The organism is Paraburkholderia fungorum, assembly GCF_900099835.1.
GTDB lineage: Bacteria > Pseudomonadota > Gammaproteobacteria > Burkholderiales > Burkholderiaceae > Paraburkholderia > Paraburkholderia fungorum_A.
In genome coordinates, this window is the sequence record NZ_FNKP01000004.1 from 57,672 (window position 1) to 115,342 (window position 57,671).

Consider the following 57,671-nt stretch of genomic DNA (forward strand, 5'->3'; position numbering starts at 1 on the left):
CGTTCTCCATCAGTGCCAATTGGCAATCCATCATCGACACGTCGATAAACGTGCCTTGACCGGACTTGTGGCGTCCCTCCAGCGCTGCAAGCACACTGACCGCACAGAACAGCCCGGACGCGATATCGCCGATGGAAACGCCCACTCGTGCGGGCGGACCGTCGCTTTCACCTGTGATACTCATCATCCCCGAAATCGCTTGGGCAACGACGTCGAAGGCCGGCTTATTTTTGTAGGGACCGGTCTGGCCATACCCGGAGATGGAGGCGTAGATCAGCCGGGGGTTGATCTTCGATGCATCCGCATACCCGAGGCCGAGTCGGTCCATCACCCCTGCCCGATTGTTTTCAACCAGAATGTCGCAATCCGCCAATAGCTCACGGAAAATCTGTTTTCCCTCGTCGCTCTTCAAATTCAGCGTCAGACTACGCTTGTTCCGGTTGACACTCATGAAGTAAAGGCTCTCTTCCTCACGGAAAGGTGCAACGGCGCGCGCAAAATCACCGCCGTCAGGCCTTTCGACCTTGATGACTTCTGCCCCCATCATACCCATCATCCAGGTGCAATACGGTCCCGCCAACATTTGAGTGACATCCAAAACCTTCAACCCACTCAGCGGACCTTTAGATGTTTTCTCTGAAGCCATAATTTTTCCTATTGAATATTGCGCGATTTTTCAAAATTACAAAGCACGAGTTGCCTCGACTGAAAAAAAAGCTTTGCAGGCGGACACCGATACAGATCGGCCTTTGACAGAGACGCTTAAATTTCTCCACCGAATTTTTTCATTCGTATGCAACGTGAACTTCTCCAAGACAGGGCCGAAGACGTTCAACATGGAACATGATCGATTTCCCATCGGACTTCCGTTTCGTGACCGGTGCTGCGCGCCACTCCCGTCTGTTACAAGTATTCCGAAGCCGAAATCGCGGAACAAGCACCTTCTAATCCGCTGATAGGTGCATAAATTGCACCGTTGCCTGAGGCCCTCTTGCCGCTGTTGCAAAGAGATCGTTCAGTGCGTTTGGCCAGCCGGATGTCGGGCAACTCACCGTACGCCAGCGCAACTCTCGTCTCCCGTGGAATGAACCTGGCAAAGAGCACGCATTGATCAGTCGGTGCACTTTTATACGTGATGTCGAGCGAATGTGTCGGAGGTGAGAGATAGAGACTGTGCTCTGCCGATACCGCTCAGTTACCTTAAATCTACAGCTTCGTTCTGTTAAAGCTGCTTGTCCACAATTTCTGGCCTGCAAATACTTCGAACCGTATCGCGAAGAATTTGTGAACTAAATGATCCATGGTCCTTTCTGTCACACCAGCGGATCCGAAACGTGGGCAGCTTGCACATTGTTCGCTATGCAAATGAAGTCCCGTCATAAATCAAAAAAAGGCGACGTGCGGAAATATTTCGCCTCTTATCTAAACGAAGAACAGGAGAATCAATGAAGAAGATCACGTTAGCCGCGTCCGCCATTTCGGTCATTGCCGCCTCGACCAGCGCGCAGGCCCAAAGCACTGTCACGCTTTACGGTTTGCTCGACGTGGGTATCGGCTATGTAAAGACGACCTCGGGAAACAGCTACCAGATGCTGTCCGGCAATCTGCAAGGCAGCCGCTGGGGGCTTAAAGGTCAGGAAGATCTTGGCGGCGGTTTGAAAGCCATTTTCCAGCTGGAGAACGGGTACAGCGTGGCGACAGGGAAACTAGGCCAGGGCGGCCGAGAGTTTGGCCGGCAAGCTACCGTTGGACTGACCAGCGCATCGTGGGGTACAGTGAAACTCGGACGGAGTTACGACGCCACGGTTGACCTCGTCCAAGGGGTGACAGGAGATCTCTACGGCGCGGTCTTTTCAACACCGGCTAATGTGGACAACAACGACAACAGCATGCGAGTGTCGAACCAGATCAAATACATCAGCCCAAACTACGCCGGTCTGCAGTTCGAGGCGCAGTATGCACTTGGGGGCGCTGCGGGTGCGGTAGGCCAAGGTTACACGTATAGTGCCGGCGCTGCGTACACACACGGTGCACTAAGCGTCGCGGCGGCATACTTCCAGGCAACCAATCCGAACCCTGATGCGGCCAAGCGATCTGGGTGGACCAGTACAACCGCCGATTCAATTTTGAACGGCGCATCGATTACTGCGGGATATGGAACCGCTCATACGATTGCCATCTCGCAGGTGGCCGGTCAGTATGTGATCGGTCCTATGACCGTCGGCGTCGGCTATAGCAACACCCTCTTCAAGGCGGATGGCTTTTCCACCTTCAACTCCACCCAAAAATTCAATACCGGCAGAGCCTTCATCGGATATCAGGTGACGCCGGCCATCACTACTGCAATCGGGTACGCCTACACCTCTGCAACTGGCAATGCATCGGCACACTACAACCAGATTAGTGCAGCCAGCATGTACGCGCTATCGAAGCGTACCGATGTGTATGCCGTCGCAGGCTACCAGCGAGCCAGCGGCGAACAGCGCACGGCTGCGGGCGGCATTCAAAGCGCGCTTGCTTCGGTGGGAGATTATGGAGTTGACGGCACAAAGGACCAGACTATCGCGATTGTCGGAATTCGACACAAGTTCTAAGCGTCGACATAACGACTAAGCGAACGGCACTTTCCATTCTTACTGGACGGAAAGTGCCGGTCCCCAGTTACGACTTCTCTGCGACTTACTTTGTGCGATTACCTGTCGGATACCGAAAAAATTGCATTGAAAATAAACTTGTACGCCCCAGAAGTTTGACCGCGGAAGTTAACTTCAGGTCCGATCAGAATCAGTCGACCTTTCCCGACTTCTTTGGATACGATCGCAGCCGCGCCAGCCAATTCATCTTCCCGGAGCGCGAATCCGCTCTGCAATATATCCCGCCCGTCAAACCAGCAAGCGCAATTGGAACGCTCACGATGCTTGTTAGAAAACACGGGGCTATGGTCAAAAATCAGATTCACGTCGTCGCCCATCCCCCACGCGAGCGGATGCTCATTATCGACTTTTGCTTTTACGACCGACAAAGGAATATATGGACGTCCATCATGTCTGGAAACAGGACAGCCCAATGGCGAAGCGATATTCGTACCGCTGCCAATTCCAACCACGGAACCGCCAGACGTCAGAAAATCACGGACGTTTTGCAATGTCTTTTCGTCCTCGACGTCCCCCAGCATATGGTGGTATCTGTCAGGAATATCCATGGGGGAAATCGGTGTGCTGTCGAGCGAATTGAGGTAGGCGGCAGCTTCGTCTACAGGCTCGCCATCCACAGCGTCTCTAGCTGCCTTATTGATACTGCCGTCCGTTAGAAAGAGAACATCGAATGTATCGCCCCAGTTCCCAGCCATCAGATCACCCGGGTACATCACTGTGTGGGGGAATTCGAATTCGTCCAGAGTCCACTGCAACCATCCTGCAGATCGCACGCCGCCGAACTTACTGACGATCCCGATTCGCGTGCCCCTAATCTCCTTCATCGTAAAGCATGGAGGCGCGCTTTGCGCAATGACGTCGAGTCCCAACTCCTGGATCCCACCACTCACTACCTTTAAAACATCCGTGTCTTGCGGTATCCAGAAAGCCCCTGAACGTAAGCTGACGCCGTCAAATACACTGGCTTGACATATCCGATGCACTTTTTTTCCCGCAGCAAGCAGACGGTTGATCAACCGATAGGCGTGATTAGACTCACAGCCCACCACAAACCCGATAACGGCTGAATGGGCATAGCCTCCGATCAAACGCCCTGATGGAATAGCAATAGAAGACTCAATGGTCTCAAACGGCCCGTCAAATCCTTCCAGGATGCGATCGAATTCGATGCCCATCTGATAAGCCAATGTGTAACCTGCAGCGTCGTACGGAAGCTCAATTGGACCGCCGGAGAACAACGGCATAGAGGGCCACTCATGCGATTCGAACATATCCAGGATGAACGGGCGATACGGCTGCGCCGTCTTGACGACCAGACTACCCGCTGCATAATTTCGGGTTCCAACGATAAACGCTCTTTTCGCACGCTCGACGCGTACACCCCCGCGAAGCAGCACATTCGCGAACGATACTGCGTTCGCGAAATCAGGCTGATCCGACGGGATGATATATCCGCGCGGGTTCCGAAGCGCGGGCTTACGCAAAACGGACGCGTGCCGCGAAGGGTCCGCTTCGCTCCAGCCTCGCAAATTCCCCACATGGATTCCGGATGCCCGGTCAAAAGCATCGTAGATACGCTGCGACTGAAACGGATCCGGTGTCGTCAACGAAGCTAACTGGCTTGGCCCCATCGTCCACGTGTCGCGATTGCCGGCTTCGATTGCGTCCCGATTTGCCGTGTAGGTTGCCATCAACAACCGCTCTCGATTAGAGGCGACCCAGGCGAGGACCGCCTTCTGCGCCGAAATCTGATATTCGATTGTCGTTGCCGCTTGCCAGATTTGTGGAGCAAGCGCTAAAGGCTGTATTCCACTTGGCACATGACGCGCCGGGACGAAAGGAATTCGCTGCGGATGTGGGGTGCCGATCACCTCCGAGAGGATCCCCACTACGTTATGCAAATGAGCCGTCGTCGTAGACATGCCATTAGTCCATGCCGTATACGGAGCCGCATTCTGCATGTACGACCCGACCTTGCCCTCCGCGATGAGTCGATGGTGAACGGCCATGCCCAGTTCAGCGCTCGTCGCGAGGACAAGCGGCGGAGTATAAGCGTTGTTCGGGTCGCGGAAGGGGGGAACATACATCGCCCCCCCTAGAGGCCCCGTCTGATGAGGGTCATACGCAACCTGCGGAAACCACTCCCGGTACATGACTTCTGCTACGTTTCGTGTTTCCGCTGTCGCCGTGAAATGATAGTCACGATTGATATCGGAACCCGCATACCGAGGCATCAACTCCGGCGTCGCAAAGCGCCATTCCACCGGCCGTTTTGCGGGATCCCGCTCACGCATATACTCGCACGCAAAGTCCTCGTGACCATCCGGATTCGCATGTACCAGCAACAGCACCACCTCATCCAGAATTCTCAGGGTCTCCCGATCCGTTCCTGAGGCCAAGCGCCATGCCAGTTCGAACAGGGTCTGCGTCGGGAGAATCTCGTTATGGTGAACACCGGCATCGATAAATACCACGGCCTTGCCGTCGCGCGCCAACTCCGAAGCGCGACCATGATCGATATCGTAGGGTTGTGCCAGAGTGCGGGCCAGATCTCGATGTTTGTCAGCATTCACCAGATTGTCCGGCGACGAGATGATCAGCATGTACTGACGTCGCCCATATCCGGTAGCCCCGATATCCACCATTTTGATGCGTGACGATTGGGTCGCCAGCAAGGTCCAATATTCTACCAATTGAGTATAGTTAGCGAGATAGTAATCTTCGCCAATCTCGTGCCCCAAGAACTCTTTGGGCGATGTAATAGAATTCATTTCCAATCTCATGGGAGCGGTCGGGTGTGAATCTAGGAAATCAGAACGAAATAGTCGTAAGCAAGACGTGCCACATCAGCGATTATCGAGTTTCGGTAAGCCATATTTTCGGGTGAATCTTTAACGTACACTGCTAAAGCAACAGTGCCCCGTCCATCCGGAAGTGTCAGGAATCCGACATCTGCTGCGGCACCGAGCCCGCTGCCAGTTTTATTGGCGAACGGCACGCCCTGCGGTAGCCGGCCTTTAACACGTTCCGGACTGGTCGTCGTGCGACTCATGATGTCAAGAAGCAAATCACGCGATGCTCTGGTTATTCCTTTTCCAGACCACAGCGCATTGAGCAATTCGATCATCGTGTACGGTGTGCATTGGTCACGCAAATCGTTGCGATAATCGGTTTTTTCGCCGTGCATCCGGTTTCGCGCGTCGATCACGTCGAAGGATGCGTTTCGCAGCGCATCGCGCTCCGAAACGTCAAATGGAAGCTCCGCAATATCGTGCAGTACACACAGTGCGTGGCGCATGGTGTACCGTGATTCGAAACCTTCGATTCCAAGCACGGTTTCGACATAGTCGGCGACAGCCTCCGCCCCTCCTGCCACCCGGAACATCACGTCCGTCGACGTGTTGCAGCTGCGGGTGATCATCGGTTCAAGTAAGTTCATCACCGAGAGCGCGACCCCATCATGCAAAAACTCCTCACCTAGCGGCCCCCCTGAATTCATCTCACTCGACTGGACTTCGATCCAATCGCTCAAGGCCAGCTCACCTGCATCCACAAGGGCCAGTACCTTCATCGCGATGGCGATCTTGATGGTACTTTCGAGCGGGAAGCGGCAATCCTCATGAAGCCCCAGTCGCTCTCCGGTCTCTACATGCAACGCCGACACACCCACGCTGCCCCTAGAGTATTCGATAATCCGCTGTAACTCCGCGACCGCATTTAGTTTCGCAAGCGTGGCGGCGGGTCGGCCAGGATGAACGGGCGAAGCAGTCTTACTGTTTTCTGTCATAGCAACGACTTTAAATTCGGTTTAATCGACGACACCGGCTCTCCAAGAGACGAACATGAAGCGCCGGCAATAGATAGCAACCCAGTCGGCAATCTAGTCGCCGAGTTCATCCCAGCAAACGCGGCACATTCGCGCCAGATGTTCCGAAGCTGCGTGCTGACCGGGCATTCCGTCCGGCATTTCAACCGGCACATCGACCGCATAAGCCGTCATGACGAAGCGTGGCTTTCCATTTCGGAACACGATGCCGGCGTCCATTTTTCCGTGCTTACCCGTACCGGTCTTGTGAGCGACTTTGGTCCCCAACGGCAGGTGAGCCGGTAGCTGTGTCCGATAAACCTGCCGGATCAGGATCTCCATAGCAAGCTGACATAGCGATTGCGAACATCCCAGCCGTTGAGCCGCCGCATCGTCCTGGCTTCCGGCAAGTACCATCTGAAGAAGATTGCCTTGATCGATGGCACTCGTCTGAGCCACGAAATCGAAGTCGTGGTCTGCAGGCATATCTCTTGGCGGGACGAGTTCGCGAATCAATGTCGCCGACATGCCGAGCCGTTGACAATAGTTATTGATTGCATTCAGCCCTACCGCTTCCCCGACGAGACTCGTACACGTGTTGTCGCTTGTGATGATCATCTGGACGAGCGCGTCGCGTAACGGAATAGTCAGCCCAGGCGTCATGAAATAGAAAACTCCCGACACGACGCCCTGCATCAGGCGTTCGTCGATCACCATGCGTTGGGACAAATTTAATCGCCCGGCATGTACGGCTTCAAGCGCAGCCAGCATAAACACGATCTTGCGCGTACTTTGCGACGGTACCGGCATTTCCCCAGCGCGATGGATTTCAATATTGCTTTTCAGATCCTTGACATACCATGTCGTTGTGAAGGATTGGGCGTCACAGAGCCTATCCAGTTTTTCTTTCAGCCCGTTCATTGTCTTCATAAGGTTTTTCATCTTGATTCGAGGGGTAACGACAGTGCCTGCTGAATGGGCCTGGCGTTCTCAAGCGCAGCAACCAACGAAAGCGCCGACTGCTGCGCAGTCATGTCCAGCGCGCGATCTGTCAACACGCGAGCTGAACGGGATTCAACGAGATTTGATACTTTCGCGGCAACCCATTCATCGTCCCACTGTGGTTGCAGCACGTGTTGAACGGCTCCCCCGTTCTCCATCAAGGTCTCGCAAACGTACTGTTTTCCGCTCACCCACGCTCGGACGGCACTTGGCTTGTTGCGGACGCTGCGTTGCGGATTTGTGCGAGCGTCTTGGGAAGGCCACGGTTGACGATGCTCCACCACTTCGATTTTTCTTCGAAATGCCGCGATACGGGGATGATCAGACAGTTCTTGCGAGCCCCACTGAGCGCCCGGCGGTATTCCGAAAGCAAGCATCGCCATGGTGTGCGGAATGCTGAATTGCCTGGCGGCGAAAGTCGCAGGAGTCTGATTGACGGCGTTTGGGGAGAGTCCGGCAAGGCCTATCTCGGCGACAATCCTTTCCGTGCGCTCAAGAGCGACTGGAAGCTGGCTCGTGAGCGCAAGCATGTTTTTCATGGGCCCAATGTTGAGTCCACAACAGGGCCAATCCTTGTAGACAATACGTCGGATACGCCAGCTCGACCCTAGCGATTCCGACAAATACTTCGGCTTAGCATGTTCGGCACAGAGGATGCGAAACAGGCCCCAATCGTCTTCCGTAAGCGATGTTAATCCCGTGGAACCTGCTGCGGCAGATACCGCCGCCATCACGCCGGCCAACGTGCACCATCCCACGTCGCAGAACTTCGTGTTGGGCGAATTCGGCATTCTGCCCCATACACCGCCAGTGGGAATGGGCATGGATGCTCCCGCGATCGCATACGCCTCGGCGCTCGACGATGCGTCTAGCTTCAACAGTTTCGACGCCGTCGCGACAGCCGCATAGACCACCGGAGCGGACACACTCCAGATGGGCGCATATTGAGGCTTCCCTTCGATCTCCGTGAAATATGGCCCAATCGCATCCATGACGCGCGCGCCCGTCTCATAGCCAGCCGCAATCGCGGTCAACAATTCTGCGCCACTGGCACGGCTAATTGCCGCCAGCGCGAGCGCGGCAGCGACCGGCCCGACGCCAAAATGCGCACCGTTGTAGCCCTCGCTGAGATCCAATGCGTCCCCGAGGCGCGCATAACCATAGGCTCGACTACCTGGCGCACTGGCGCCCCCGAGCACAGCCACGGTGCCTGCGACAATCGGCTCCATCTCCGAAGCACGCGCAGCCACAATGCACCCCATATAGTCCAGGAACATTCGCTGGGTTTCGCTCCGCACGTCGTCGGGTATGTCTTCCAACCTGAGGGAGAGGTTGAATCTGATCAACGCCTCAACGCTCATAATGCAATGTCATTCAGATGGCAGGCACTTCGGTGGCCTGGAGCAATCGTCTTGAGCAACGGAGCATCTTCCTTGCAACGGGCCATCGCGTGCGGACATCGCGGGTGGAAATGACACCCGCCGGGGGGAGACAATGGGCTGGGCAATTCGCCTTTCAGAAAAGAGAACGGCTTTCTGGTGGTGTCGATGCGTGGCACTTCCTCGAGGAGTGCCTGTGTGTAAGGGTGATTGGGCTTCCCGAAGACCTCCTCGGTGGGCGCCTCCTCGACGATTCTGCCAAGATACATAATGGCCACCCGATCGGAGATGTGCTCGACCACGCCAAGATCATGGCTGATAAAAAGATACGTCAAACCGAGACTTTCCCGCAGGTCCATGAACAGATTTAGAATCTGCGCCTGGATCGATACGTCGAGCGCCGCCACGGCTTCGTCGCAGACCAGAAACTCCGGATTGACAGCAAGCGCGCGAGCAATCCCAATTCGCTGACGCTGACCGCCGCTGAACTGGTGTGGATAGCGGCTTTTGACGGCTGGATCGATTCCGGCTCGTCTCATCTGGTCATCCACGTAAGCAGAGTGATCGCTATCGACAAGCCCATGGATCCGCGGCGCCTCTCCGACGATATCGCCTACCGACATTCGTGGATTCAACGAGGCAAATGGGTTCTGGAATACCATTTGCACCCGCAACTTCCGTTGACGGTCTTCGAGCGCCGAGAGCGAATCGACGTCAGATCCGCGCCAGAATATGGAGCCTTCCGATGGTCGCATGATGCCGGCGACCATTCTTCCCAAGGTTGATTTGCCGCAGCCGGATTCCCCTACGAGGCCGACCACCTCACCACGTCGAACCGTCAGACTGACGTCGTTCACCGCGTAGACTTGCGGCGACAATTTCGCGGCGCCAATCCGTGCGAGTGAGCGGACCAGAAGATCGTCTCGAGCCCCGAAGCGCTTCGAAACACCTCGGAGTTCGATCATCGGTTCGACTGGGTCGGTTGGCATCCGCGGTTCAATCGCTTCCATATCGCTCATATTCATGCTGGCGCTTCCGATTTCGAATTAGGTTGTGCTATCGGATGGATACATCGGAACGCGTGACTGCCCAACACCGTCTCCGACACATCGGTACATGCCCCGTCTGCACTGGCACACCGAGGTCTGAAGGCACAGCCCGCCGGCAGATTCAGAACATTGGGTGGCATTCCAGGGATCTGATGCAACCGTACTCCGCGCGGGTTGCGACTTGGCACCGACGCCATCAGTCCCGCGGTGTAGTGATGCATCGGGCGATTTAACACGTCCTCGACGCCGCCGTGTTCGACAACTTTGCCCGCATACATCACGGCGATTTCGTCGGCGAGTCGCGCGACCACAGACAAATCGTGCGTGATCCATATCAGAGCGGTATTGCTCTCCCGAACGAGCGCGTTGATCTCGGCGAGTATCTGCGCCTGGATCGTCACATCGAGCGCCGTAGTAGGCTCGTCCGCAATGATGAGATCGGGCTTGTGCAGCATCGCGATGGCAATCGCGACACGCTGGCGCATGCCTCCCGAAAATTGATGGGGATACGCGGCAAGACGCTCTTCGGGACTGGGAATTCCGACTCTGCCAAGCGCTTCGCGGGCGCGAACCCGAGCTTCACTGAACGTCACCCTTTCGTGCGCCCTGATTGCCTCGATCATCTGCGTGTCGATACGCAGCACCGGATTAAGCGTCATCATGGGATCCTGAAATACCATGGCCATGCGCTTGCCGCGCAAACGCCGTCTTTGTTCCCCTTTGATTGTCGACAGGTCGCAGCCGTCAAACAATATCTGCCCGCTCACGATGCGGCCCGGCTTTTCGATCAATCCCATGATCGAATAGCCCAGCATCGACTTGCCCGATCCGCTCTCGCCCACCAGTCCAAGAATTTTGCCTCGCTCGAGACTGAGCGATACGTCGTTGACCGCTCTGACTTCGCCGGCGCGAGTGGCAAACGAAGTACGCAGATTTCGCAACTCCAGTAATGGACTCATGCCAGGCTCCTGGGACTCAACACATCTCTCAGGCGGTCACCCACCAGGTTGATCGAAACGACCGTCAGAACAAGAGCAATGCCCGGATAAAAGCTGATCCAATATTGACCCGACAACATGTACTGGTAGCCATTTGCGATCAGCAGTCCAAGACTCGGTTCGGTCACGGGCACGCCCAGCCCTAAAAACGACAATGTCGCTTCAAGTGCGATGGCGCGGGCCACCTGAACGGTCGCAATCACAATGAGCGGCGGAAGAATGTTCGGGAACAGGTGACCAAATAGAATTCGTCGTGTTGGAATGGCAAGACACTCCGCGGCTTCCACGTATTCCTTTCTGCGCTCGACTAATGTCGTGGCCCGTGCCGTTCTTGTGTACGCCGCCCACTCGACGATGATGAGCGCCAGCACTACGTTCATCACTCCTTTTCCGAGAAAAGCCAGAATCATCAGTGCGACGAGAATCGCCGGAAATGCCAGCTGAAAATCGACGATTCGCATGATGACCCCCTCAGTTCTACCGCCCACGTAAGCGGCAAACAGACCGAGCGATGCGCCGACCACTGCAGCAAACAACGCTGACGCGACCCCGACGCCCAGCGATATTCTCAAACCGTAGAAGATAGACGACAAAATATCGCGGCCTTGTTCGTCCGATCCCAATAACATCTTCACACCGCCGCCGGAGATCGAACCGGGCGCCAATCGGCCGTCCATGATGTCGATGTGGGTGAGGTCATACGGATTCTGGGGGGACAGCACTGGCGCGAAGATGGCTATGCCAATGACCAGTACTAACACGACAAGGCTGATTACCGCGATCCATGAAGAGAAGAACTGCCTGGCCATGCGGCGCGCGGGCGTTTCCGGCTTTTGCTCGACGACCGTCGTCGACGCGAAATCAACGACATCGACGGCCGGAGGACTCGATTGGGAGGACATGACTTTTAATCCTGGCTTCTGATGCGGACACGCGGGTCCAGCAATGTGTAAAGAACATCAACCAACAGATTGATACTCACGAACAGGAACGCGATCATCATCAGATAGGCCACGATGACGGGCCGATCGAGTTTGTCGATACTGTCGATAATCAGCTTTCCCATGCCTGGCCAAGCAAATACAGTCTCGGTGACAACGGAGAAAGCGATCAATGAGCCAAACTCCAACCCCATAACCGTGACAACCGGAATCAACGTGTTCTTGAAAATGTGCACGAAGATGATCCGCGTCTCGGTCAGACCTTTCGCTCTTGCGAACTTCACGTATTCCATCGGCAGCACTTCGCTCACGCCGGCTCGCGTGAGCCGCATCACGAGCGAGGTTTCGAAAAGCGCTAGAGTGCCTGCTGGAAGGACCAGATGTTTGAGACCGTCGAAGGTGAAGAGTGACCATTGCGCCCCGAGCAACGCTATTGTTTGGCCTCGACCGCTGCTCGGAAACCAGCCGAGATTAACGGCAAATACCATGATCAGAAGGAGCCCCACCCAGAATGACGGCAAGGAGAATCCGACGATACTCAGCGACATCGACGTTTTGCTGAACAGCGACTCGGGTCTAAGCCCGGCGTACAGGCCGAGTGGTACGCCAACGAGAATTGACAATATCAAGCCGCAGATCGCGAGCTCCACGGTTGCCGGCATTTTCTCCAGAATCACCTTGATGGCGGACTCCCCGTAAACAAAGCTATTGCCCGCATTCCCGTGCACCACGCCGTGCAGAAACGATAGATACTGCCTCCACAGCGGCTGATCGAGGCCGAAGGTCTTCATGACATGGACGCGCTCTATCTGACTCGCTTCCGGACTGATCAGCATTTCGACCGGATCTCCAATCACATTAACCGCGACAAACACCACAGCTGTCATCGCGATCACGATCAGAATCGCCTGTAGCACCCGGCGGCTCAACCAAAGTGTCATACCATCTCCAGATCAAACGGGTTTCGCAAAATAGGCACTCGAATGCCCCATCGGATTGGCCAGATAGCTGAGACGATCCTTTCGCCCGGCCCATGTCGCTTCTGTATAGAAAACCGGGATGAGTCCCACATCCGCCATCAACGCCTTCATGCCTTCGGCCAATGCGGCATTGCGGCGGGCCGTGTCCATTTCATTACCGGCACGTTTGAGCGCTTCATCGACGTGAGGATTGGAATACATCTGTCGATTCGATCCCCCTAGTCCCGCTGCCGCATCCTTGGTTTGCGCAAGGTACTGCATGGTGATTAGCGTGGACGGAGAATTGAATCCGAGGATAAAGAGCGAATACGCGCGTGCAGTCGCTTTGGTCGCGAACACGGACATCGGCGCTACCTCAACTGCGGTGGTAATGCCAATTCGGCTGAAGCCTTGCGCGATTGCCTGTGCCACGTTGGTATCGTTCGGGAAATATCCGTTCGGGCCATGCAGCGTCATGCGGAAACCATTCGGATAACCCGCCTCGGCCAAGAGGCGCTTCGCTTCCACGAGGTCCGTTTTCAGCGCCGCCATGTTGGGTGCGCGATCAGGAACGGCGGTAGAGACCATCTGATCGGCGACCGTACCCTGACCCGACATCAAACGGGTCACAATGCCGCTGCGGTCGACAGCAAGCGAAAGCGCCTGCCGGACCCTCACATCCTGCAGCGGGTTCGACTGAAGTGGTTTCCCGTCCTTGTCGAACACGAAGGGCGAGTCCTTGCGCATCGAATCGGGGAAGAGATAGATAGTCAGGAATCCCGTTGTCTCGAACAGCGCAAGTGCTTTGTCCTGCTTCAACCGATTCACGTTTTCGACCGGCACCGTGTCGATCAGATCGACATCCCCGCTTTGCAAAGCGGCGATACGCGCCCCAGGATCGGAGATGTACTTGATGACCACGCTGTCCCAAGCCGGTTTGCCGCCGAAATATTGAAGGTTCGGGCTCAGCCGCAATTCCTGACCATTCGCATACGAGACAAACTTGTAGGGTCCCGTGCCGATCGCTGCCTTGCCCGATGTAAAGTCGGCGGTCGTAGCGCTCGCGTGAATCTTGCGAGACAGCATGGCCACCTGAGTCAGACGCCAATCGAAAATTGGGTCGACCGTGTGGAGCTTGAACCGGATCACCGTCCGGCTCACAATCTCAATCGACTTCACATTACGGGTACTGGCCGTGAAGGGCGACGAGGAGCCAACAACTTTCGGTACGCGCTCGTAACTGAACAGCACGTCTTCGGGTTCAAAGGGTGTGCCGTCGTGGAACTTGACGTCGCTGCGCAAAGTTAGCTCCCAGGTCGTGTCGTCCACAACCTTCCAGGCAGACGCCAGATTTGGCTTGACCACGCCACTCGAACTGTCGCTCAACAGAGTGCTGAAAATTTGCTGCGTCGCCTGCACGCTGATGAATGCGTCCTGGAACTGCGGGTCGAGCGACGTCGGTGGCGACGTGACGCCCATACGGAGTTCACGGGAACCCGCTGCCATTGATGGCAGTGGAAGAACATCCATCACAGCACCGGCCAGACCGATTTTTAGAAAAGAACGTCGTTGCATGGGAGTTCGCCGAATCAGTGTTTTGATGTTGGAAGATTCGCGCCTTATTGCGCGGTGATCGCGTTCGCCAGCGTCAGCCCATCGGCGCGCGGAACATAGGCATAGCCCTTTCGGGTCACCCAGTAGTTGACGAAATTAAACAGGGGAATCACCGCGAGGTTGTCCAGCGCCACGCGGGATGCGTCCTGCAGCAACTTCTCCCGCTGCAGGGTATCGACCGTTCGCAGCGCGGTATCGACCTGCTGGTCCAGCGCCGGGTTCGAATAGCGAGACCAGTTGTACGTGCCTCGAGACTTGCCGGGATCGACAGTGCCAAGCAGGCTGCCGAGAATCGAGCCGGCTTCGAAAGAACTGTTTCCCCAGTTGTCGATATAAACAGGAACACTCTGGTTGCTTGCCAACTTGATACCGATCGACGTCGGCACAGCATTCACCTTCGTGCGTACCCCGATTCTCGACCACATCTGCGCGATGGCCTGCGCCACTTCAACGCTATAGGGAACCCGATCGTTCGTTGCAGTCAACGTCAATGAAAATCCGTCCGGATAGCCGGATTCCGCCAGAAGCTTTTTTGCCGCGACTGGATCGTATTTAGGAACACCAACATCCGACAGCGATGAAAAGACCCCCGGCGGCAAAAACTGGCCCGTCGGCTCTGCCGTGCCGAACATGATTTTTGACGCCAATCCGGACCGGTCAATGGCGCCCGAGAGCGCCTTTCTCACGGCGAGATTGGTTAGCGGTGACGGGGTAATCCGGTTCCCGCTTGCATCCGTTACAGGTTCGGCGTCCGCGCTCGCCTGATAGAACGGCATGACGTAAGCCACGCGCAAACCTTTTGCGGAGAAAAGACGAAAACGGGAGTCGTTACGCAGGCGTTCGATGTCTTGTGCCGGAGGTGTCTCGGCAACGTCGATGTCGCCGGCAAGGATACTGGTCGTGCGTGTCGCCGCGTTTGTGACGACTTCGTAAGTCACATGTGCCCACTGTGGCTTTCCGTTCCACCAGTCGTCATTACGCACGAGACTAAGGCGTTCGTTCGTGACGTACTTTTCGAACTTGTACGGGCCCGTCCCAATCATTGCGCGGCCGGAGTTGTAGTCCGCTGTGGTCGATATTGAACCGGCCTTCTGGGAAACGATTTCGATAAAGCTCAACTGCATCGGCAAATTCGGCGTGGGCACAGAGGTAGTAATGTGCACGGTCAGGTCATCGACCGACTCCACCTTGACGATCGTATTGATCAAACCAGAAAACCCGCCCGGCGCGCCCGGAACATTTTTAACCCGATTCAGACTGAAGACCACGTCTTTGGCAGAAAAAAACGACCCATCATGCCAGTGCACTCCCTTTCTTAAATTGAATTCCCATACGGTGTCCGAGATTGATTTCCAACTCGTTGCAAGTGAGGGCATCAGCCGGCCTGTCGCGTCTCTCGAAACAAGAGGTTCGAAGATGTTCAGCGCGACCGTGTGATTAGGCGTCGCGTTGTAGAAATGAGGATCAAGTGAGGTAATAGCAGCAGATAGCCCAATCCGGACTTCCTGCGCTTGTGCCGGCGCAGCGTAAAGCATCTGCAACCCCGCACATATGAAGGTTAGAAAAATGAGCGAACATCTTGAAATAGACACTTTTTAAGTCCCCCGACGAAACGTTGAACGACGACCCTTTCATTGCGATGGGTACCGTGGAACACATCTGGATACGAAAAAAGTTTTTCACTACAAAATGACTCGAACAAGCAGCTTGGATGCTGACGATGTGTTCTTTAAACACACCATTTTTCGAACCGGCAACGAGAGGCGACGGCGAATTCAGGTCGCCGTTGGAACGATTGATTGGCTATATGGGATGCGGCCGGTCGCGCACGCAACCGGGCCGTTGAAAACATGCTTGAACGAGTTCGCCAGTATGGAGAAATTAAACGCTTGCGACACAGCTGCGTCGCCAAAAGCGACACACTGAAATCAACTCGATTTGATGAATTCAGTTCACGTGAATTCGCCTGCCGTGGCGCGGCAAGGTCAAATCGAAGCCATTCCTATGATGTCCGCCAGACGTTTCTTTGCCTCGATTTGCACTTCTGCTTCGCAAACTTCAGTGACGCGTAGGCTGGCGTTTACGATCGATTGCGCGTCTACCTCGAAATAGCGACGCAATTCAGCTCTTGAATCGCTACGGCCGAACCCGTCCGTACCCAACGTGATGTAGCGGCGGCCCTCCGGCACATAGCCGCGCACCAGTTCTGGCAATGCCTTGACGTAGTCGCAAGCCGCCACGATCGGACCACGTGTTCCGCGCATGTGCTTAGTGAACCAGCAGTCTTGAGTTTCACGCTTGCCGCTTCGCCATTCCCGCTCGCTGCGCATACCGTCTCTGGCTAGCTCGACATAGCTGGTCACACTCCAGACGTCGGCGGAGATATGGTGCTTCGACTCAAGCTCTTCAGCAGCCTTCAATACCTCGCTCATGATCGCGCCGCTGCCAAAGAGTTGCACGCGTCTTTCGAACGGTCCGCCTGCACGAAAACGATACATACCTCTAACGATACCCTCTTGAGAGTCGGCCACGAAAGTCGGCTGCGGGAGGTTTTCATTAGTGACGGTGATGTAGTAAAACTCATCATGTTGCTCGGTGAGTATGCGTCGCATGCCATAGTCGACGATCACCGCAAGCTCACCAGCAAACGATGGATCATAAGCGCGGCACGTGGGAATCGTCGATGCGAGCAGATGGCTCGATCCGTCCTGATGCTGCAATCCCTCACCCCCGAGCGTGGTTCGGCCAGATGTCGCGCCAATCAGAAAGCCTCTGGCTCGCTGGTCCGCTGCCGCCCAGACCAGATCGCCGATCCGCTGAAAGCCAAACATGCTGTAGTAGATATAGAACGGCAACATCGCCATACCATGGGTCGCGTAGCTGGTGCCGGCTGCCGTCCACGACGAAAGCGCGCCCGCCTCGGTGATGCCTTCCTCAAGGATCTGTCCATCGCGCTGCTCGCGATAGGAAAGTATCGACGCGTCGTCTTCCGGCTTGTACAGTTGACCGAAAGGTGCATAGATGCCCACTTGACGGAACAGATTAGCCATTCCGAAAGTGCGCGCTTCGTCTGCGACGATCGGCACGATTCTCGGACCCACAACCGTGTCTTTCAGTAACGCGCCAAGCTGCCGCACAAACGCGGTCGTGGTGCTCATGACCTTGCCGTCCGCGTTCAGGGAAAAGGCAGCCACGCTTTCAAGGTCTGGCACTGCCAGCGATTCGGATGAAGCACGGCGCTGCGGAAGGTGACCGCCAAGTGCTTCTCGACGATCGAGCATGTAGCGCAGTTCATCGCTGTCCGTTGGGAGCCGGTAGAAGCACGCATCCGAGACTTGCGCATCAGTCAACGGAAGATTGAATCGGTCCCTGAAGGCGAGTAGATCGTCTTTGTCCAACTTTTTCTGTTGATGTGTCGTCATGCGGCCTTGGGCTATAGCACCCATGCCGTAACCCTTCATCGTTTTGGCCAGAATGACCGACGGCTTGCCATTCCGGACCGTCGCAGCAGCAAACGCCGCATGAATCTTGACGGGGTCGTGACCGCCACGTCTAAGCGACGCAATATCGTCATCTGAGAGTGAATCGACCAGCGCTTTGAGCTCCGGCGAACGGCTGAAGAAAGTCTCGCGATTGAAGGCGCCGTCGTTTGCAGACAGCGTCTGGAATTCACCATCTACCGTGCTCGCGAAAATGCCCTCAAGCACACGGTCATGATCCCTTGCGAACAACGCGTCCCACTCCGATCCCCATAGACACTTAAAGACATTCCAGCCAGCCCCGGCGAACAACGCTTCAAGTTCGTCGATGACGCGTCCGTTCCCCCGCACCGGGCCATCCAACCTCTGCAGATTGCAATTGATCACAAATACGCAATTGTCCAGCTTCTCTCGGGCCGCGAGCGTCAACGCACAGGTTGACTCGGGCTCGTCCATCTCGCCATCACCGAAGAATCCCCATACCCGCCGCTCACCTGCCTGTTTCAGTCCGCGATTCTCCAGATAGCGGATAAACCGCGCCTGATAGATGGCGTTGAGCGGACCCAGACCCATCGAGCCCGTCGGAAACTGCCAGAAATCAGGCATCAGATAGGGATGCGGATAAGAGCTTAGGCCACGGACACCCTTGCTGCTAGCGACGATCTCCTGTCGATAGTGGCCTAAAGACTCCTCAGAGATTCTGCCCTCCAGAAACGCACGCGCGTACACACCAGGCGCCGAATGCGCCTGAAAGAAAACAAGGTCTCCTCCTTCTGGCGAATCGGGGCCACGAAAAAAGTGCTCGTAGCCGACTTCGAAGAGGTCGGCTGCCGACGCATAGCTCGCGATATGCCCACCGAGCTCCCCTTGTGCCCGATTTGCCCTCACGACCATGGCAAGTGCATTCCAGCGCGATATGGCGGAAATGCGTGCCTCAAGCGCAAGATTTCCGGGATACGCCGGCTGCTCTTCCACGCCAACCGTATTGATGTAGGGCGATACCAAAGGAGGCCGCCAGCCAACTTTCCGCGTACGCGCATGGGCAAGCAATGCGTCGAGCAACGTTCGCGCTCGGGCCTTGCCATCTTCTTTTCCCCATGCATGTAGCACGCCGTCAAGTGCATCGCACCACTCCTTAAGTTCGCCCGGATCCGGGTCGGGCGTCGTTGCTTCGGGTGCGTCATCCTGTCTTGCCATCGTCGTGCTCCCAGATTCGTGGTCTGTGTCCATCGCGCCCAATTGCCGTCGGCGATCGGGCGCCACAGGTTATCAACCGTCCTTGAACAGGAAGCTGTATGCGTTCAGTGCAGGCGCGCCGCCGAGGTGCGCATACAAAACCTTCGAGCCTTCCGGAAACTCGCCTAGACGAACCATATCGACCATGCCCTGCATCGACTTGCCTTCGTATACCGGGTCGGTCATCATGCCCTCCAGTCTGGCGCTCAGCCTGATGGCCTCGAGCGTTTGCTCTGACGGAAGCCCGTATTCGGGACCGCCGTATCGAGTGTCCAGTACCACGTCTGAATCGTGGATGGGTCGACCGAGTTGAACCAGATCAGCGGTATGACGCGCGATCCGAAGGATCTGATCGCGGGTCTGTTCGGGCTTGGCGGAAGCGTCAATGCCTATGACTTTGTCGGCCCGGCCATCCGCCGCGAAGCCGACAACCATGCCCGCCTGGGTGCTGCCGGTCACGGAACAGACCACGATGTAGTCGAACTTGAAGCCCAGTTCCGCCTCCTGCGCCCGGACCTCCTCCGCAAAGCCAACAAATCCTAGTCCACCCAGTCGATGCTCCGAACATCCCGCGGGAATCGGATAAGGCTTGCCACCCGCGTCCCGAACACTCTGCATAGCCTGTTCCCAGCTTGGCCGGATGCCGATGTCGAAGCCATCGCTGACGAGACGTACATCAGCGCCGAGCATACGTGACATCTGAATATTGCCGACGCGGTCGTAGACAGCGTCCGAGTAATTAACCCAGTTCTCCTGCACCAGCACGCACTTCAGCCCAAGATGGGCCGCGACGGCCGCCACCTGTCTGGTTTGATTCGACTGGATTCCTCCGATCGAAACGAGCGTATCGGCGCCTTGATCCAGCGCGTCAGGAATGATGTATTCCAGCTTTCGCGTCTTGTTGCCTCCAAAAGCGAGACCGCTGTTGCAGTCTTCACGCTTGGCATAAAGGTGCACTTTGCCACCTAGGGCTTCACTAAGCCTGGGCAGCGCATGAATAGGTGTGTGCCCAAAGGTAAGTTTATGGCGGGGGAATTGACTGAGGTTCACGTACGCTCTCCGATCTGATGGGGCACTGGAAAAAGACGCTATATGTTCGCGTCATTGCACTTACAAATCGTATAGAAAAGAGGACGAAACGTGGTTGCGAAGAATAATGGATAGATAGACTATCGTTTAGTTAAAGTCGCAGTTTTGCTGATCACAATATCTTTCCTTCTCTCATAGGCGAAATAAAATTGCGTTCGAACAAACAGAAGCCCGTTTTGCCGGGCTCCGAACTAGACCGGATCGATAAGGCCATCCTGCGTGCGCTTCAGAAAGACGCGTCCATCTCCAACGTCGCACTGGCGGCCAAGGTTGCACTGAGCGCACCCGCCTGCTTACGCCGCGTCGAACGATTGAAGAGCCTTGGCTTGATTCGCGGAGTCGTTGCGTTGCTGGACGCGGCGGCGCTTGAAGTTGGCATGCTGGTCATCATCGGTGTCGTGCTGGACCGCTCGACACCGGAGTCTTTCTCCGATTTCGAGAAAGCGGCGCAGAAAATTTCAGGGTGCATGGAGTGTCACGTCGTGACTGGAGAGTTCGACTATTTCATGATGCTTCGCACCCGGGATAACGACAGCTTCAATCGTCTCCACGCTGAACAGCTTCTGTATTTGCCAGGCGTCCGTCAGATTCGAACGTTTATGGTGCTAAAGCAGGTCTTCTCTACGACACAGCTGACTATCTAGAATCGTGCATCGGTTGATCTCGTTCGATCCAGAACCATATTTGAATTCACTTTTCGCCATTCAGTGCACCGAAAGCCTTTTTGAACAATGACGCTGACAATATGTGCGGCTCACACAACGAGAATTGATATAGATCCTAGATTTTTCGTCGTGGTGAGTGAAAGTGCTGATGAAACGATCCTTGACGAGGAGCGATTCCGTCAGATGAAAAAAAGGCGGCGCATGTAGCGCCGCCAAACCAATCTCAGACAGATTGGGCAACAACGAAGCTTTCGTCCGGTGTGCCATGTTCTTTCATTATTATCAGGCTCCGTCTGCGTCACTCCGATACGCAAATCTGCACTCCAGCCTCCTAGGGACAACCTTCCGCTGCAAGCATTTAGTCAAAGTTCTATGAGTCTCAGCGACGTGCTGGTATGACGAAACCTACGCGTTCCAACTCAGGATCTACGTGACCACCTCATCGACTACACATACACCAGCCGACATCATGTGACTCCCATACACATATACTTGATCACGAGATAGTCGTCGATTCCGTAATGGGAGCCCTCGCGTCCGAGCCCCGATTGCTTAACGCCGCCGAATGGCGCGACTTCATTCGAGATCAGCCCGGTGTTGATGCCGACCATTCCATATTCGAGCGCTTCGGCGACCCGCCACACGCGGCTGATATCGCGGCTATAGAAATACGAGGCGAGACCGAATTCGGTATTGTTGGCCAGCCTCACGACCTCTTCATCCGATGAGAAGCGGAACAGCGGCGCAAGCGGCCCGAAGGTCTCATCACGCGCGACCTGCATGTCCGAGGTGACGTCCAGAAGCACGGTGGGTTCGAAGAATCCGTGTCCTAACGCGTGACGCTTGCCGCCGGCGACAACACGCGCGCCTTTCGCCAGCGCATCTTCAATATGCGACTCGACCTTGCGTACCGCCGCTTCGTTGATCAATGGCCCTTGCGTGACGCCTGCATCGGTGCCCGCGCCCACCTTCAGTTGTTCGACCGCAACGCGCAACTTGTCGGCGAACGCCTCATAGACCTTCTCGTGCACATAGAAGCGATTCGTGCAGACGCAGGTCTGACCGCTATTGCGATACTTCGACGCAATCGCACCGGCCACGGCGGCGTCCAGATCGGCATCGTCGAACACGATGAACGGCGCATTGCCACCGAGTTCGAGCGACACCTTCTTGACTGTCGGCGCGCACTGCGCCATCAGCAGGCGGCCCACCGGCGTCGAACCGGTGAACGACAGCTTGCGCACCACCGGATTACCGGTCAGCTCGGCACCGATCGCTTTCGGCTCGCCGGTCACGACGTTGAACACGCCGCGCGGCACGCCCGCGCGTTCGGCGAGCACCGCCAGCGCCAATGCGGACAGCGGCGTGGCCTCGGCTGGTTTAACGACGATCGGGCAGCCAGCCGCCAACGCCGGGCCGACCTTACGGGTAATCATCGCGGCAGGGAAGTTCCACGGCGTGATCGCTGCGCAAACACCCACGGGCTCTTTCACGACGACGATCCGTTTGTCGCTGGCCGGCGTGGGAATGGTGTCGCCATAAACCCGCTTGCCTTCTTCCGCGAACCATTCCAGGAACGATGCCGCGTACTGGATTTCGCCCTTGGCTTCCGCGAGCGGCTTGCCTTGTTCGGTCGTGAGGATCGTCGCCAGATCGTCGGCGTTTTCCAGCATCAGGTCGTGCCATTTGCGCAGGACCGCGGCGCGTTGCTTCGCCGTGGTCGCTCGCCATGCGGGCCATGCCGCGTTCGCCGCGTCGATCGCGTGACGCGTTTCGGCCGCGCCCATCAGCGGCACCGTGGCAATTGTTTCGCCGGTAGCGGGATTGTTGACCGCGAAGGTTGCGCGTGCGTCGGCGGCTCGCCACTCGCCCGCGATGTACGCACGTGTCTGGAGCAGGGTCGGGTCTTTTAAAACTTGCGTGGTCATTGGATCAAGGTCTTTGTGGTCGTCGAATCGGAGCGCGGCCTGGAGCCGCACGGCTTCCACTCAGGAAATCAGGCGGTCACGGCGAGGCTTTCGTTGATGACGTCTTCGAGAATGCGCATGCCTTCGTCGAACACGGCGTCCTGAATCGTCAGCGGGAACAGGAAGCGCACGACGTTCGAGTAGACCCCGCATACGAGCAGCAGCAAGCCGCGCTCGAGCGCGCTAGCCTGCACGCGCTTCGTGAACTCTGCATCCGGCTCGACGCCGCCCGGCCTGCAGAACTCGACCGCCACCATCGCGCCTGGTCCGCGTACGTCCGCGATTTGAGGCACAGTTTTCTGCAGTGCGCCGAGCTTCGCTTTGACCCGCTCGCCCAGCACGCTCGCGCGTTCGCACAACTGCTCTTCGTCGATGATGTCGAGCACCGCGTGCGCAGCAGCGAGTGCCAGCGGATTGCCCGCGTACGTGCCGCCCAGGCCGCCCGGCGCCGCCGCGTCCATCAGGTCGGCGCGGCCCACCACTCCGGAAAGCGGCATGCCACCCGCGAGGCTCTTCGCGACGGTCATCAGGTCGGGCACCACATCGTAGTGATGCATCGCGAACAGCTTGCCGGTGCGGGCGAATCCCGTCTGCACTTCATCGGCGATCAGCAGGATGCCGTGCTCGTTGCACAGCTTGCGCAGCGCGCGCACGAATTCGGCCGGCGCCGGGTAGAAGCCGCCTTCGCCCTGCACCGGTTCGAAGATGATCGCGGCCACGCGCTTCGGATCGATATCGGCCTTGAACAGATACTCGATGGCCTTCAGTGAGTCCGCGGTCGTGACGCCGTGCAGCGGGTTCGGGAACGGCGCATGGAACACGTCCGACGGGAACGGGCCAAAGCCAAGCTTGTACGGCGCAACCTTGCCGGTGAGCGCCATGCCCATCAGCGTGCGGCCGTGGAAGCCACCGGTGAAAGCGATCACGCCGGCACGGCCAGTCGCGGCGCGAGCGATCTTGATGGCGTTTTCGACAGCCTCCGCGCCGGTCGTGAAGAACGCGGTTTTCTTCGGATAGTCGCCCGGCGCGCGCTGGTTAATCTTCTCCGCGAGTTCGACGTACGAGGCGTATGGCACGATCTGATACGCCGTGTGGGTGAAATGGTCGAGCTGCTCGCGAATCGCGGCGACGATCTTCGGATGACGATGCCCCGTGTTGCACACCGCAATGCCGCCCGCGAAGTCGATGAAACGGCGGCCTTCAACGTCCCACAACTCGGCGTTCTCGGCGCGCTCGGCATAAAAATCGCACATCACGCCGACGCCTCGCGGCGTGGCGGCATCCTTGCGGCTCTTCAGTTCGGCATTCTTGCTGGTCATCGCGTTGGCTCCTGGTTTCGCGAACGCCACGCTCAGGGCGCGGCACATGGAGCGACTATAATGAGATTTGGCTCTTAATTTCAGAGCCATTTTTATAAATATGTAGGAGCCAATTTTGCGAACGAGCGTGTTGTCCGACTGGCTGGCGCAGCGTCTGGACCGGGGCAACGGCCAGCCGGTGTACCGGCAGTTGCATCGGCTGTTGCAGCAGGCGATCCTGTCGCGCGAGTTGCCCGCGGGCAGCAAGGTGCCGTCGTCGCGCCTGCTCGCGCAGGAGTTGGGGATTGGGCGCAACACCGTCACGCAGGTGTATGAGCAGCTGGTGCTCGAAGGCTATGTGAGTTCGGCAACCGGACGTGGAACCTTCGTTTCCGACACGGCGCCGGACGAGATCGTCGGCGTGCCGGACCAGCGAAGCAAGGCGCACGCGCCCGACACGTCCGCGACGGAAACCGGCACATTGCCGCCGTCTTCCTCCGACGCGCGGCGCACACTGTCCGCGCGCGGTGCGCAACTGCTCACGGGGGCGGGCGTGTCCAGACGTCAGTGGGGGGCCTTCATGCCCGGCGTGCCGGACGTCACGAAATTTCCGTCGCGCGTCTGGAGCCGCCTGCACAACAAATACTGGCGGCGCTCACGTCCGGATCTGCTGACCTACGCGCCCGGCGGCGGCCTGGCTGCGCTGCGCCAGGCGCTAGCCGACTATTTGCGGACCTCGCGCTCAGTGCGCTGCACGCCCGGGCAGATCATCATTACGACGGGAATTCATCAGTCGGTGGATCTGGCGGTGCGCCTGTTGTCCGATCCGGGCGACGTGATCTGGACCGAGGACCCTTGCTACTGGGGCGTGCGCAGCGTGCTGCATGTATCCGGTCTGCAATCGCGGCCGATCGCTGTCGACGCGGAAGGCATCAACCCCTCACCGGACGATCTCGCGCAGCCGCCGAAGCTGATGCTCGTCACGCCGTCGCATCAATATCCGCTCGGCATGGTGATGAGTCTCGCGCGCCGCCGCATGTTGCTCGAATACGCGCGGCAGCATCAATGCTGGATCATCGAGGACGACTACGACAGCGAGTTTCGCTACGGCAGCCGCCCGCTCGCGTCGCTGCAAGGGTTGGATACGGCGGGGCAGGTGATCTACGTGGGCAGCTTTGGCAAGACGCTGTTTCCTGGCTTGCGCATCGGTTATCTGGTCGTGCCCGAGGCGCTAGCCGAGAGCTTCGCGACCGCCAGCGCCGAGTTGTATCGCGAAGGGCAGTTGCTGCAACAGGCGATGCTGGCAGACTTCATCGCGGAGGGCCATTTCGTCTCGCACATCCGCAAGATGCGCGCGCTTTATGGACAGCGCCGGCAGACGATACTCGACGCCGCCGCGCATCGTTATGGCGAGGCGTTGCCGGCGGTCGGCGGCGATGCGGGTCTGCATCTGGTGCTGCAATTGCCGGACGGCAGCGACGACCGTCTAGTGGCCGCCGCCGCGCTGGAGCGCAACATCATCGTGCGACCGCTGTCGGGGTATTACGCGCGGCCCTCGCTCGCGCCGTCGGGCTTGCTGATCGGCTATGCCTGCGTGCCTGACGAGCAGATCGTGCCTGCGTTCGATACGCTGGCGGGGGCGATTGATAAGACGCTGCATTTCGAAACATGACCTTCGGGTATGCAAGCTCGCGGGGAATGATTATCTCGAGAAACTCGATTACCCCGTTGGATTGCGCTTCTGCAACCTCCTACAGCAGGCAGCTACAATCACTGCGACCCTTTTGTGGATAGCAGCACGCAATTCAGCTTGAACGGGCCCACTTAATCAACGTCTTCTCCAAAGTCACTTGCTGGACTTCAAACGACCAATTGGCCCTGATAGGTAACCGTCAATCGCGGCCTAAAGAGCGAACCTTCGATGGCTCGCCCAAAGATCAGATTTCGCGACAAAGCCATATTCTCGTGTCCGTCCTCGAGGTAATCGACGTAAGTTCGACTTAACCAATAGAAAAACAAAAACAATCGAATTCTAATCATCGCATAAATTCATAAATCTGAATCTCAGAGATATCCGCGCGTTTATCGCCGTGGCACAGGCGGGAAACTTCACCAAGGCCGCACAACGGATGCATCTGTCGCAGCCTGCGCTGACCGTGCAGGTTCAGCGTATCGAAGAGACTGTCGGCGCCCGGCTATTCGACCGCAATAGCCGGAACGTGTCATTGACTCCAACTGGGAGGGAGTTGCTACCCGCGCTCCAAAAAGTGTTGCACGACATGGAGCACGTACTGCTCGATGCTCGTTCGCTCGGCGACGGATCAAGTGGCACAGTGCGCATTACCTGTCTGCCGACATTCGCAGCGAGCGTTTTGCCTGATCTCGTACGGGAAGTGAAAAAGCTCGTTCCTCGCGCTTCGTTTTACGTGCGCGACGTGGTCGCCAGCATGGTCAACACGCTGGTGCGTACCGAGGAAGTGGATATCGGTCTGACCGGGGCCGGGGTGACGGATCCGGCATTCGAAGTTATTCACACCGCTGACGATCGGCTCGTCGCCGTCTTCCCAAAGCAGCATCCATTGGCCAGACGTTCCCGCATCACGATGGCGGATCTTGAAAACGTACCGCTCGTACTGACTGCGCAAGGCACGAGCGTGCGCGCCGTCGTAGATAACGCCATCGCCGCTGCCGGATTCGCCGTTGAGATTTCGTGCGAGCCCACTTACATGATGACGGCGGTCGCCATGGTTCGCGCGGGGCTCGGCGTCACCATCCTGCCGGCGTCCGCGCGCGAGGTCAGGGCCGAACCGGGTCTTCTGGCGCGCCCCGTCGATGAACCCGCATTCACACGGCCGATCTCGCTGACTCGATATCCTGTTGCAGAAGCGTCGCGACAAGGCCGCGGCCAAGCGGTTTTTCAAGCGCGTGCTGGCGTCGTGTCCCGAAGTGCCGTGCAATATCGTCACCGACCAGTTGCGCAGCTACCCGGCGGCGAAGGCCGAAATTCCCGAACTGGCAAACGTCAAACTCGTTTTCGTCAAAGCCAGTGCGCGGGTGAACAACCGTGCCGAGAATAGCCATCAGCCTACGCGTGAACGAGAGCGCCGGATGCGTGGCTTCCGCGACCCGAAACGCTCGCAAGCTTTCCTGTCGAGCTTCGGACCGATCCGCCAGCACTTCGCGCTCAAGCGACATTTACTGGGTGCATCACTCTATCGCAAACAGCTCGCCGCACGCTTTGCTACGTGGCATCGCTTCACCGGGCTTACCCAAGATCCGTCCGATTTCTGAGCCAACGGTGCGCTCTATCGGCTATCACGTCATCAACACGTCAACGTGACAATGCCCTCGTGAGCAAGAATAGCCCAGGCGGTTCTGAACATTTTGTTTGCCAGGGCTATCGCCGCGACATTTGCTGGGCGTCTCGCCTGAATCGCCTTTTTGGCACGCCGTCGGTACTTTGGTGTGACACATAACAGAACGTGCCCCATGTATCAATAAGGTACGCAGGTACGGGTCACCGCGCCTTCAGATCGAGCCGAGCCGTATCTTTCCGCCCGTACCGTTCTGACGAGGAACGAGCCCCAGAAACGCTGCGAACTCGCGGCCTTACTTGAATGCCTTCGCGGCTCCAATTGTTGCCACCAAAGCCGTTGCAGTCAGCCGGCCGATTCCCGGTACTTCGGAAATCGCACGGCATGCTGCCTCCTGCTTCTGCCATGCATCAATCCTCTTCTCGAGTTGATTGATGTCTTCCTCAAACACGTTGATGCGACGCAACTGCTCGAGGAGGTTCAGAACTATTGATCGTGGTAGCGTGTCCTCAAGTTCTGCCATGTGATCCCTGATCTCATCGAGCCTTGCAACGCGTCCTGCGCGAAACGTAACGCAGAATTCACACAGCAACCCCCGCAGCTGATTTATTTGCATTGTTCGAAACTTGACGAGCAACGAGCGCATACGATGAAGGCTAGCATCACCTGCTGATCCTCTGTCTTGGCGGCAACAGTACGCATGCCGAGTTGCTGTACTGCTGTCCAGATTGCCCGGGCATCCGCCGCGTCGGTCTTGTTCGTTTGCACAAAAGGTCGAATGAATTGGGCGTGTAATAGCACCACCTCGTGTCCGAGCGCGCAAATCTTACGCGTCCACCAGTGAGCACTTCCGCAAGCTTCGAGGGCGACGCGACTGGCGGGGCGTTGCGCCAGAAATGTAATCAGATCGTCACGTCCGAACTTCCAATTTGCGATCTCGCCAGTTGGGTGCCGATTCCATACAACTGGAACACCCGCTTTGCAACATTGAGTCCGTATGTCGTCGCATTCATCTGGGGCCTCCGCTCCTTAAGTGGTTGTGGCGCAACTCCACTCTGGCATATTGATGCCGTTCGGACCTGGAGGCCTCAGTCGTGCCTAATTCCCCGGAGGGAGGGCGGTATCCATTCCACCTCGGCCAAGAAGGGACACCCGCCATCGCCGTTACGAAGTTATTTAACCGGCAATTTTCCATCGAAAATCAACATTCGCAGAAGACTTAAAACCAGTTACCTACCCTGAGGCGATGCGCAGGATAGCATTGGCGAGTTCGCTAGAAGTGCCAATAAAGCTGATCGGTTCGTGGTACTCGATGGCGCTTTGCTGCATGCCGGGCTCACCCGGTTCCGGCCGCAACACCATTGTCACCCCGCCGCATCGATGGATCGCCGCCAGCCCCCGCGAACCGTCATCGAGCCATCCCGATAAAACAACCCCTATTCCTCGCTTTCGTGCATATTCCGCGACGGATCCAAAAAGAAGATCAACAGTCCGATTTCGAAATACGTCAGCTTCCCCATTAATTAATGCGGCCTGGCCGCAAGCTGAGACAGTCAGATGCGCGGTAGGATGGCCGATGTAGCACACCCCTGTAAGCAGAGGTTCGCCCTCTTCCGCAATCCGCACCGGCAGACGTAGCTCCCGCTGCAGGACGCTCTGCAGGCGACTTTCGTACTCAATCGGGCGATGGAGAACCACGAGAAAAGAAGCATTGCAGTCCGGACTTAATTCCTTGAGCAAGTTGATAATGTCCCGCATCCCTGCCGGGCCAGATGCGCCGATCGCCACATACCACGGCAGCGGGGTATCCATACACCTCCTCTCTTTACTATCAGTACAGCGTACTCTAGCAATGATGCCCGCGTTGCGGTGCGGTTACAAGTAATCGCGTTCCTGCGGCCTTCCAAGCCGGGGGAGCGTTGCGCTCCCGTTCCCCGGGCGGCGCTCGAACGGCGTCAAAGGTTAGTAGGGGACGTTGATGATTTAACGCGGGACGTGATAAAGCGCGTGAGGTCTGATACGGCCAGTTTTTGCCATTCGACACAACATCCTGAATCGCCGACAATCGACCGATCCGCGACTCAATGAACCGTCAGCCCTATGAAAATCGCAGCCCTCTCCGACATTCACGGCAACCTTGCGGCATTAGATGCTGTGTTAAATGACGCCCATCGACATGACGCCGACGTTATCGTCAACCTCGGAGATATTTTTTCGGGCGCCCTCTATCCATCTCAAACGGCCGATCGGTTAAAGCCTCTAGGGCTGCCCACGATTAGGGGCAACCATGAAAGACAGATCCTTTCCAGCGATCCGTCTCGATTGGGACCGTCGGACCGCTTTGCCCGCCGCTCTCTACGGGACGATCAATTGGCTTGGATACGCGAATTGCCTGCAACACTGAAACTTGTCGAAGACGTGTTGCTTGTGCACGGCACGCCGAAAAGCGATATGCGTTACTTCCTCGATACTGTGACAGAACACGGTTGCCGAGTGGCGACGGTCGATGAGGTCGAAAGTCGCGTTGGCGATACCAACTCGACCTTGATTCTTTGTGGACACACGCATCTGCAACGATCCATGAGACTCGCTGATGGGCGTCTGATCGTGAATCCCGGCAGTGTTGGGCTGCAAGCTTACGAGGACAGTCTCCCGTTTCCACACCGTATGGAAATGGGATCACCACATGCTCGTTATGCCCTTGTCACTAGGACTGCGTCGGGATGGGACGTCGACTTTCGGGCCGTCGAATATGACTGGCATGAGGCTGCAAATGTAGCCGCATCGAACGGACGCCCTGACTGGGAAACTGCCCTTCGAACCGGATATTGTTAAAGGTTTTTACGCGGTTGCAGAATGGAATGTCCGCTTTCGAGAAACGCCACCGTCGCAAGTGGGTCCATAGTGTGTGAAAACGCATTGATCGCCTAAACTGAATCAACGCACTGAGACCGGCTGACTCATGAAGCGATTCGTTGAAGGCGATGACCGCAAGCAAGTCGCACTATTTCCCGAGTGTGTTGATGACTACATCGGACAGGACAATCCGGTGAGAGTCATCGTTGCCTTCGTCGATGAACTTGACCTTGCGGAACTCGGTTTCAACGTACCAAGCCGGCAATCACGGGCCGCCCGTCCTACCACCCGGGCGTGATGCTCAAGATCTACATCTACGGGTATCTGAACCGGATACCCTCCAACCGGCGGCTGGAGCGTGAATGTCAGCGGAACGTCGAGTTGATGTGGTTAACGGGACGTCAGACTCCGAATTTCAAGACGATCGCAGACTTTCGCCGTGACAGCGGTGCGGCCATTCGCAACGTATGCCGGCGTTCGTAGAACTGTGTCGCGGGCTAAAACTGCTACCCAGTGACATGGTGGCCATTGACGGTAGCAAGTTCAAGGCATCAAACAGTCGCGACAGAAACTACACGACAGGCAAGGCATTCAGCGATATCTCGACCTGATTGAAACCGCAGGCCGGACCAGTCCGACGGGTTTCGATGTGAAGACCGTGCGCCTGTACGAGAAGATCGCCCGCTTGCGACAACAGATGCGTGTGCTCGCACAGGTGAGCAAGCAACTAACGAAGCAGCCGGACAGACAGCTGTCGATGACGGCCCCCGACGCAAGATCCATGGCAACGAGCGGAAGAGGCTCCGGCATAGTGGGCGACAACGATCAGGTCGCCGTGGACACGAAGCATCACCTCATTGTTGAGCACGAGGTGACCAACGCCGGAAACGACCACGGTCAACTCAGCAAGATGGCACTGTCCAGGAAGAGCGCGGTGGGCAAACAGAAGCTGAAGGTTGTTGCTGACCGGGGCTATTTTAGCGGGCCGGAGATACGAGCATGTGATCTGAACGACATCAGCGCGTATGTCCCCAAGCCACTCACCTCCGCATCAACGAAGAAGCGCCTCTTTACGAAGGCCGACTTTGTCTATGAGGCCAAAGGCGATATCTTTCGATGCCCCGCCGGTGAGCGAGCCATCCACCGATTCAACACCGTCGAACATGACATAACTCGGCGGGTGTACTGGCCCAGCACCTGTCCACGTTGTCCGATCAATGAACGCTGCTCCCCCAGCGACTATCGCAGCATCCGACGGTGGGAGCACGAAAACCCTCTGGAAGCGATGCAGCGTCGGCTTGACCGGAAGTCCGATGCGATGACTATCCGTCGAAGTACCGTTGAGCATGTCTTTGGTACGCTCAAACACTGGACGGGTCCCGCACACTTCCTGACGAAGACTCTTGGGCTAGCGAGTACGGAGATGAGCCTTCAGGTATTAGCCTACAACCTCAAGCGAGTCATGAACATACTTGTGGTTGCTGGAACGATGAAGGCCATGAAGATGGCTGCAAGCTGAAGCCCAGAGGGGCTTTCTTGCGCTCGGGAAGTTCGATTGGCGCATGCCTGACGTTTCAAACTCGATCGACCCGACTAGCAATCGGCCGCCATGCGGCAAACACGGGGTTTCCACACACTCTGGACTCGTTGCTGCCCGTCGATCAACACGCCTGAAGTTCCAAAAGCGATTTCGAAGCTTCTTCCTGACTTTAGGCACGCGTGATGCTGCCCGGCGGGGAGACTATCTGCCGATAGACGATTTCGAAACTTTCGCTACGGGGACATCCATGAATATTCTTTTCGTGGACGACGACAGGGAGCGAGGCGAACTCCTAAGCCGCAATGCATGCAGACTGGGGCACATCAGTTCGGTAGCCTATACCCGTCGAGCCGCCGTGGAATATGCGAACACTGCCTGCTTCGATGTGATTGTGGTGAACATTGCGCCGCAACGGGGTGGACCGCGAAGCTTTGGGGCGGGCGATCCGGCAACACGGTCTCTCCCGGCGGGCAGTACTGGTTCAGGTTGGTCCACACCCGACAACCAAACGCAATCGGCGCCGGACTCCGGCGATCGATGGATTGATCATCCCATCGAACCACGCGACATCCGCAAATGGCTGTAAGCGTCGCACCACGCCTTGCAATTACCCACATCTCAGCCACGAAACCTGGTAACCTGGCACGCGTTATAGTCGTTGCGCGAGCGAGATGGCTAAAAAAGAGCGGGCAGACGAGCGAGCCTGGTTCGAGACGGAGATTGAGGCGAGCAAGTTTCAGGATGCCAGATTGCGCAAGCGCCTTGGCATGGTGCTGGAACAGTTGTGGTCGGGCAGCGCCAGACGATCCCCTTTTGCATGTCAGGATTGGTCTTCAACGAAGGCAGCTTACCGATTCTTGTCTAATGAGCGGGTCAGCGAGCAGGAGATCTTGAGCGGTCACTCCATGCAAGTGCAGAGCGCTTCAGGTCGACGCGGGGCCCCATGCGTATCCTTCAGGATACGACGACATTCTCATATCAGCGTGAGCGTCCAGAACTGATCGGCTATACAGGCGAAATGGCCATCAAGCGTTGAAAAAATGACTCGTTAAGGCTGCTGACACAATGCGGCATCCTAATGCATTCCAGTCTAGATGTTACTGCCGAGGGATTGCCGCTAGGTCTGGCCGCCGTAAAATTCTGGACCAGAAGCAGGTTCAAGGGTACTACCGCGCTGAAGCGATACATCAATCCTACACGCGTACAATTGATGAGAAGGAGAGTTACCGCTGGCTGGAGAACATGCGCCAATCACCAGCGCTGCTCGGCGACCCGGTTCGTTGCATTCACGTTGGCGATTGGGAAAGTGACTCTACGAACTGGTTTGTATAGCGTACGATCTGCGCACCTATTTTCTCATGCGGACCTGCGTTGACCGACTCGCCGGCGATGGCCAGCACACCATCGCAGACAAAATGGAACAGGTAAAGGTCAAAGGACTGCATCGTGTGGAGATGCGTGATGCGAAGGGGCATCCAATGACTGTAACCCTTGGGCGTCACTACCAGCGCATGACGGTGTTGCCGCCCATCGGCAAGCAAAGCCGCTACCCGGCGCTGCAATTCACGGTGATCCACGCGCAAGAGCGCGATGTGCCGCCCGGTCGTCCGGGCATCGAGTGGAAGCTGCTGACCAATCTCCCGGTCCAATCGCGTGCAGAAGCAATCGAGAAGCTCGACTGGTACGCCATGCGCTGGAAGATCGAAACGCTCCACAAGATTCTCAAATCCGGATGCAAGGCCGAGGACTCGAAGCTACGCACGGCCGATCGACTTGCGAACCTTATCTCCGTATTCTGCATCCTGAGCTGGCGCATATTCTCGCTGACAATGACAAGTCGATGTGCGCCGCAAGCTCCAGCCGAGGCAGCCTTCACCTCAACGGAAATAGAATTACTCCAACGCATAGTCCCTGGCTTGCCGCTTACCGCACAGGCACCACTGCTTCTGCGAAACCTGATCAAGGTCGGCCGGCTTGGAGGCTATCTGGCTCGAGCCAGTGATGCGCCACCAGGCAATACCGTCCTGTGGCGTGGCATGCGGCGCCTCGCCGATATTCAACTAGGTTATGAACTCGCCCTGAATGGAAGTGGGTAATTGCAAGGTCGGCGACACGTTTACAAGGGCTTTCAATGAATTGATCGACAATCGTAGCCGCCAGTCACGAGTATAAACAGTTCGATCTTGAGCCGATAAATGAGGCCGTCACCGGCTGCATTAGAAACGCGCGGCCCGCACCCTCCGAATTCGCTGCCGAGTTCGACGAATACGCGCCGACCAAGAGCGAAATGTCGCGTGACATTGCTTCAGGCTGTCGCCCTGCTACCGTCGCTCAGAATGACTCGGTGATACCCACGTGTGCAATCAATTGCGTGCGATTGGAGGAATTACCGTTAGGGTAAGTGGCGGCCGTTGCTCCGTTGCCCGACGCGATCTGATAGGTCAATGTCGCCTGAAGCTGCGCACGTTTTGACAGTGAGTACAGATTGCCAGCTTCCACCATATTCCAGTGATCTGATCCCATACTCGAATAGGTGTAGTTAAGTGTGACAGCTTCAGCCGGAGTCAGACGATACAGCATGCCAACGTCCTGATTGTCGAAATGCGTTGACGCATCCGCGCCTTTGATATCCGTACGTGTGAACAGTGCGTTGAGCACCAGCGTATCCCCGACTTTGTAAGTCAAACCAATTCCGAGATTGTTCACCCCGTTTGACTGAAACGTTTTTGTACTCGATAGCGTCTGACCAAGAAAGCTGGTGTATCCAAAATACGTGTAAAGGTCGAGCACGCGCCGCTGCGTTGCCATATACGTAATCCCTGCCGACAATGGCCCATTGTCGTAAGTAACGAAAGCGCCCGCCGTATGCCCTGTAGCATCCGATCCGGAAAAGCCGTACATTGCGCCGGCCCGCACGCCGAACCAGTTGGGACTTTTATACTTCACCGCGTTTTCGATCTGATAGCCATTCGTGAGACTGTCGAGATTGCCGGCGTGATACGCATACAGGTTGCGGTTCCAGAAAGCATTCGAGTAGCGAATCGCGACATCATCCATCAGGTCCGACTGTCGCCCAAGCGTTAGCGTGCCGTAAGGACCGTCCAGACCCGCATAGGCCTGCCGGTCGAACAGAATGCCCGACTTGATCAGGGCGCCAGTGTTGACGTTAAAACCGCTCTCGAGCATGAACACCGCCTTGGTGCCGCCACCCAGATCCTCACTGCCAGTCAGCCCCCACCGAGTCGGGGCGCCGATACCAGACGCTGCGCCAAGGGCCGAACCTCCTTTCTTGTTGCTGATGTAAGTTAGACCTGAGTCGACCTGCCCCCATAACGTCACCGAACTCTGGGCTTGGGCGAGCGTGCTACACAGGAGACTACATCCTGCGAATATCAGTTTTTTATTCATGGCTTCGGGTGATGATTTGTTCAAGAGGAGAAGTCAGTTTCATCGTCCAATTGACCATACGCGGTCAATTCGTCAACAGATGGTCAAATCATGAAGCAAATCAAAGCTGCTTATCAAGCGAAAAATTAATTGCCGCCACTTGACCTTCCATAATTGACCCGACAATAATCACTCCCTTGGTTTATTTGTCCACCAATGGAAACATTAATAGAGCTGCCGGGCAGAGTACAGAAGCACCGTCACGGCGTGGGGAAGCCGCTATCCCTCTGCCTGCGCGCACAAAGCCCAATCGGCAATGTTTTTACTGAAATCAGAGAGGGACCATGCTTACTGCCAGACGTACCAATGTGCGCTATTTGATGTTGCTGCTCGTGTTTGTCGGAACCGTCATCAACTATGTCGACCGCGCAAATCTCTCTGTTGCCGCTCCACTCTTGCGGCATGAGTTCGCGTTAGGGCCTGTTGAACTGGGCGTGCTTTTTTCCGCCTATTCATGGACGTACGTGCTTGCGAACATTCCAGGCGGATGGATCGTCGACCGTTTCGGATCACGTGTCATGTACGCTCTCGCGTTGCTCATCTGGTCAGCATTTACCGTCGCCCAAGGATTCGCAGGCCGTTTTTCAACCATCTTCGGCCTGCGGCTAGGTGTAGGCGTCGCGGAAGCGCCAACGTTTCCGATCAACAATCGTGTTGTCTCCGTATGGTTCACGCAACGCGAGCGTGGCAGCGCTACAAGCGTCTATCTGGTCGGCCAGTACCTCGGCATGGCGGCATTCACGCCCGCTCTCTATTGGATCGCCAGTTCTTTCGGCTGGCGCGAGATCTTTTATGTCACGGGTGTAGCCGGCATAATCTGGGCGGCCGTCTGGTATCTGTTGTACCGCGATCCCGAGGCGTGCAAATGGGCTAACGCTGCAGAATTGCATTACATCCGCGTAGGAGGCGCGCTCATCGGTGCCCCACGTGCTCGAGCGTCGGGTGGATTTCCTTGGAGCAAACTCGCTCTCGTGTTTCGCAACCGTCAGATTATCGCTATCTGCGTCGGCAAGTTCGCGTCGCTCTCGTCGCTCTACTTCTTTCTCACCTGGTTTCCGAGCTACTTGATCAGCGAACGTCACATGACCGTGTTGAAGGCCGGTGGAGTTTCGGCCGTGCCCTTCATCGCGGCATCCATCGGTGTGCTCGCGGGCGGCGCACTATCCGACCTGCTGTTGCGGCAGGGCGCAACCGTGGGAACCGCTCGCAAGACACCGATCATCACCGGTTTGCTGCTCGTGCCAACAATGACCCTTGCGCTGCTGACCAACAGTAATGCCGCGGTGATTGCAATCATGTCGTTTGCGTTTTTCGCGCAGGGAGTCGCATCGGCCTCGTGGTCCTTGATTGGCGACATTGCACCGAAAAGCATGATCGGTATCACGGGCGGCGCGGTGAACTTTGCGGGTAATCTGTCAGGAATCGTTACCCCCATTGCGATCGGCTTCATTCTGCGCGAAACCGGTTCATTCGGCTGGGCGCTTGGTTTGATCAGCTTGTTTGCCGTGCTCGGCGCGTTCTCTTATCTGGTGTTGCTAGGAGAAGTAAAGCGCATCGAAATCGACGAGCCAGTTGATGCAATGACGATGAGCGACCGATAAACACACTGGCTGCGGCGCAGAGACCCACATATGGCGAGAGGCAGACCAATGCGCGTCAAGGTCTTTCTCATGCCTGTTGTCGCCTGACCACTTCAATAAGGATTCAATGTTGGGGTAATGCTCATTGGCGCGGAAATGCGGCAATCCGGTCATCACGAATCAATTGCAGCGCAGGTTCCTGGCAGAAAAGCTAGGACAGCTCGTTCAGACGAGCATTTTTGAAGCGGTGCCGGTGGCCCGTCTGGTATCGTTAAGTCCAGCACGATCAGTTTTGGACCGGGTAAGATTGGTTGCACTGTGGCAACCACACGTACGGTCATAGGAACCATTATGTCTGACTACACCGATGCGGCTTCGGATGCCGAAGATACCTACCTCGTCCCAGCCCTTGAGCGTGGGTTGCGTATCCTTGAGCTATTCTCCCACCACGATCCGGTGCTCACGCCCAACGACATTGCAATCCGGCTCGGCCTGCCGCGTACCACCGCTATCCGCCTCGTGCAAACCCTCGCGTCGCTTGGCTATCTCGAGCGTGCAAACCGCGACCGCGATTTCCGCCTCGGACCCCGCGTGACAAAGCTCGGCTTCGAATACATGAACTCGATGGAATTGACCGACATCGGTATGCCTGTCATCGAGAGACTTCGTGATGAAACGGGTTTTGCAAGCTATCTGCTTGTTCGCGACGAGCGCGACGTCGTCTTCATCGCGAAAGCGTGGACGCATGAGCTGACACTTAACCGGATCAAGGTGAACGTCGGATCGCGCATTCCCGCGCACGCCTCCGTGCACGGCCATGTATTGCTGGGCGATCTGAGCGAGGCAGCAATGGAAAAACTCTTCCCTGAGCCGATGCTGGCTACCTACACGCCTTACACGCCTCGCAACGCGAAGGAAGTCTACGAACGAGCCCAGAAGTATCTCGCCGAAGGATGTGCAGTCAGCGAATCGTCGTTCGAGCCGGGCATTTCGGTTGTCAGTACTTCTGTACGCGACAACTCGGGGATGATCGTTGCCGCCGTGACCTTGACTGTGGCGCGTCCATTTCTGGAGAAGACGCTGGTCGATCAAGGACTGGTGGGCCGCGTTAAAGCAGCCGCGCAGGATCTGTCCGAGCGACTTGGTTATTGTGGAAAAAGTGCTGGCGCACCCACGTAGAAAAAGCGAATCGCGGGAGACGCGCGACGGTCCTGTTGTTGATTTACTGAGATGGACCCCGCGCCCCTTCGGGGAAGCGCGGTACATACTGAATGTCGTCTTCACCAGACCACATCGGGAGGTTCATCGATGGAAATCGATATTCTCGGCATTGATCTAGCCAAGCACGTCCTCCAGTTGCACGGCACTGAACGCAGTGGGCGGCCTATCCACCGCTCCAAAGTCGGTCGTGAGGCATTAATCGAGACAGTTCATGTAGTGGTCAACTTACGCCAGACACCGAGTTAAGTTTTTCTTCTGCGACTGCCGGCGCTACACCGTCATTGAACTGATTCGGTCGAGTCCAGTTGTATCGCTGCATCAGGTAATAGCTGATGTCACGATGGGCTTCTCCAGCACTCATGTATCCACTGCCCGGCACCTATTCCGATTTCAAGCTTGGGAACAGGGGTTCCATCGGGCTGTTATCCCAACAATTTCCACGCCGACTCTTGCTCCGCCTGATTCGATAGCGCCACAATTGCTGCTGGAATTTTCGGCTGAGATATTGACTGCCCTGGTCGCTGTGGAACATCAAGCCCGTAGGTCGACCGCGTTGCTCGAACGCCATGTCTAACGCCTTTACCACCAAGTCGGCGTCGGGGCTCGTCGAGAATGACCAGCCGACAACGCGGCGTGTGAACAGGTCCAACACCACGGCCAGATAATGCCAGCGCCCCTGTGTCCATAAATACGTGATGTCGCCGCACCAGACCTGATTCGGTGCTGACACAACGAACTCCCGATTCAAGACGTTCGGAATGTCGATGCGTTCCAACGTAGCGCGCTTGTATGCGTGGTTGCCAGGTTGCTTGCAGATCAGGTCGAGCTCTTCCATCAGACGGCTGACCTTGAAACGCCCAATCGTTGCGCCTTGCTCGCGCAGCATGCCCATGATGCTGCGGCTGCCTGCCGAGCTTCGGCTCCCGACATACACTCGTGCACGCGACTGCGCAGTGCCATTCGTGCCACGTCAACGCTCTCTCGACGATGTCTGTATGCGTGAAAGCACGACCGGGGTATATCGAACAACTCCCATAGCATTGTCACCGACACGCCGTCGCCGACCTGGTCGGTTATTTCGTACGTTCTATCCCTTCCGACATCAGCAGCGCAGTAGCTTTTTTTAAAATGGTCTTCTCCCTCTCGAGGCGTTCAACCCGCGCTTCCAGCTCCTGGATGCGCTGCTGCTCTGGCGTCATTGCGGGACTCTGAGGCGTGATGCCGTGCCATTCCTGGTGCAGTTGTCGAACCCAGCGACGCAGAACCGACTCCGCGACGCCTACCTGTTGATTTGCACCGAATCCTGACCCACCGGGGATGCGGACAAAATCCTGGACTACTTTGGAGGTAGTCCATGTATTCATACGAAGACCGCGTTCGGGCGGTCGAGCTGTACCTGAAGCTCGGTAAGCGCCTCAAGGCGACAATCCGCCAGTTGGGTTACCCGACGAAGAATTCTCTCAAGGCGTGGTGTGAGGAATTCGAGAAGAGTGGCGATCTGCAGAAAGAATATGTTCGTGCCAAGCCGAAGTACTCAGAGGAACAGAAGAACCTTGCACTTGAGCATTACGTCAATCACGGGCGGTGCGTCAGCTTTACCCTCCGGGCATTAGGCTATCCCTGTCGCCAGATACTGACAGCGTGGGTTCGCGAGCGCTATCCTGAAGCCAGGACATACGTGGTTGGCAAGCGAGGTCGACCGGCCGCGTCATTGCCGTCCAGGCAAGCCGCAGTGTACGAACTGTGCACACGGCAAGGAAGTGCGGAAGCGGTGGCGCGAAAGCTGGACGTCGACAGGGTGACGCTGTACAACTGGAAGAACCAGTTACTCGGGCGAGAGGCCCCTGCATCCATGAAGCGCGACAAGAGATCACCCGCAGAGACGGATCGGGACGAACTGGAGCGGCAGGTCGAAGAGCTCCGGCGCGACATCCGCAATCTGCAGCTTGAACACGACCTGTTGAAGAAGGCGAATGAACTCGTAAAAAAAGACCTGGGCGTCGACCTGCCACTCCTGAGCAACCGGGAGAAGACAGCGCTGGTTGACGCCCTGAGAAAAGAATACGGTTTGGCTGAGATGCTTGCGCGGTTGGACCTGGCGCGCAGCTCCTATTTCTACCATCGGTCGTCCATACGGCTTGCCGACAAATATGCAGAGGTCCGTTGTACCGTTGCTGAGATCTTCGAGGACAATCACCGATCCTACGGCTATCGTCGGGTGCAGGCAGCGCTCAGCCGGCAACGGGTGTTTCTATCGGAGAAAGTCGTGCGTCGCCTCATGAAACAGGGTGGCCTTCACGCAGCAAGGCCCAGGCGTCGCCGATACCGTTCTTATATCGGAGAAATCAGCCCTGCCCCAGATAACATCATCAATCGCGATTTCCATGCTGATGCCCCGAACGAAAAGTGGGTCACGGATATCTCCGAATTCCAGATTCCCGCGGGGAAGGTATATCTATCGCCCATGATCGACTGCTTCGATGGCATGGTAGTCAGCTGGACGATTGGCACAAGCCCCGACGCAGAGCTCGTGAATACCATGTTAGATGCGGCTATCGAGACCGTGACCGAGGACGATGAGACGCCAATCGTGCATTCAGATCGGGGTGGCCACTACCGATGGCCGGGCTGGCTATCGCGGGTTGCAAAGGCTAATCTGGTCCGGTCCATGTCGCGTAAAGCCTGTTCACCTGACAACGCGGCCTGTGAGGGATTCTTTGGCAGGCTGAAGACCGAGATGTTTTATCCAGGAGACTGGCGTTCGACGACCATCGCGGAGTTCGTTGAGGTACTGAACGGCTACATTCGCTGGTACAACGAGAAGCGGATCAAGGGCTCCCTTGGCTATCTCAGCCCGATCGAGTACCGAGAAAGCCTCGGGCTAACGACGTAAATCAGTCCAGGAAAATGTCCGCATCCCCTGTGGGTCAGGATTCCATGCAAATCAACAGTCCATTGCCTGATTCCATGATGAAAAAACGGAAGTGGCGGCCGCGCAGTACGCCGTCACCCCTTGCGTCGGCCCCACACAGGCGCCCGCCGTGGAGTGTATCCGAAAGCTGCAACGCGTAGGTGCCGGACGGCTTATACCGGTACGGACCGCCATAGCGGAAAAGTTCGTGATTGCGCGCGGATAAAAACGGTCGCGACGTGGGTGACGCTCTTCGCCAAGACCGTTACCCGGATAGCTGTTCACCCCACCCTGCCCTAAAATTTGAGTGACTGGGTGTTGGGTCGAGCGACTTGAGACCTTGCAAAGAAAAGCGCCGCCCCGTTTTCGGGCATCATTTCACGGTCCCATCCCAGCCGCCATGACAAAGAAAAAGCCTGCCCGTCTGCTTCGCGGTCGCTCCACATCGGCTGTTTCCGATGAAACGGGATGCTGCTACAGGAGTTGTGCTGCGAACCCGGTTGCCCATGGACCGTCGGCTGCACGGCGAGGCTGAAGGATTGGCCCTGAATCACCTCGCGCAGGTTGGCATGATCACCGGCTTTATTGCCCGTGAGGGTTAAGGGCATGTGCCGCTGGCGCGCGTCGCGGTACTCAAGCAGGCACTGGGCGATGCGTTGCTTGCGTTTGCTGGTTTGATGAAAGCGGCAAGCTGGCGTGCCGGTCTCCGTCCCTGACTGACAGTCGGACTGCTGTGGTCAACGAAAATAACCGGACGGTTACGACTGTTCGCCTCGAAACGTTTGCGAGAACGAGCGATCAACTTGACTATCTGATGGAACAGGCGGCACGCAAACCTCGCTCGGCATGCGCGCGCCGAAATGCGTTCCAGGAGCCGAGAGCGGTTCGAACACTCTCCCTCTTCTGACATCGCTTTCCGCGTACCTGGAGGGAACGCTTATTGCGGCAAGAACATCACTATTCCCGGAGGCGATGTGAAAATGTTCAGTGCTGCTGTTTTCGATGTGGACGGGACGCTCATCGACTCTGTCGATCTGCATGCACTCGCCTGGCACGAAGCATTCGCCCAATTCGGCCATAAGGTCAGCTTTGCTTCAGCACGCAGCCAGATCGGCAAGGGTGGCGACAAGCTTCTTCCCGTCTTTCTGAGCAGGGCAGAGATCAAGGACCATGGTGACGCGCTTGAGCAATGGAGAAGCAAACGCTTCAAGGATCAATACCTCAACTGCGTGCGACCATTTTCTGCGGTGCCAGACCTGTTTCACTGGCTGCAAGGTCGGGGCACGAAAATCGCGGTTGCCTCCTCGGCCCGGAGAGCGGAACTCGATATCTATCTCGACATCGCCGACATAAAGAATACTGTCGATGTCACGGTGTCGTCCGAGGACGTCAGCGAATCGAAGCCGGCGCCTGACATCTTCGCTGCTGCCGTGGAGAAGCTCATGGTGTCGCCGCGCGAGGCGATCGCCATTGGCGATACGCCCTATGACGCGCAGGCGGCGGGCGGTGTTGGTATGGCGACTATTGGTGTCCTCTCCGGTGGATTCTCCGAGACCGAACTGAGAGCGGCCGGGTGCTCAGCGATATACACAAGCGCCTCCGGCCTCTTAGCCTGTGCCAACGAGGCTTTTTCTAAGCCAGCAGCCTGTTGACAGTCGAGTTGTTGCTGGGCCGCTAGCCCGGATTGCCACATCACTCACGCGTCATCTTCTGGCAGTAACCTGTATCGCACGGCCCTCAAGAACAGGGCCGATCCTGGTTGCGGTCATGATCGAGGACGAGGCGATGAGGACAGTGAATCTGCGAGTGCCGTGTGACGAGACGTCAGCATCGCTCGATGATCTGACTGCATGGGCGGGTCTCACAGGCATCGATGCCGTTCCATCTTGCGACAAGACGCAATGCGCGGGATGAAGATGGGTAATCGGCGCGGCTGTACACAATCTATGTAAGTGACAGTTTTTTTGAGCAGTTTTCAAGGTGGCGAAGCTTTATCGAGCAATAAACCGCTGGGTTGCACATGGCGATTCTATTGCTGTGCCGGTCCTTTTCCCTATGACCCGGGAGGTCAGAATGAACACACCCGTAACCGAAGAACAAATCCGCACCGTCGCATTTTCGCTTTGGGAAGAAGCAGGAAGTCCGGAGGGTCAGGCGGACGAATTCTGGGAAAAGGCCCGACAGCAACTGGGTGTCGACAGCGCCCCCTCCGACCCTGCCAGTGAGGGTGAACCGCAAACTGCCTGATCCGGATCATTGCGTGACTTCAATGAGCGGAACCAGTGCATGTCGCAGAATGGCCAATGTATTTGCTCTTCATCCGCGCGATAGCAATGCATGGTCCCGCTGCGGCGAGAGTTTGCTCTATTGATCAGCGTTGATTCGTGACCTGGAAGCCTATAGGGTCTCGCTCTCCGGGAAATCATTGATTCCCTTGTCCAGAGGGATGTGTGTTTGGACGGCTCATCGTGCGCGATGGGCCATTTTTTCTCCGCGCATCCGCTAAGGGTGAATCAGTTCATTGAGAACACGGTCGCCAAATAAACTCGCGCTGTCCTGCTGCCCCGCGTTGCGCCAGCAACCGTACCCGTACTTCGGTCGACCGGATAAGCGCATTCGTCATGGCGTACCTGCCTTCGCCGGTCTTACACGGCTCGCAAGGAATGTCCGCCTGCTACCATCCGGGAACTGCACGGCGACCTGTGTACTGGTTGCCATTGTGATTTCACCGCGGCCATATCGCGACACGCGCACCGCATCGCCAGGCGTCCACGTCTGTTTCGTACCGCCGTCGGACGCTTCCTCCATTGCCATAGGGCTACCCGGGATAATCTTCTGCGCCGCCCCCACGCTGATCTCCGGCGGATGCATGCAGTTGTCGCATACCTTGCACCGCGCGAACTCCGGTCGCTCTCCGTAATAATCGAGAATCGTTCTCCACCGGCACCCGCCTGTCTGGGCGTAATCAATCATTCTCTGCAGCGTTTTACTGTCACGCATGCTCATCTGCTCGAACTGCGCGGCGGCGTTAGCAATGACATCCACCGTCGACCCGGCGCCTCCGCTGCTGGACAGGCACCGCTCGAGCACCCGATACCGCCGTTGCCGATCGCGCGCAATCAGACGCGCGTCCACCAGCATATGCAACGCCACTTTCAGCTTGCCGCTGCCGCTATCATTCAATTCCCGCTTCAGCGCTGTGATTGTCCCGCCTGGTCCAGCTTGCGCGCCAGCGGACTTCACCGCGTCATAGACCCGTTGCGCGAGCGCAAGCCCCGGATATCGGCCTGCCTGAAAAAACTGCTGGATGCGCCTGTCGTTCAGATCGAAGAGCAGCACACAGTCGGCCGGTTCACCATCGCGTCCGGCCCGACCCGTCTCCTGGTAATAGGCATCAAGACTCCCAGGCATCTGGTAATGAATCACAAAGCGGATGTCGGCCTTGTCGATGCCCATGCCGAAAGCGTTGGTCGCGACCATAAGCCGGGTAGCGCCGGACATGAACTGCTCCTGTGCCTGTTCGCGCATGCGCGCCCCCAGCCTGCCGTGATAACGAGAAACGGACTCGCCCGCCTCGAGGAGCCAGCCGTACACGCGTTCCACGTCGGCGACGGTCGCTGCATACACGATGCCGGTACCACGCATCGACGTAATCAGTTCGCGCAGATGTTCCTGCTTCGCTTCAACCGCACGGCGTGCTCCATCCTTGCCGCCCGCAGCGCTGACCTGTACAACCCGGTAGCGCAGATTTGCGCGCAGCGTGCCAGTGCGTACCACATTTGTGTCGCGCAACCCGAGCGACCGGATTATGTCGTCAAGCACTGCGGCCGTGGCCGTCGCTGTCAGCGCGAGCACCGGTGGCCGGCCGAGCGTCTTGACGGCGCTGCCAATATCCAGGAAAGCTGGGCGGAAATCATGCCCCCACTGGGAGACGCAGTGTGCTTCATCGACGACGACGAGGCCGACGCGCAAACCGGGACCCGAGTGCAGCATTTCGATAAAAGCTGGTTGAGCCAACCTCTCTGGGGTGACGAACACGATGCTGCACGCACCGGCGGCCACCCGTCTCAAGGCTTCACGTTCGGCCCGCGCACCAAGTGTACTGTTGACCAGCGTGCAATCGATGCCAGCGGCCAGCAGCTTGTCGGCCTGATCCTTCATCAATGCAATCAAAGGGGAGACGACAAGCGTGATGCCCTCAAGATGTAGCGCGGGCAACTGGTAGCAAAGCGATTTGCCCGCGCCCGTCGGCATCGTGGCGAGCGTGTCCCGTCGCTGCAAGATACTGCGGATAATGTCTTCCTGACCTTTCCGCAAGCGCGTGATGCCGAACATTTCGCGCATTGTTTTGCGCATGCTGCGCATACGCTGCTCCAGCGCTCGATCGGGTGTGTTACCGCTCGCGGATAAAGTCATCTGTTCTCCAGGTGGGGAGAGAGCCGGCAACCGGCGGCATTCAAGCGGACGCAGAACCAGCGCGGCAACCATCATGCTGTGCATGCGAACGCCGAACAATTCAGCTTCAATGGAATCCGGCGCCACCGTGACCCAAATCCGTCCTGTTCACTTTCAGCGCGGCGTAGGCCTCGCCACAGTCAGTGCTGAACGTCGTCGGATCCAGCCGGAGTGGCCGGGTCGCCCAAGGTGTTGATGACTACCCCGCGCGACGCGTCGTCACCACGCCTGGCGACCAGACCATCGCCGCCTGCGGCGCTGTCCGGCAGAATTACCAGCGAAGGTACGGCCCGTCGGTTCTCGTTCGTCTCTGACAGGATCGAAGCTATCGAAGCGGGATCGGAATAGTCCCGCACAAGACCAACAAGCGCGTTGTGGGCCTGAAAGCCTATGTCGCCGAAATGGCGCCAGTATGCGACCTGCTTCTTCACCGTCGCGGGCAACAACCGCATTGGCAACTCTATGCACTCCGCCGCCGACTGCGGCGAGAACACGGCGCCCGCGAGGGCCCGCTGCTCAAGCAGCGATGTCTTCAGGGTCTGCACATTCAGTTCAATCACCCTTTCCACGGCGGTGTAGATTGCGCCAAGCGAATCGATAAAGAAAGCGGCCGGAATCGCAAGATCACGGCGAACAGTTTTGGTCGGGATAGCTTGTTCCATGACGGCTCCAGTGATGTCGAAAAAAGAGTTTTTGCGGGAAAACAATCGTAAATGCGATGGTCGCCGGAAGTCGGTCGCCGCCCGCGAGCGGGAGGCCTCGGATCGCCAACTCTCGCGGGACGACTGCCGCACGAAATTTCCATCGCAGGACTCGTCCCCGCAATTTTTTGACCTGCCCATCCGGCTTTGTCGTCCCGCTGTCTGAAGTCGATCATCAAGAGCCTACGCGGCCGTATCCCCGGACATTCCACTGAGATACGCGTTCCGAGTTCATCCAGGTGCGTCCTAGGAGATTGCGTCGGACCCCGGTCACGACACTTTCACCCACGCCAGCCCATGTTCTGATCAACGGCTGTTTCCACCAAACTACATGGGCTAGTGAAGTTGCGTCGTACGATCGCCCACGTCATTTGGTAACTTTGCCTCGAGTGCCGCCTTGCGCTTCGTGATCTCTGCGCCGAGGGTTTCAAGGTCCGCATTCGACTTTCTCAGTGCGGGGAACAGCTCGGACTCTTCCTCCTCAATATGGTGGCTCACCATCTCCGTCAACACTTTGAATGTTGCGTCAAATCCCTTTTGCCCCGGCTTTAGCGTGCTGAATTTCTCGATCAGAACCTTGACGAGGTAATGCTCGACGAATGCCTCTTCAACATCTGGCCGCTTGTCCTCGTCAAGGGCCTCCTGAGCGGCAGGGTATAAGAGTTCTTCCTCAACCATGGCGTGAATACTCAACTCTTCGCATGCCCGCCGGACGAGCGTGCCTTTGCGATCCAAATCATGCTCGTCGGCTCTTTTAAAAGCGTCGAAAAGTGTTTGCACAGCACGATGGTCAGCGATGAGTACACTGATCGCATCTTGAACCGACGAAGCCGGGTTGCGCTTCGAGACCTCTACATCGGGAGTGGCTTTACGGTGGGTCTTCATGGTTGTGCTCCTTGATTTGGGTTGTGGGACATGGCCACCTGGCGTTTAGCGTCGTCGCGCTCACTGGCCGAACGGAATAAAAATCCGAGACTGTCTGCGGGAGGTTTTCGCACGACCAGGCGGCCATCACCTGGTCTGCAAAACTGAGAGCGACATCTGGCGGCATCGCGCTGGCCGGCGACCCGGCCGGCAAATCCCCTAGATCTTGCTCGTAGCCTGACCAGCGCCGAGATCGGCACCCGTCGTGGGATCGACATCCGTAGCCGACGCCGTCCGTGCAGCCATCCCCTTCAGCACCTCAAGGTCCTGCTTCCCCACGTTGACCTGAGCGGTGCCGTCGCCGCCATCAACAGCGGGCTTCGGCGTTTCGTCAAACTGCCACTCTGGCCCGTCGTTCCACGGGCCTCGCATGTCATCGCCCTTCGACAGGTCGTAGTACACGTTCGTAAATCGGGGGTCGCCAGGCAGTTTTCCCTGCGGAAAGTTTGGCTGAATCGAGTGCAACGCTTTTTCGAACGACTTCTGGTGCGCGATTTCCCGCGTCATCAGAAAGCCCAGCGCTTCCTTGATACCCGGGTCGTCGGTCACATTGATCAGGCGTTCGTACACGATCTTTGCGCGTGCCTCGGCTGCGATGTTGGAACGCAGATCGGCTGTTGGTTCGCCAATGGTATCGATGTAAGCCGCCGTCCACGGCACACCAGCAGAATTGGTCAGTGCCGGACCACCACCATAGAGCAACGCGGTGGTGTGTGAATCGTTACCTCCGCCAGTGAGAGAGCGATAGAGCTCCGCTTCCTCTTCTACCGCTTCTGCAAGTTGGCCCTTCGCGCCCTTGTTGAGCATGGCAACGATGGACCCAATGATCTCGAGGTGACTGAGTTCTTCGGTTGCGATGTCGAACAGCATGTCGCGGCGGCCGGGATCATCCTCCGCCACTGCCTGGGTGAAATAGCGGCATGCGGCAGCCAGCTCGCCCTGTGGGCCACCAAACTGTTCGAGGAGAAGATTGGCGAGGCCCGGATTCGGTGCGGCCACGCGGACGGTGTATTGAAGACGTTTATTGTGGGTGAACATGAAATCTCCTTTTTCGGGGCATAGAGGTTTCCCGGTGCGTAGCGCATCCGGGTGCACAGGTGTTCTCCTGAACGTGGCAACCCGCGAAACGGCTGCCAGTAAAAACAGGCGTCCAGGTCTCAAAGCCTTTTATGCTGGCTTCGGCCAGATAGCGGTGCGAACCGCAAAAGAAAAATTGCTCGCACTCAGAGTTCAGCATGGACCGTGCCGCAGATCGCCTGGATTTCGACCGCTCGTACCGAGCCATGCTTGAGTCATAGCGTTCAAATTGGCAGCACATCCCACGGACATCCTGAATCGCATGTGACTCGTCAAAGAGGTCGCAGAGCTTCGTGTTTCCTGATCCCCGAGCAGGTGACGGATCGAACTGCCATGAGCCCTCAGGCACAGACGATGCGCACTCAATTCCGGGTTGGATTAATGACCCGCTACTACCGACGGAGGAAATATGGCGAAGTTGACAGTGAATGATGAGGAGAAGGCCCCCAACGCAGATGGTGCCTCGTCCGGGCAGGCCAGGACGGCCCCGAATTCCGTTTCGGACGACAGCGCGCGGCGGGCACTGGAAGAGGGCGACAGTGAGAAGATTGATCGCACCCTTGAGGAACTGAATGTCTCGACCACTGAATCAGGTAAAGATCAGTCGGCTAAACCAGATACCGAGGGATCAAACTCATCGAGCAAAAATCTCGATGAGCAAAGCGATTGATAGTCGTTTTTATAGTTGTTTCTTGCGAGACCGATCCATTGATGCCGACAGGTAAATTCGCGCAATTTTTTAACTACCCTTCGCTGGAGAGCACATGAACCCGGAACCATCCGATCCTGTTGAGCGGGCTGATGAGCGCAGGCAGGCCCAAGGTCACGGCGACGTGGAAGAAAAACCCGACGGCACGATTAAGCAGCGCCCACACGGAAACATGGATGAGACACTCGTACCGCAGGCCAAAGATCACCCTGACGAGGGGCCTTTCGTGCCGGAGCACGACCTGATTGATTCTGACAGTAGTCCTGACGCCAGCAGTGACCATCCGCGGAGCAAGCCCGACTCTGCGGCTTGACCGAGCGACGGGAAGCGCTGTCTCGCTGTATATAAGGGTGTCGCCATTTCGAGGCGTTTGGGAATGTTGCGATGTTACTTTTGCGACATTGCGATGCCGCAGCACGATGACGACTTCACGCCAGATCAGCCCGGCACGTCGCGCAAGCTACGGCACCCAGCGCGCGAACGACATCGATGCAAGGAGCGGCAAGGAAATTGTGAAGCCGCTCGTTCGGGTATGTTTCGAATACCAAACCAAGCGAGCCTGATAGTCCGGACGCATACTGAAGGCTCGCCAGCCAGAACTCAATCGGGCAGCAGTGTAACCACCGGTTTAGCATCGGAGACGGCGAGTTACGCGGGTGCGCACGGTAGTGAAACGGTGAAGTGCGTTCCGCTTTTCGACGACGCAACACTAATGGTCCCTTGATACGCGGTAGCGATGCAACGGCATATGTAAAGGCCTAAACCCATGCCGGCGGCTGTGCCGCGCCGGTCGGCTGGCCCTGCTCGCGTTAGCGGATCAAACAGCGTGGGCAATGAATGCTCTGGGATCGGATTTCCCTCACTGAAAACTGTCAGCGTCATTTTTGCCCCGGAGACGCCAGCCTCGACCACGACGCTTCCCGATCCGTACCGCACGGCGTTCGTCAGGACGTTGACCAGCAACTGGCTGAGCCGGCTGCCATCCCAACGACCACGAAGTTCATTGCCTAGCCGTACTTCAATGTGCGCGTCGGGGTAGGATGCCCGCACTTCGTCTACGGCATCGCTACAGATCCGTCCCATATCCTGCGGCGTGAAGGTAACCGGCAACGCATCTCCCAGACGCGTGCGGGTGAAGACGAGTAGATCATCGATCATCTGCTTCATTCTCAGCGCTCCGCGCTGAACAAACGCGACGGCTCTGGCGCCACCAAGAGACAAACCCTCGTCACGCAGCAATACTTCTCCAGCGTTCAATATCGCACCGAGCGGCGAGCGCAGATCGTGGGCGAGCACGCCCGCGAACAGGTCCCGGGTGTGCTCGCTTCGGTAGGCGTAATGTCGCACCGACTCTGCGAGTACCTGGTCGATAGCTTCATTGAAGCGAATCATTTCCTCGAAGGCGGATGGGCCTCCAGCCGACGTCTTCTGCCACCGACGCAACACCGTCGCGCGAAGGGACCGGAATTCGGCCACCACATCGTTGATGCCGAAACCGTGTGAAAGACGATCCTCCGCATGTCGGCGGGCGATCCGATTGAAACTAGAGTCATCAACCTCGGCGCCTCCTCGCGATTTCGCCTGCTGCTGCTCCGCATTCTGCGCTGCACGCATGTCGGCTGCGATCGCCGGCAAGATTTCGCCCGACGAGTTACGCAGCTGCTTTTCCGTCAGCCGGCTGTTCTCCTGGCTGAGCGCGAGGGCATACTCAGTCCAATCGTCAATCAGACCGGAAAGATCAGCTTCAATGAAATCTGTGAGTTTCATCGGAGGTCTCCACAGAAATGATGTCGCCAGGTTGGGATCAGCAAGTGAGAAGCTCGCGCGAAGGTGGATTCAGTCACAGGCCGCCACTTCGAAGAGCAGCCACAAGATTCCGCTCTTTCAGAAGAGTCCCCTGCTGCCTCGAGCGGACGCTAGATCACGCTCCGAAAAATCGGAGCAAGGCGATTAGCTGGGCCGGCGAGCGGCCCTTTCGTAAATAAGCATCAAAATCACCAGCAGCGATCTCGTGGCGACGCACCTCAGTCTCGTCCAGCGCGGTATGGGCGATTATCACCGTATCGCGCCCAGAAGTGTCCTGCCGGAGAGCATGCGTCGCATGGTATCCGTCAAGATGCGGCATGGTGAGATCCATCAGGATAATGTGAGGCTCCCACACACGACTGGCGTCGACCGCTTCCAGCCCCCCGAAAGCCGCGCGAGAATCCAGAGTTTCCGCACTTAGGTAGGTTGCCACGGCCAACGCAGCATGTTCGTCGTCGTCGACGACGAGCACACGCAAAGCGGCGCAATTGACCTTGGCGCGACGAGTCGTCCATGGATCGGCCTTATGCTGAAGTAAATCAGGTAGCGACATATATCATCCCCCTGCGAGGCCCTGCGCATGAGACGTGCCAGCCGGGTGGGCGTCGATCATCCGGTCAATGAAGACGTCCACTGACGGTATCGTGATCATTTCTGGTCGGGTGACTGTTGATCGGCAGCGACGTTATTTGAAGAGTGCCCCCGGCCCGACGATTCTTGCGATGGCGAGACGACGAACGGAGCGAAAGTCCGCACGACCGGAATGAAACGCGCGACGATCGCCTGACCGGGACTGCACTTCACAGAAAATTTATTTGCCAAATTTCTAGCAAACATGGATCTTTCACCCGGCATTGCTGATCGCAACGTTATTGCTGAACATGAGCCTTGCCTCGGGAAGTCGGGAGTTGGAGGCCACCAGAGGCATTCATTTCCCTGCCGTCGGTCTGTGCGGCCGATCAGGATCGCCGAGAGGGCCAGCGGCACAGCTTTCCGCAATTCTGCGGGCATAGACCTTAGAAGACGGGCAATGAAAGCCGGCGGCTCGCTTCGTAGCAGGCAACTGTCACTTTCAGCCAGCGGCTGGAACCGATACAACCTAACGAAAACATTTGAAATGCAAAGCCGAATTTGGTTTGCCGCAGGTTTCAACGGCTTTTTCGCAGGTTGAGTGGACGGATAATTGTCAGCCGCTCTGGCGTGTAAAGGCGCGCCGTGTTAGCCAGGGCCCATGGGTCAAATTTAGCTCGCCAGCTTAGCCGGAAGCGGACATACTGGCTTTTTCTCAGTCTCTGGCTCCTTCGATCGGATGGCTCGATGTCTGCTGGCCGATCACTGCCACTCGTTTCGGTCGTGCCCGCCTGGCACAAGACATCGCTTCGCTTCCCGCAGGTCAGAGATTCTTTTTCATTGATCTCGTTCTCGACGGTAGTCGTTCGTAAATGACCCGGCGTGCAGAAAGCCGCACTGGCCCACAAAACAATCAGAGAGCGATGGCACGACAACCAACACGGAAGGGAATGAGCCGTGACTCCTATCGAGCTGTCTACATGCTCGATCTGGCACGCGGAGGCTCACATATCAGCAGTGCGCTAACTGAAGTCTCACAGCGTGCAGCCATTACCGACGCCTTGAAAGAATTCCATGGGCGACACAAGAGGGGCGACCTGGATGTCTTCTTGCACCTACTGGCCGAGGAACTGGAGAAACGAGGAAAAGCAGCCGCAGCCGCCATCGTGCGGGCTATGCCAGAAGCCGAGTGACCGATCCCATCAAGACCGAAGCGGTTAACTTGATTTAACCCCGCACTGCCCGAAAATCCCGGCGCCACCTCTGTGCGTGGAAAGCCGCCGGATCTGGGGCGGCTGCCCGATGCGCGGCGTTTCCGTATGAGCCGGTATTGTCTCCCGTTGACCTTCAAAGTCCGCGAGCGTGCGCTTCTGACAGTCCGTACGGATCGCCGTCGGCCGTCCACCGATCCGTTGTCAACTACGGCGCGAGGAGGAGCGGCTCAGAACGGATTCGGAGGTTTCTGCGATGAGGGATTTCCGGCTGAAGTAGGCGACGACGATTGCCATTGCCATAAATTTGTCGATGGCCTCTGCGCTCCTAGCCGGCTGTTCAAAAGCGCCTGACACCAGACAAAAAGGCGTGGAACCGTTTACGCGCCGGATAGCCGACCTAAGACGATGTAAATGGGAAATTATGAACGGTTGCTCTATTCGCCATTCCGTATTGGCGCGGACCGCAGCCGGTCCATCTGCGAAACCACATGCACCGCATCAGAAGTCGTTAAGTTTGGGTTCGGGAAGCTAAGCGCCAGGATAGATATCGCACTGGTAACCGTGTGGTGCTCGACAGCGCGAACGAACGCCTCCAGATTGCCAGTCACGCCATGTTTTGCTGCCAATTCTTCAATCTACACCCAGCATCCTGTCCTCCGTGGTTGGTCATAGCGGCCCTTCAGCCAAAAATTCGATTATCTGTTTGCAGTGTATAAACGCGCGTCTCGAACCAAAAGCGGCACATTCACGTTTGCCCTCCGCTTCCAGCCAGGAACACGAATTGCTAATCCCGCACCGCACCTCGCGTCCTCAGCCGCGACGTGCACGTTCCTTCGACCCTTCGCTTGTGGCGCAAGGGTCTTTTTTTATCTGCTGTTCACCCCAGGCGGGCGCACGAACGTCCAGTGAAACCGCGTCGATTACTCGTTGCGTCGAGATTCGGTGTTCATGCGCAGGCCCTGCGATCAAACCGCTCGTGCGGCCGCCCACTCCACTATTTGTGTCGCTTGAAGGGGTGGAACGCTGCTTGCATAGGGGGACGCAGCGCGCAGCAACGGCAAGCATTGCTGCGATGGGTAACTAACTGTAAAGGAGCAATATGGAACCGGTCTCGCACGGCATCATCTTCTGGCTGATTATTGGCGGCATCGCTGGGGCGCTCGCTGGCAGAATCGTCGACGGCGGCGGCTTCGGCATCGTTGTCGATATTATTGTAGGAATCGTGGGAGCGTTTATTGGCGGCTGGTTAGGTGGGGCCTTGGGCCTGCATCTCGGCAGCGGCATAGTCGGTTCGCTTGTCACTGCGCTGATCGGCGCTGTCATCCTGCTATTCGTTGTGCGTCTATTCACTCGCGGTCGTTCAGGGCCGCTGTGATCCTCAGTTAGTCATCCGCACGCCCGGACTCAGGCGCCCTCTGGACATCGCCTGAGTCCCGGCATCGGGGACGTCTCTCCAGGCGTCTCTGGTGATTAGCCGACATTGCGGAACTCGTCAGTGCATGGCATCCATGCTACTGGGATGACTGCTCATCGGACCGTTGCGATGCTTTCCGGTAGCGGGCCAATACAGCGCGCTCAACCGAGGAAAACCCACATACACAGGATTGCCAATTATCTTAGTCAACAAGAGACTGGATTTTCACACCGCAGGAAGACCGGGGCAGAATGACTAGAGCACAGCCGTTGACGGATTCCAGGGTCCCGCAATCAAGGGAGTCATTGAAGCTGCTGGCCGGCGCTCCAGACTGTACAACGGAAGGATAATTTCTCGGATATGTATCAGAAGGCAACCGCCGAGCGTGCAAAACGGAATGAGTATCGGCAGCCTGTCACGGCCCCTTATGCTCTCGACCGTCGCGGTACGCTGGCGGTCTCGACGTCGCAGATCATAAAGTTGGCGCTATAAGATGGTTAGATAGCATTTCTACTGTCCTCCACGCGGAAAACTGTTCCGTGCAGATTCCGTCAAAGCCGAGCCGCTGCATGTCGGCAGGTTGTTCCTCCCCGGACGCGCCTGTCAATGCAATAATTAAAACGCCAGAAAGCGCATAGGCAATAGACGCTTCGCGAATCAAGCTGTAGTTGTCCTGCCAACAAAGACGCGTATCGATCAATACGGCGCCGGGTTTCCAGAAATCCAGTATCAATGCAACCTGCGCCATGTCGGATGTCGTGACGCTGCTAATTTCTTTCAATCTGAAATACAGCGCTAAAGTCTCCGCGACATGGGTGTCTGCGTGTGCGACAACAACGCTTCGAGGTCGATTCGGAACGTTCGGAATCTTCTGGCTCCACAAAGCAAAATCGACTGCACTCTTATGACTTAGACGATCGGCCCGCATTGCAGGCGCAGAGATGGAAGAAGGATGACCCATAAGAATGTTGATTTCTAGCGCTACGACCCCACGGCGTCATCAGTAGATGGTCATCAGGTTTGCCATGACATTCGCATTAACTGATCATACTTCGCTCCCATCCCGCCGGATATTACCAGTCCGCTTTCAGCGGCCCCAGGTCTAGCGGTGTCTCACATGAAAGCTTTGGACTGTACGAGCTGTGATGTATTTATCTGCAAATGCCAGAATCTGGCCGTCACCTCTTCCGCCCCCAAACATGTTGTGTAATGCGAATCAGACGTGATCCATTATTCTGGCGATGACATTCGAGCAGGGATTCCATGACAATATCTTTCCCAAAAACGTTGTCCAAAAAAATGCAGCGCCCCGGGGATACATGGTCCCCACTGCTGTCGGAATGCTTTCTCAGGTTCTGGCCAGGCGCTGCCCAACATGAGCTACCCTCCCACAACGAATTTATGGATTAAAAGCTTGCGAAGGTGGGCAGCAGGGAGATGAAAACAAAAATTAAATAATCAAGCAAGTGGGGGCTTCAACCAGGCGTTGGTCATCTTTCTCCTCAAGCCGAAAGAAGATAAGTAATAATTGCTTGACCAGATTCCGCAAACGATTGCGCTGCAACCCTATTCCCGCTTTTTATGGAAACCCGCTAGCGACAGCTGGCAGTTGCCGGAAAATAATAAGCTTTGTCGATCTTAAACTCAGCGCCTGCACTAGATTAATTTCTTCATATCAAACACGCTCTGCCGCCATATTACCGTTTTCTTTATAACCGATTACAGCGAAGACCTCTAAAAAGAGCGACGGTTAAATATCCATCCGGCATTAATCCGCATTTTTTATTTGGGTTCCGCGCCGGCAGGTCGTTGAATCCGCACTGGTTAGCTCGTGATGGCTATCCGCGAATGCAGGCGGCACATTCGCAAGGGACAAGCCGCGGGGCACGGGGACACACGAGGGAAATAAAGCTCGCAACTCCAACCGATAGCGAACATACTGTGCACCTCTCAGGTTCTAGCTACCTCGGATACGCTAGTGACCTTTTGGCCGGCCATCCCTGGTCGGCTTTTTTATTTCGGCACCGCTCTGCTTTTGTGCCCACCAACGGGCGCCTTGTTTTTTCGCACCCGTGGATACATCGGTCCCCTCGTCGAAGCTCGCAGGTCGGTGCGCTTCTCCAGCGTTTCCGCCAGGCGCTACCGTCACCGTCCCTGTCTGGCTCGATCTGAAGCACACCATCGCGTAACCGTCTTTTCGGCTACGGTATGAGCAGCGCAGGAAAATGCGGCACCTTGAGCTCTGAGGTGGCACGTAACGTGATCTGAATTGGCCTACACGCGACCGCGATATCTGTATCTGCTGGGAGAGCACACGTTCGGCATGCCTAGACCCTAACTGGCCGTGCTCATAGCTTCGCGCAGCTGATCCAGATTAACCGGTTTGGTGAAGTGCAGATCGAAGCCCGCGTCCTTCGCTTTCTGGACATCTTCTGGTTGGCCCCACCCTGTCACTGCAACCAGTAGCAAATCGTCGCCACCTGAAGATTTGCGCATGCGTCGGGCCAGTTCATGCCCGGACATATCCGGCAATCCGATGTCAAGAAGCGCGACATCGATCCTGTTTTCCTCCGCAAGCCGTAACGCTGACTGCCCGTCCGCCGCACGCCACACCGTATGACCCTCAAGTTCGAGCAGCATGGCCATGCTATCCACCGCATCGTGATTGTCGTCGACGATAAGGATACGGTGAGGCTCAACCAAAGCCATTGGTCTCACACTGCTCTCCTCTGCAGTCGGGCTGCAAAGCGGCAACCGAACGAAAAATTCGCTGCCCTTGCCAATGCCTTCACTTGACGCCGACACAGTCCCTCCATGAAGGGTGGTCAGCATCCTGACGAGCGCGAGTCCAACACCAAGGCCACCTTGGGAATACTGCTTGCCGCCTGGCAACTGGGTGAACAGTCCGAACATCGAGGGCAGATCGTCGGCGTGCATGCCGATACCTGAGTCGCGCACGGAAATGACCGCGTGATTACCCTCACGATGCGCGGCAAACCAGATGTTTCCACCCGACGGCGTGTATTTGGCGGCGTTGTTCAAAAGATTTTGCATGATCTGCGACAGCCTCGTTGGGTCTGCATCAACGGTCAGCGGTTCGGCTGGCACCGAGACCGACAGCTGATGCGCCGCGGCGGTGATGCGAGGCAAGCTACCTTCCAGCGCTGTCCGCATAATCTCCTCAAGGTCTGTTGGGGCGCGACGCAACTCGATTTTGCCTTCATTGATCCGTGACACATCGAGCAGATCGTCGACGAGATGCGGCACCTGCGCGAGTTGCCGGTCAAGCACGCCGTACGCCCATGCCGCACGCTGATCGTCCAGCCGGCGCGCGCGTAACAGGTCCACCGTGCTTCGCATCGGGGCGAGAGGATTGCGCAGCTCATGCGCAAGCGTGGCAAGGAATTCGTCCTTGCGCCTTGCTGCTCGTCGCAGGTCCTCCTCCGCCTCATGCTTTGCGATGAGTGCGGCCTCTGCGTCGGACCGGGCTTTGCGCAGTTCCTGCTCGAACTTGTGACGATCGGCAATTACCATAAAAGCAAAGTGATCCAGGTCGCCGGAAACACTGCGGCTACGGCTCACGTTCATCAGCATGGGAACTCGAGTCCGGTCAGAACGGACCATTTCGAGCTGCAGCTCGGCAACCGAATGCTGCAATTGGAGGAGCGGCCCCCAATGCGTCTGATGGAACAGCTTTCCACCGACGGTAAGAAGATCCGTCAGCCTTCGAATGCCCACCAGTTGATCAGGCTCGTAACTAAGCCAACGGCAGAACAACGAGTTGACGCGAACGACTG

Annotated in this window: 42 protein-coding genes and 5 pseudogenes (2 of these 47 cut by a window edge); 19 read left to right on the forward strand and 28 right to left on the reverse strand. The window is 56.9% G+C overall.

Translation table 11 applies throughout. From position 1 onward, the window contains the following. Positions 1–646, reverse strand: the 5' portion of a protein-coding gene (locus BLS41_RS35865) for a CaiB/BaiF CoA transferase family protein (RefSeq protein ID WP_074773745.1). It extends 551 nt beyond the left edge of the window; the window shows 646 of its 1,197 coding nt (coding positions 1–646); the start codon lies at positions 644–646; its stop codon lies off the left edge, out of view. Between the two features lie 799 nt (positions 647–1,445). Here BLS41_RS35865 and BLS41_RS35870 point away from each other — a divergent pair. Further along, positions 1,446–2,594, forward strand: coding sequence for a porin (locus tag BLS41_RS35870; RefSeq protein WP_074773748.1), 1,149 nt, complete (start codon positions 1,446–1,448; stop codon positions 2,592–2,594). Positions 2,595–2,692: 98 nt separating this feature from the next. On the opposite strand, the gene BLS41_RS35875 is transcribed toward BLS41_RS35870, so the two are convergent. From BLS41_RS35875 to BLS41_RS35930, 12 genes are all read right to left on the reverse strand, one after another. After that, the gene (locus BLS41_RS35875) at positions 2,693–5,437 is read right to left on the reverse strand and encodes a M14 family metallopeptidase (protein WP_083380282.1); all 2,745 of its coding nucleotides are present in this window, start codon (positions 5,435–5,437) and stop codon (positions 2,693–2,695) included. A 20-nt stretch (positions 5,438–5,457) separates the two neighbouring features. Continuing rightward, positions 5,458–6,441 carry a serine hydrolase gene (locus BLS41_RS35880; RefSeq protein WP_074773756.1) on the reverse strand — a complete coding sequence of 328 codons (984 nt, stop codon included), beginning with the start codon at positions 6,439–6,441 and terminating at the stop codon, positions 5,458–5,460. A 93-nt stretch (positions 6,442–6,534) separates the two neighbouring features. Further along, positions 6,535–7,401, reverse strand: coding sequence for a serine hydrolase (locus BLS41_RS35885; protein ID WP_253189916.1), 867 nt, complete (start codon positions 7,399–7,401; stop codon positions 6,535–6,537). Then, positions 7,398–8,822: an MmgE/PrpD family protein gene (locus BLS41_RS35890; protein ID WP_074773761.1), complete on the reverse strand. Its 1,425-nt coding sequence runs from the start codon at positions 8,820–8,822 to the stop codon at positions 7,398–7,400. Before BLS41_RS35890 ends, BLS41_RS35885 begins: the two co-directional genes overlap by 4 nt. Next, positions 8,819–9,859 (reverse strand): ABC transporter ATP-binding protein, encoded by a 1,041-nt coding sequence (locus tag BLS41_RS35895; RefSeq protein ID WP_436972080.1) that lies wholly within the window; start codon positions 9,857–9,859, stop codon positions 8,819–8,821. The genes BLS41_RS35890 and BLS41_RS35895 overlap by 4 nt, the downstream gene beginning before the upstream one ends. A 2-nt stretch (positions 9,860–9,861) precedes the next feature. Further along, positions 9,862–10,848, reverse strand: a complete 987-nt coding sequence (locus tag BLS41_RS35900; RefSeq protein ID WP_074773765.1) for an ABC transporter ATP-binding protein — start codon at positions 10,846–10,848, stop codon at positions 9,862–9,864. Then, the gene (locus tag BLS41_RS35905; RefSeq protein WP_074773769.1) at positions 10,845–11,789 is read right to left on the reverse strand and encodes an ABC transporter permease; all 945 of its coding nucleotides are present in this window, start codon (positions 11,787–11,789) and stop codon (positions 10,845–10,847) included. Before BLS41_RS35905 ends, BLS41_RS35900 begins: the two co-directional genes overlap by 4 nt. Positions 11,790–11,794: 5 nt before the next feature. Continuing rightward, positions 11,795–12,769 carry an ABC transporter permease gene (locus BLS41_RS35910; protein WP_074773774.1) on the reverse strand — a complete coding sequence of 325 codons (975 nt, stop codon included), beginning with the start codon at positions 12,767–12,769 and terminating at the stop codon, positions 11,795–11,797. A gap of 12 nt (positions 12,770–12,781) precedes the next feature. After that, positions 12,782–14,362 carry an ABC transporter substrate-binding protein gene (locus tag BLS41_RS35915; protein ID WP_074773778.1) on the reverse strand — a complete coding sequence of 527 codons (1,581 nt, stop codon included), beginning with the start codon at positions 14,360–14,362 and terminating at the stop codon, positions 12,782–12,784. 44 nt (positions 14,363–14,406) lie between these two features. Continuing rightward, positions 14,407–15,936 (reverse strand): ABC transporter substrate-binding protein, encoded by a 1,530-nt coding sequence (locus tag BLS41_RS35920; protein WP_074773782.1) that lies wholly within the window; start codon positions 15,934–15,936, stop codon positions 14,407–14,409. Positions 15,937–16,386: 450 nt separating this feature from the next. Then, a complete protein-coding gene (gene mdeB / locus BLS41_RS35925; RefSeq protein ID WP_074773786.1) occupies positions 16,387–19,077 on the reverse strand; it encodes an alpha-ketoglutarate dehydrogenase in 2,691 nt (896 codons plus the stop codon). A gap of 72 nt (positions 19,078–19,149) precedes the next feature. After that, positions 19,150–20,166: a 1-aminocyclopropane-1-carboxylate deaminase gene (locus BLS41_RS35930; protein ID WP_074773790.1), complete on the reverse strand. Its 1,017-nt coding sequence runs from the start codon at positions 20,164–20,166 to the stop codon at positions 19,150–19,152. 173 nt (positions 20,167–20,339) lie between these two features. On the opposite strand from BLS41_RS35930, the gene BLS41_RS35935 reads away from it, so the two are divergent. Continuing rightward, complete coding sequence (locus tag BLS41_RS35935; RefSeq protein ID WP_074773795.1) at positions 20,340–20,849, forward strand: Lrp/AsnC family transcriptional regulator; 510 nt, start codon at positions 20,340–20,342, stop codon at positions 20,847–20,849. A gap of 488 nt (positions 20,850–21,337) precedes the next feature. On the opposite strand, the gene gabD is transcribed toward BLS41_RS35935, so the two are convergent. Next, positions 21,338–22,798, reverse strand: coding sequence for an NADP-dependent succinate-semialdehyde dehydrogenase (gabD, locus tag BLS41_RS35940; RefSeq protein ID WP_074774864.1), 1,461 nt, complete (start codon positions 22,796–22,798; stop codon positions 21,338–21,340). Between the two features lie 68 nt (positions 22,799–22,866). After that, positions 22,867–24,156, reverse strand: a complete 1,290-nt coding sequence (locus BLS41_RS35945) for a 4-aminobutyrate--2-oxoglutarate transaminase (RefSeq protein WP_074773800.1) — start codon at positions 24,154–24,156, stop codon at positions 22,867–22,869. A gap of 115 nt (positions 24,157–24,271) precedes the next feature. Between BLS41_RS35945 and BLS41_RS35950 the strand changes: the two genes are divergently transcribed. The 3 genes and pseudogenes from BLS41_RS35950 to BLS41_RS40340 all read left to right on the forward strand — a co-directional run. After that, the gene (locus BLS41_RS35950) at positions 24,272–25,807 is read left to right on the forward strand and encodes a MocR-like pyridoxine biosynthesis transcription factor PdxR (protein WP_074773805.1); all 1,536 of its coding nucleotides are present in this window, start codon (positions 24,272–24,274) and stop codon (positions 25,805–25,807) included. Positions 25,808–26,186: 379 nt separating this feature from the next. After that, a pseudogene (locus BLS41_RS40335) lies at positions 26,187–27,005 on the forward strand (LysR family transcriptional regulator); the annotation flags it as partial. Then, a pseudogene (locus tag BLS41_RS40340) lies at positions 27,001–27,426 on the forward strand (DDE-type integrase/transposase/recombinase); the annotation flags it as partial. The pseudogenes BLS41_RS40335 and BLS41_RS40340, both read left to right, overlap by 5 nt. Before the next feature lie 32 nt (positions 27,427–27,458). Here BLS41_RS40340 and BLS41_RS35965 read toward each other — a convergent pair. Together BLS41_RS35965 and BLS41_RS35970 are read right to left on the reverse strand one after the other, a co-directional pair. Beyond that, a pseudogene (locus BLS41_RS35965) lies at positions 27,459–28,462 on the reverse strand (IS110 family transposase). Positions 28,463–28,682: 220 nt separating this feature from the next. Continuing rightward, positions 28,683–29,261, reverse strand: a complete 579-nt coding sequence (locus tag BLS41_RS35970; RefSeq protein ID WP_074773815.1) for a chemotaxis protein CheB — start codon at positions 29,259–29,261, stop codon at positions 28,683–28,685. Between the two features lie 288 nt (positions 29,262–29,549). Here BLS41_RS35970 and BLS41_RS35975 point away from each other — a divergent pair, with 288 nt between their 5' ends. The 5 genes and pseudogenes from BLS41_RS35975 to BLS41_RS39435 all read left to right on the forward strand — a co-directional run bounded on the left by BLS41_RS35975 (position 29,550) and on the right by BLS41_RS39435 (position 33,941). Then, positions 29,550–30,284 (forward strand): metallophosphoesterase family protein, encoded by a 735-nt coding sequence (locus tag BLS41_RS35975; protein WP_074773820.1) that lies wholly within the window; start codon positions 29,550–29,552, stop codon positions 30,282–30,284. A gap of 127 nt (positions 30,285–30,411) precedes the next feature. Continuing rightward, positions 30,412–31,824: pseudogene (locus tag BLS41_RS35980) on the forward strand (IS1182 family transposase). A gap of 268 nt (positions 31,825–32,092) precedes the next feature. After that, positions 32,093–32,431 (forward strand): response regulator transcription factor, encoded by a 339-nt coding sequence (locus tag BLS41_RS38775; RefSeq protein ID WP_143026493.1) that lies wholly within the window; start codon positions 32,093–32,095, stop codon positions 32,429–32,431. A gap of 85 nt (positions 32,432–32,516) precedes the next feature. Further along, positions 32,517–32,846: an IS4/Tn5 family transposase DNA-binding protein gene (locus BLS41_RS40230; protein ID WP_216350657.1), complete on the forward strand. Its 330-nt coding sequence runs from the start codon at positions 32,517–32,519 to the stop codon at positions 32,844–32,846. Positions 32,847–33,164: 318 nt separating this feature from the next. After that, positions 33,165–33,941 carry an IS4 family transposase gene (locus tag BLS41_RS39435; protein ID WP_290439550.1) on the forward strand — a complete coding sequence of 259 codons (777 nt, stop codon included), beginning with the start codon at positions 33,165–33,167 and terminating at the stop codon, positions 33,939–33,941. 235 nt (positions 33,942–34,176) lie between these two features. Here the strand turns inward: BLS41_RS39435 and BLS41_RS35990 are convergent, their stop codons facing one another. Continuing rightward, positions 34,177–35,253 (reverse strand): porin, encoded by a 1,077-nt coding sequence (locus tag BLS41_RS35990; protein ID WP_074773825.1) that lies wholly within the window; start codon positions 35,251–35,253, stop codon positions 34,177–34,179. Between the two features lie 323 nt (positions 35,254–35,576). Here BLS41_RS35990 and BLS41_RS35995 point away from each other — a divergent pair, with 323 nt between their 5' ends. Together BLS41_RS35995 and BLS41_RS36000 are read left to right on the forward strand one after the other, a co-directional pair. Beyond that, positions 35,577–36,893 carry an MFS transporter gene (locus BLS41_RS35995; RefSeq protein WP_074773829.1) on the forward strand — a complete coding sequence of 439 codons (1,317 nt, stop codon included), beginning with the start codon at positions 35,577–35,579 and terminating at the stop codon, positions 36,891–36,893. 330 nt (positions 36,894–37,223) lie between these two features. Then, complete coding sequence (locus BLS41_RS36000; protein ID WP_074773832.1) at positions 37,224–38,051, forward strand: IclR family transcriptional regulator; 828 nt, start codon at positions 37,224–37,226, stop codon at positions 38,049–38,051. A gap of 262 nt (positions 38,052–38,313) precedes the next feature. Here BLS41_RS36000 and BLS41_RS39845 read toward each other — a convergent pair. Continuing rightward, a pseudogene (locus BLS41_RS39845) lies at positions 38,314–39,388 on the reverse strand (IS3 family transposase); the annotation flags it as partial. Between the two features lie 59 nt (positions 39,389–39,447). Between BLS41_RS39845 and BLS41_RS36015 the strand changes: the two are divergent. Beyond that, positions 39,448–40,986 carry an IS3 family transposase gene (locus BLS41_RS36015; protein ID WP_074773835.1) on the forward strand — a complete coding sequence of 513 codons (1,539 nt, stop codon included), beginning with the start codon at positions 39,448–39,450 and terminating at the stop codon, positions 40,984–40,986. A gap of 314 nt (positions 40,987–41,300) precedes the next feature. Here the strand turns inward: BLS41_RS36015 and BLS41_RS36020 are convergent, their stop codons facing one another. Then, a complete protein-coding gene (locus BLS41_RS36020) occupies positions 41,301–41,612 on the reverse strand; it encodes a hypothetical protein (RefSeq protein WP_074773838.1) in 312 nt (103 codons plus the stop codon). 372 nt (positions 41,613–41,984) lie between these two features. Between BLS41_RS36020 and BLS41_RS36025 the strand changes: the two genes are divergently transcribed. Then, a complete protein-coding gene (locus BLS41_RS36025; RefSeq protein WP_074773841.1) occupies positions 41,985–42,656 on the forward strand; it encodes an HAD family hydrolase in 672 nt (223 codons plus the stop codon). A gap of 421 nt (positions 42,657–43,077) precedes the next feature. Continuing rightward, a complete protein-coding gene (locus BLS41_RS36035; RefSeq protein WP_074774872.1) occupies positions 43,078–43,251 on the forward strand; it encodes a DUF2934 domain-containing protein in 174 nt (57 codons plus the stop codon). A 372-nt stretch (positions 43,252–43,623) separates the two neighbouring features. Here the strand turns inward: BLS41_RS36035 and BLS41_RS36040 are convergent, their stop codons facing one another. From BLS41_RS36040 to BLS41_RS36055, 4 genes are all read right to left on the reverse strand, one after another. Next, entirely contained in the window at positions 43,624–45,360 is a 1,737-nt protein-coding gene (locus BLS41_RS36040; RefSeq protein ID WP_074774875.1) for a RecQ family ATP-dependent DNA helicase, read from the reverse strand. A 239-nt stretch (positions 45,361–45,599) separates the two neighbouring features. Further along, positions 45,600–46,121 carry a TIGR01841 family phasin gene (phaP, locus tag BLS41_RS36045; RefSeq protein ID WP_074773844.1) on the reverse strand — a complete coding sequence of 174 codons (522 nt, stop codon included), beginning with the start codon at positions 46,119–46,121 and terminating at the stop codon, positions 45,600–45,602. Between the two features lie 375 nt (positions 46,122–46,496). Next, positions 46,497–47,045, reverse strand: coding sequence for a hemerythrin domain-containing protein (locus tag BLS41_RS36050; protein ID WP_074773847.1), 549 nt, complete (start codon positions 47,043–47,045; stop codon positions 46,497–46,499). 198 nt (positions 47,046–47,243) lie between these two features. After that, complete coding sequence (locus BLS41_RS36055) at positions 47,244–48,122, reverse strand: manganese catalase family protein (RefSeq protein ID WP_074773850.1); 879 nt, start codon at positions 48,120–48,122, stop codon at positions 47,244–47,246. Positions 48,123–48,570: 448 nt separating this feature from the next. Between BLS41_RS36055 and BLS41_RS36060 the strand changes: the two genes are divergently transcribed. After that, a complete protein-coding gene (locus tag BLS41_RS36060; RefSeq protein ID WP_143026494.1) occupies positions 48,571–48,831 on the forward strand; it encodes a hypothetical protein in 261 nt (86 codons plus the stop codon). A 94-nt stretch (positions 48,832–48,925) separates the two neighbouring features. Continuing rightward, positions 48,926–49,183 (forward strand): hypothetical protein, encoded by a 258-nt coding sequence (locus BLS41_RS36065; protein WP_074773855.1) that lies wholly within the window; start codon positions 48,926–48,928, stop codon positions 49,181–49,183. A 335-nt stretch (positions 49,184–49,518) separates the two neighbouring features. Here BLS41_RS36065 and BLS41_RS36070 read toward each other — a convergent pair whose 3' ends face one another. Together BLS41_RS36070 and BLS41_RS36075 are read right to left on the reverse strand one after the other, a co-directional pair. Continuing rightward, positions 49,519–50,637: a sensor histidine kinase gene (locus BLS41_RS36070; RefSeq protein WP_074773859.1), complete on the reverse strand. Its 1,119-nt coding sequence runs from the start codon at positions 50,635–50,637 to the stop codon at positions 49,519–49,521. 154 nt (positions 50,638–50,791) lie between these two features. Then, entirely contained in the window at positions 50,792–51,229 is a 438-nt protein-coding gene (locus BLS41_RS36075) for a response regulator (RefSeq protein ID WP_074773863.1), read from the reverse strand. A gap of 997 nt (positions 51,230–52,226) precedes the next feature. On the opposite strand from BLS41_RS36075, the gene BLS41_RS36080 reads away from it, so the two are divergent. Next, complete coding sequence (locus BLS41_RS36080; protein ID WP_253189918.1) at positions 52,227–52,439, forward strand: hypothetical protein; 213 nt, start codon at positions 52,227–52,229, stop codon at positions 52,437–52,439. Positions 52,440–53,559: 1,120 nt separating this feature from the next. Then, positions 53,560–53,835, forward strand: a complete 276-nt coding sequence (locus tag BLS41_RS36085; RefSeq protein ID WP_074773869.1) for a GlsB/YeaQ/YmgE family stress response membrane protein — start codon at positions 53,560–53,562, stop codon at positions 53,833–53,835. Between the two features lie 511 nt (positions 53,836–54,346). Here BLS41_RS36085 and BLS41_RS38785 read toward each other — a convergent pair. Both BLS41_RS38785 and BLS41_RS36095 read right to left on the reverse strand, forming a co-directional pair. Next, positions 54,347–54,835 (reverse strand): response regulator receiver protein, encoded by a 489-nt coding sequence (locus tag BLS41_RS38785; protein ID WP_143026496.1) that lies wholly within the window; start codon positions 54,833–54,835, stop codon positions 54,347–54,349. 1,373 nt (positions 54,836–56,208) lie between these two features. After that, positions 56,209–57,671: the 3' portion of a hybrid sensor histidine kinase/response regulator gene (locus BLS41_RS36095; protein ID WP_253189919.1), read on the reverse strand. It continues 112 nt past the right edge of the window; only the last 1,463 of its 1,575 coding nucleotides appear in the window; its start codon lies off the right edge, out of view; the stop codon is at positions 56,209–56,211.

What these genes read in the sequence shown, in the direction of transcription:
- BLS41_RS36080 (WP_253189918.1), top strand. Translation starts at nt 52,227, where the DNA reads ATGCTCGATCTGGCACGCGGAGGCTCACATATCAGCAGTGCGCTAACT.
- phaP (WP_074773844.1), bottom strand. Translation starts at nt 46,121, where the DNA reads ATGGAACAAGCTATCCCGACCAAAACTGTTCGCCGTGATCTTGCGATT.
- BLS41_RS35945 (WP_074773800.1), bottom strand. Translation starts at nt 24,156, where the DNA reads ATGACCAGCAAGAATGCCGAACTGAAGAGCCGCAAGGATGCCGCCACG.
- BLS41_RS35910 (WP_074773774.1), bottom strand. Translation starts at nt 12,769, where the DNA reads ATGACACTTTGGTTGAGCCGCCGGGTGCTACAGGCGATTCTGATCGTG.
- BLS41_RS35870 (WP_074773748.1), top strand. Translation starts at nt 1,446, where the DNA reads ATGAAGAAGATCACGTTAGCCGCGTCCGCCATTTCGGTCATTGCCGCC.
- BLS41_RS35970 (WP_074773815.1), bottom strand. Translation starts at nt 29,261, where the DNA reads ATGGATACCCCGCTGCCGTGGTATGTGGCGATCGGCGCATCTGGCCCG.
- BLS41_RS36075 (WP_074773863.1), bottom strand. Translation starts at nt 51,229, where the DNA reads ATGTCGCTACCTGATTTACTTCAGCATAAGGCCGATCCATGGACGACT.
- BLS41_RS35920 (WP_074773782.1), bottom strand. Translation starts at nt 15,936, where the DNA reads ATGCTTTACGCTGCGCCGGCACAAGCGCAGGAAGTCCGGATTGGGCTA.
- BLS41_RS35915 (WP_074773778.1), bottom strand. Translation starts at nt 14,362, where the DNA reads ATGCAACGACGTTCTTTTCTAAAAATCGGTCTGGCCGGTGCTGTGATG.
- BLS41_RS36040 (WP_074774875.1), bottom strand. Translation starts at nt 45,360, where the DNA reads ATGCGCAAAACAATGCGCGAAATGTTCGGCATCACGCGCTTGCGGAAA.
- BLS41_RS36025 (WP_074773841.1), top strand. Translation starts at nt 41,985, where the DNA reads ATGTTCAGTGCTGCTGTTTTCGATGTGGACGGGACGCTCATCGACTCT.
- BLS41_RS35900 (WP_074773765.1), bottom strand. Translation starts at nt 10,848, where the DNA reads ATGAGTCCATTACTGGAGTTGCGAAATCTGCGTACTTCGTTTGCCACT.
- BLS41_RS36060 (WP_143026494.1), top strand. Translation starts at nt 48,571, where the DNA reads ATGGCGAAGTTGACAGTGAATGATGAGGAGAAGGCCCCCAACGCAGAT.
- BLS41_RS36035 (WP_074774872.1), top strand. Translation starts at nt 43,078, where the DNA reads ATGAACACACCCGTAACCGAAGAACAAATCCGCACCGTCGCATTTTCG.
- BLS41_RS36085 (WP_074773869.1), top strand. Translation starts at nt 53,560, where the DNA reads ATGGAACCGGTCTCGCACGGCATCATCTTCTGGCTGATTATTGGCGGC.
- BLS41_RS35895 (WP_436972080.1), bottom strand. Translation starts at nt 9,859, where the DNA reads ATGAGCGATATGGAAGCGATTGAACCGCGGATGCCAACCGACCCAGTC.
- BLS41_RS36000 (WP_074773832.1), top strand. Translation starts at nt 37,224, where the DNA reads ATGTCTGACTACACCGATGCGGCTTCGGATGCCGAAGATACCTACCTC.
- BLS41_RS35905 (WP_074773769.1), bottom strand. Translation starts at nt 11,789, where the DNA reads ATGTCCTCCCAATCGAGTCCTCCGGCCGTCGATGTCGTTGATTTCGCG.
- BLS41_RS40230 (WP_216350657.1), top strand. Translation starts at nt 32,517, where the DNA reads ATGGCTAAAAAAGAGCGGGCAGACGAGCGAGCCTGGTTCGAGACGGAG.
- BLS41_RS36020 (WP_074773838.1), bottom strand. Translation starts at nt 41,612, where the DNA reads ATGCCCTTAACCCTCACGGGCAATAAAGCCGGTGATCATGCCAACCTG.
- BLS41_RS36065 (WP_074773855.1), top strand. Translation starts at nt 48,926, where the DNA reads ATGAACCCGGAACCATCCGATCCTGTTGAGCGGGCTGATGAGCGCAGG.
- BLS41_RS38775 (WP_143026493.1), top strand. Translation starts at nt 32,093, where the DNA reads ATGAATATTCTTTTCGTGGACGACGACAGGGAGCGAGGCGAACTCCTA.
- mdeB (WP_074773786.1), bottom strand. Translation starts at nt 19,077, where the DNA reads ATGGCAAGACAGGATGACGCACCCGAAGCAACGACGCCCGACCCGGAT.
- BLS41_RS35995 (WP_074773829.1), top strand. Translation starts at nt 35,577, where the DNA reads ATGCTTACTGCCAGACGTACCAATGTGCGCTATTTGATGTTGCTGCTC.
- BLS41_RS35880 (WP_074773756.1), bottom strand. Translation starts at nt 6,441, where the DNA reads ATGACAGAAAACAGTAAGACTGCTTCGCCCGTTCATCCTGGCCGACCC.
- BLS41_RS36015 (WP_074773835.1), top strand. Translation starts at nt 39,448, where the DNA reads ATGTATTCATACGAAGACCGCGTTCGGGCGGTCGAGCTGTACCTGAAG.
- BLS41_RS35975 (WP_074773820.1), top strand. Translation starts at nt 29,550, where the DNA reads ATGAAAATCGCAGCCCTCTCCGACATTCACGGCAACCTTGCGGCATTA.
- BLS41_RS35885 (WP_253189916.1), bottom strand. Translation starts at nt 7,401, where the DNA reads ATGAAAAACCTTATGAAGACAATGAACGGGCTGAAAGAAAAACTGGAT.
- BLS41_RS35990 (WP_074773825.1), bottom strand. Translation starts at nt 35,253, where the DNA reads ATGAATAAAAAACTGATATTCGCAGGATGTAGTCTCCTGTGTAGCACG.
- BLS41_RS36070 (WP_074773859.1), bottom strand. Translation starts at nt 50,637, where the DNA reads ATGAAACTCACAGATTTCATTGAAGCTGATCTTTCCGGTCTGATTGAC.
- BLS41_RS35890 (WP_074773761.1), bottom strand. Translation starts at nt 8,822, where the DNA reads ATGAGCGTTGAGGCGTTGATCAGATTCAACCTCTCCCTCAGGTTGGAA.
- BLS41_RS36050 (WP_074773847.1), bottom strand. Translation starts at nt 47,045, where the DNA reads ATGAAGACCCACCGTAAAGCCACTCCCGATGTAGAGGTCTCGAAGCGC.
- BLS41_RS35875 (WP_083380282.1), bottom strand. Translation starts at nt 5,437, where the DNA reads ATGAGATTGGAAATGAATTCTATTACATCGCCCAAAGAGTTCTTGGGG.
- gabD (WP_074774864.1), bottom strand. Translation starts at nt 22,798, where the DNA reads ATGACCACGCAAGTTTTAAAAGACCCGACCCTGCTCCAGACACGTGCG.
- BLS41_RS38785 (WP_143026496.1), bottom strand. Translation starts at nt 54,835, where the DNA reads ATGGGTCATCCTTCTTCCATCTCTGCGCCTGCAATGCGGGCCGATCGT.
- BLS41_RS36055 (WP_074773850.1), bottom strand. Translation starts at nt 48,122, where the DNA reads ATGTTCACCCACAATAAACGTCTTCAATACACCGTCCGCGTGGCCGCA.